The organism is Klebsiella sp. GN_Kp190, assembly GCF_040061795.1.
GTDB classification, from domain to species: Bacteria; Pseudomonadota; Gammaproteobacteria; order Enterobacterales; family Enterobacteriaceae; genus Klebsiella; species Klebsiella michiganensis.
On the sequence record NZ_JBEAFN010000001.1, the window covers coordinates 1 to 57286 of the forward strand.

Genomic DNA, 57286 nt, shown 5'->3' on the forward strand with positions numbered 1-57286 from the left:
CCTGTCCGGGCTACCGGATCGCAGACGCGGGGAACCCGTAGCTCGGTCAGCGCAGCGCCACCGGGGAAGCAGGCCGCAGAGTATTTCAGGCCGGGTCTGTTCCCGGCTCGCGGCGTAAACGCCTTAGCCGGGCTACCGGATCGCAGACGTGGGTGAACCCGTAGCCCGGTCAGCGCAGCGCCACCGGGGAAGCAGGCCGCAGAGTATTTCAGGCCGGGCATATTACGCAGACGGGGGGGAAGCCGCTGTCCCGGCCTGCATCTCCTCCATCACGGCGGTCAGCTTCTGGATCGCCATCTGCGCCGGGCGGGAGAGCTGGCGCGATGGCGCGGTGCACAGGGCCAGGGTGAGCGGTCGCAGCAGCTTGTTGCGCAGCGGGACAAACGCCAGCTGCCCGAGCTTCACCTCTTCCAGCACGTCCAGACGGCTGAGAATAGTCACGCCGCCGCCTTTAAGCACCAGCGATTTAATCAGCCGGATATCGTTGCAGCTGATACTGTTCGCCGGGAAAAAATCATAATGGCGATAAAGCATCGCGACCCGATCGTGGACGATCAGCGGCGCGCCGGGAACAATATGCCGCTCCTCGCTGAGCTCGCCTAGCGACAGCATCGCAGCCTGCGCCTGGGGGTGATCCGGACGCATCACCGCGCCCATCTCCAGCTCAGCAAAGGCCAGTACGCTCAGTCCGGCCTGGCCTTCAGGATCCAGAATCAGGCCGAAATCAAGATCCGCCTGCCGCACCTTCTGGCTGACGGTATGGCTATCCGCGACCTGCAAATTCAGCTCGAGCCACTGCCAGCTGCCGATAATCTCCGCCAGCGCGGCGGCAAAGCTCCCTTCCGCTAGCGCCTGCACCATGCCAAGGCTAACGGTGCCGCGCTTTAGCCCCTGCAGCTCATCAAACTTTTGCCGCGTCAGATGAAACTCCTTTTGCCAGCGCAGCAGATTGTCGTACAGCAGCTCTCCGGCGGTGGTCATGCGCAGCCCTTCCGGCAGGCGTTCGAACAGCGGCGTGCCGAAGGCCTCTTCCGCCTGCAAGATTTGCCGGTTGATGGCCGAGGCGGAAATATGCAGCTTTTCTGCCGCCCGCCGCAGGCTACCGCTGCGGGCGACCTCGGCAAAATAGAGGGCGAAACGTGAAAATGGGCTCATCGGTGACCTGTTCTCTTTTTTGCAACGGCTGGATGAATTCTTGCTGATGGATGTCAACACCCTAATATGACAACAATAAACTCACAACAATTAAACAAATGTTTTTGTGAGCAGGAAGAGAAGCCATGAACAGACCACAACCCACCCCACCCGCCCATTGCACCTTTGAGCCTGAGGACTGGCTGCGCCTGGCGAAATGCTGGCACCCGGTCGCCCGCGCCTGCGATATCGGCCCCGCGCCGGTAAAAGCCACCCTGCTTGATGAGCAGCTGGTGATCTATCGTATTAAGGGCCAGGTGGTGGTCGCTCGCGACGTCTGTCCCCACCGCGGCGTGCCGCTGACGCTCGGCTTTCACGATGAAGAAGGGATCGTCTGCCCGTACCACGGCCTGCGCTTCGGCGAAGATGGCCGCTGTAACCGTATCCCATCCAGCCCCGACCAGCCGGTACCGGCGAAGCTCAACCTCACCAGCTTTGCGGTTGAGGAGCGCTATGGCCTGATCTGGACCTGCCTGGCCTTCGACCCGGAGAACCCGATGCCGCTGCCGGTGATGCCGCACTGGCACGACGACGGCTTTCAGCAAATCAACTGCCCGGCCTTTGAGGTCAACGGCTTTGCGGGACGCCAGGTCGAGGGCTTTCTGGATGTCGCCCATTTCGCCTGGATCCATACCGATACTTTCGCCGACCCGGATAACCAGGTGGTGCCGAACTATAACCCGCAGGAGACGTCGTTTGGTTTTATCGCCGATTACTGGAGTTCGGTCGGCAACTATCCCGCCAGCTCCGAGTTTCGCGCGCCGGAGGGCTTCCAGTGGCTGCGTCATTTCGAGATGCATCTGCCGTTTACCGCCACCCTGACGATTCATTTTCCCGGTGAGGCCAGGCTGGTGATTATGAACGCCGCCTCGCCGGTTTCCTCGCGGATAACCCGGATGTTCGCGCCCATCGCGCGTAATTTCGATCTGCACGTACCGGTAGAGGATGTTCACGCCTTTAACCTGCGCGTCTTTGAGGAAGATCGCCTGATGGTGGAGACCCAGCGCCCGGAGAGACTGCCGCTGGATTTAACGCTCGAAGCGCATATCCCCGCCGATCGCAGCTCCATCGCCTATCGCCGCGGACTGAAAAAAATGGGCTTCGGCGACTTTTTCCTCGTTTAAGTGGAGAGCCATCATGAGCGATGTAGTAGAGGTTATCGTTGACGGCCTCTGGCGCCAGGGCAGCCAGAACCTCGCCGTCAGGCTGGTGGCGCGGGACGGGCGACCGCTCCCCGCCTGGCAGCCCGGCGCGCATATTGACGTTCATCTGCCGTGCGGCATTATCCGCCAGTATTCGCTGACCGGCCCGGAGGACGCAGACGACGGCTACCTGATCTGCGTGGCGCTGGAGAAAGCGTCACGCGGCGGTTCGCGCTATATTCATCAGCAGCTGCGCCCCGGCCAGACGCTGTTGATTTCTCCCCCGCGCAATCTGTTTCCCTTACGGGCGGCGGAGCGGGTGACGCTGCTGGCCGCCGGTATCGGCATTACGCCGCTGTACGCAATGGCGCTAAGGCTGGAGGCGGAGGGCGTGCCGTTTACGCTGCACTATTACCTGAAAAATCGCGCCCAGGGGGCGTTTGTCCGCGAACTGCAGCGGCGATTCCGCGCCGAAAGCGTGGTGATTCACAGCTCTTGCGAAGGAGACAGCGCCCGGCAGCATTTAGCCGCCGCGCTGAACAAGACGCATACCGGATATCCGATTTATCTCTGCGGGCCAGAGGGATTTATGGCCGCCGCGCGCCGGGTCGCCATTGAACAGGGCTGGGCGGAAACGCTGATCCATAGCGAAGCCTTTCAGCCTGTCGCGATGCCCGCCGGCGCTGAGGAGGGAGAAACGTTTAGCGTGACGCTTGCGTCCTCGGGAGAGCGGTGGCCGGTGCCCCCGCATAAGACCATCGCCCAGGTGCTCCAGGAGAACGGCGTCGCCGTCCCCCTCTCCTGCGAGATGGGGATTTGCGGCGCCTGCCTGACGCCGGTTCTCGAGGGGGTTGTCGACCACCGCGACACCGTGCAGTCGGAGGCGGAGAAATCCGCCGGCGCGCAGCAGATCGCCCTGTGCTGCTCCCGCAGCCGGTCGGCGAATCTGTGCATTGATTTATAGCCCGTCGGCGCTAGCAGGCAAAGACCCGCGCCTCGCCCACCACCTCAATGCGTACCGCCGCCCCCGGCCGCCATAACTGCCGGCTGACGGTTTTGACGATCAGCGGCTCGCCCTGGCCGGGCATCGCCAGGGTTAACGTTGACAGGTGGCCGCTAAAGTCCACATCGCGTACGGTGAGCGGCTGTCCATCCGCCGGAGAGGGAGAGATAACCAACTGCTCGGGGCGCAGCATGACCCTTCCCTGGCCGACGGCATGCGGATCATCGATTGAAATTTCGCCAATCGCACAGCGCGCCCGCCCGCCGCGAAGCTCGGCGGGCAGCACCAGCGCATCGCCGAGAAATAGCGCGGTCTCTTCATCGACGGGACGGCTGTAGACCTCATACGGCGTGCCGACCTGGGCAAAACGTCCCTGGCGCATCACCGCGACCTGGCTGGCAAAGGAGAGCGCTTCATTCTGATCGTGAGTCACCAGAATCGACGCGACCCCGGCCTGCGCCAGTAAATCGGCGGTGGCTTTGCGCGTGGCCGCGCGCAGCCCGGTATCGAGGGCGGAAAAAGGCTCATCCAGCAGCATCAGCGCGGGCCGCTGCGCCAGCGCGCGCGCCAGGGCTACGCGCTGCTGCTGACCGCCGGAGATTTCGTGCGGCCAGTGGTTCGCCAGTTGACGGTCCAGCGACACCCTCTCCATCAGCGCCGCCACCTGCTGATATTTCTCCTGCCGGCTGCCGTCGAGGCCCCAGGCGATATTGTCCGCGACGTTCAGATGGGGGAACAGTGCGCCTTCCTGCGGCACGTAGCCCACCCCGCGCAGGTGGGCGGGAATAAATGTCCCCTGCGCAAACAGCGTGCGCCCCTGCATAACAATGCGTCCGCTATCCGGCGTTTCGAAACCCGCGAGGATCCGCAGCAGCGTGGTTTTACCGGAGCCGGAGGGGCCAACGATCGCCGTCCGGCTGCCTGCGGCCACCGTCAGATTCAGGTTTTCGAGCACCCGCGTACCGGCAAAAGATTTTGAGATTGAGGAGAGTTCAAGCATTTACAGGCCTGCGATTTTTTTCGACTGGATATAGAGAATGCCGGTCAGCGGCAGCGAAAGCAGAATCATCAGCATCGCGTAAGGCGCGGCGGCGACGTAATCAATTTCGCTGGTTAGCGCCCAGAAGCCGGTCGACAGCGTGCGGGTGCCGAGCGGAGAGAGCAGCAGCGTGGCGGTCAACTCATTGGTGATGCCGAGAAACACCAGCGCCGCCGCTGCCGCCGCGCCCGGCGCCGCCAGCCGCATGGTCACGCTCCACAGCGCCCGGCCGGGGCTGCGGCCCAAACTGCGGGCGACGTTTTCCAGCTCCACGGGGGCCTGCGCGATGCCGGCGCGCAGGTTGACCAGCGCCCGGGGCATAAACATCAGCAGCCAGGCGAGCAGCAGCGTGACCTCGGTCTGATAGATGGGACGCGCATAGTGAATGGTGACCGTCACCAGCGCCAGCGCCGTCACGATGCCGGGCAGAGAGCTGGTCATGTAGTTACACCCCTCCAGCAGTCGAATAAGACGCTGCGGATAGCGAACGCCCAGCCAGGCAATGGGAATAGCGCAGGCGGTGGTGAGGAGAGCCCCCACCGCGCCGAGCAGCAGCGTTTGTCGCAGGGAGAGCCAGAGGTCGGCGTTTAACCAGTTCTCCACGCCGCCCAGCCATAGCCAGCGGCAGAGCACCATCAGCGGAACGCCCAGCGCCAGCATCACCAGCGTCAGCAGCGCGAGCTGGAGAGGGATCGTCGCCAGCCGGCCCAGCGGCTGCCGCTGCTGTTCGCGCGCGGCGCCCGAACCGATGCGGGCATAGCGCGCTTTCCCCCGCGACGCCCCTTCCAGCAGCAAAATAGCCAGACAGCAGAGCGCCAGCACCCCGGCCAGCATGTTCGCCGCCGGGCCGCTGAAGGTTGACTGGAACTGGTCATAGATGGCGGTGGTAAAGGTATCAAAACGCACCATCGCGAACAGGCCAAACTCCGCCAGCAGATGCAGCGCCACCAGCAGCGCGCCGCCGCATATCGCCAGCCTGAGCTGGGGCAAAACCACGCGGAAAAAGATCCGCCACGGCGGCGTACCTAATGAGGCGGCAACATCTTCCAGCGTCGGGTCCAGCCGCCGCAGAACGGCGGCAACCGGCATATAGATAAACGGATAGTAGGCCAGCAGCGAAAGAAACACCCCGGCAGAGAGGCCGTGCATTGCCGGCACCGCGCTGACCCAGGCGTAGCTTTGCACAAAGGCCGGGATCGCCAGCGGCGCAACCGCCAGCACCGACCAGAGCCGCCGCCCCGCCAGCAGCGTGCGCTCCGTCAGCCAGGCCAGGCCAACGCCCAGCGCAATGCACAGGGGTACCGTCAGCGCGATAAGCCACAGGGTATTGCTTAACAGCTCAGCGACGCGCGGGCGAAAGACCAGCGCCTGGATTGTCTCCCAGCCGGTATCGACCCCTACGGCAATAACAAAACCCGGCGGCAAGAGCGCCAGCAGAGAAAACAGAACGGCTAACGCGATCATCGGAAAAGCAGGACGCCTGCGCTCGGGCAGGCGTTGGGCTTTTTTTCCGAGCGCGAAACTCAGAGAAGACATAGCGTGTTCACTTTAACGGACGATTACAGCAGGCCAGCCTGGGTCATCAAATCAACCACTTTTTTGCTGTTCAGCGAAGACGGCTCAACCTTCGGCGCCTCTAACGCTTTCAGCGGCGTCAGCTTCGGGTTGGACGCGGCGTTGACGCCAACGGCGTATTCAAAGGCGTTATTGGTGCGCAGTTCATCCTGTCCCTGCTTGCCGGTGATCCACTTGATAAAGGCCTGAGCCTGTTCCTGATGTTTGCTGGAGGCCAGCACGCCGCCGCCGGAAATGCTGACAAAGGCGCCCGGATCCTGGTTTTTAAAGTAGTGGAGACGGGTATTTTTGCTGTTCTCGCCGGTTTTCGCCTGATCGACAAAGCGGTAGTAATGATAGATAACGCCGCCATCAATCTGACCGGCATTCACCGCTTTCATCACCGTGCTGTTGCCCTTGTAGGCCACAAAATTGGTTTTCATCGCTTTAAGCCATGCCAGGGTTTCCTGCTCGCCTTTCAGCGCCAGCATGGCGCTGACGATGGCCTGAAAATCCGCGCCGGATGGCGAAGCGGCCCAGCGCCCTTTCCACTGCGGCTGCGCCAGATCCATCAGGGATGTCGGCAGCTGCGCTTCGCTGATTTTCGCCGGGTTATAGACGAATACGGTGCTGCGGGCGGCAATGCCTATCCAGCGACCGTGCTCAGGGCGGTACTGCGGGGCGACCTGCTGAAGGGTCTCGGCCGCCAGCGGCGCAAACAGCTTCGCGTTATCCACCAGCACCATCGCCGGGGAGTTTTCGGTCAGAAAGACATCCGCCGGGGATGCCGTCCCCTCCTGCACCAGCTGATTACCCAGCTCGCTGTCGCCGCCGTTACGCAGCGTCACTTTAATTCCCGTCTCTTTGGTAAAGCCGTCAACCCAGGACTTCACCAGATTTTCATGCTGCGCGTTGTAGACCACAATCCCGTCGCTGCTGGCCGCCGCCAGCGCCTGCGGGGCAATAAACGCGGAAGAAGCCATCAATGCAGCGGAGCAATAAGACACCAGACGAAAACGCATAAACTAATCCTTAATAGAGGTGGGCGAAGAGTCACTGGCCGCCGGCCGGCAAGGATTAAATCACAGAGGAATGTGAATGATAATGCAAACAATTACCATCTAATGAAAAAAGTGAAATGTACTGAGCGCGGGCGGATAAGGGCGAGAAAAATGCTATAAAAAAATAACCGTCGCGGTGAAGATTAAAATAACCTTAAGATGACTTCATTTTTTATTACGGTTCTTTCAAAGCCCCACAGCGGGCGGGTTTTCGCCACTGTATTAGCGAAAACTCCACTGTATGCTCACCACAAAGACGGCGGGAAGAATAATTCCGCTTTCAACGCCGAAATAATTGGTAAAGTTGTACTGAAAACCATGATAAATATAGGGAGAAAAGCCGATGCCGGTGGCGTCTTTAAAATCCTTATAAGAACCATGATCGCCGCAGTGCTCGAAGGCCGAGAAAAAAAACTCGCCAACGTAGCCATAAATTCCCTTAAACACCCAGCCGTTGCCCAACGAGACCCAGTCGCGGCGAACCCCCAGCGCAATGCAGCGATCGTCAAAGCTGTTTTTCATCGTTCCGGCCAGCAGGCTGTACGGCGAATCTTCGGAGAACCTGCGCTCACCGGAGGCAAACTGGTTGTCAAAACCTTCGGTGTACTGGCCGTGGTTGTTCGACAGATGGTAAATCCAGGAGCCGGTATTAACCGAATACAGGTTGATTTCATCCGCCTGTAGGGCCGTCGATGACATCATCAGGGCGGCGACGGCCACCGCAGGCTTCATCATTTTTCTGCGCATCAACATCATCCCCTGGTTCAGGCGTCGGCCCGGCTGGATAATAAGAGTATATACCCGTCGTCTTTCAAGTGGCTTCTTTGTTGGCTACGTTCGTTCACCCCAGTCACTTACTTGAGTAAACTCCTGGGGATTAATGAGAGGCTCCTGCCGCTCACCGGCGGTCAGCCTTCGGCTGGTCAAATTCGTTCCGACGAATTTGTCTCTCTCTTGCCGCCTCAAAGCAACTCGAAATCCATTGGGTACAGAAACCGCCGGTTGGCTCTGCCGGAGAAATGCGCGATTTTCGGTAAATAGATTTTTTAATGAAATTCTGGTGGGTTAATTTTATTAATACAGCGTATTTTATCCGGTCATCAGTGCCTGATGAACAAGAATAAAGGAGGGATCTTAATTAATTTTCAGGGCGAGAGTTGAGCGTGAATAATAAAATACCTGGCGTCTTACCAGGCATTTCTTCAGGTCTATTTAGCGCTGGCAAATTTTTATTAGCAGCTCCGCCATCCAGCGATGGCTTCTCTCCTGGCCCGCCGTTTCATGCCACGAAAGATAGCAGGTACGGCTGTCCATTTCTAAAGGCAGCGGCAGCAGCTGTAGCGCAAACTGCTCTTCAAACTCTTTCGCCAGCCATTCCGGCGCGATAGCCACCATATTGGTTTGCGACACCACGCTCAACACGCTGACCATCGCGTTACCGTGAAAAGCGACGCAGGCCTGCTGCTCTTCAGAGCTATACCAGGGATAGCTGAAGGAGGCGTAGCGATCCAGCGCGACGGTGGCGTGCTGCTCGCGATAAATATCCTCCTCGCTCAGCGGCGATGCGATACGCGGATGGTTGCGCCTGGCCACCAGCACCATTCGGTCATGGAACAGCGGGATGCTGGTAAATTCCGGATGATTGAATTTGTTGTAATCGAGTACAAATTCCACCTCCTGATAGCGCAGCTGATTTGTCACCTGCTGACTTAGCGAAGATTTAAAGGAAAGAGTGACCCTGGGAGCAATCTCGCTGATTTTGTTAAAAATAAGCGGAGTCAGGTAGTTATCCAGCGGGCTACAGACGCAAAGGTTGTAATTACGTTCGCAGTCCAGCGGGTCGAAAAGCGTATCCGGTAGCTCATTTTGCACCAGCGACAGCGCGCGACGAACGGAGCTAAACAGCTGAAAGGCGCGCTCCGTCGGTTTTATCCCGCGGCCGTTGCGGACGAACAGTTCATCCTTAAACAGCACCTTCAGGCGAGAGACCGCGCTGCTGACCGCCGGCTGAGACATGCCCAGCGTGTGCGCCGCTTTGGTTAAGCTTTGCTCCTGCATAACGGTATCAAAAATGGTTAACAGGTTAAGATCGACTTTCCGCAAGACGGGCTGCCGGACTTTCGGTTCAGAGGTTGCTTTAGATGTTGTATTTTCACTCATGTAGGGAACTCCACCAGCACATTAATCAGCGATTCTGCTTCGTAACACTGAGACCTTTCGCCAAAGGAAAAAAATGGGCAGATAAATCACCATCGGCCCCAGCAGCCATGTGTTATCGGTTTCCAGCAGCACGCTCAAATGTATGAAACTTATTATCAAAATGGTAAACAGTAAAAGAATATGAAACGTATTATGTTTTCTGGAGAAAACGGCATAGCGGTAAAGCATTCTTTTTTCCTTCGTTCACTCCTTGAACAAGGGAGAATACCATATAAAAAGTGATGAAATTTCTGAAAAATACGCGACTAAATCCTAATAAGTAGATTCACATTAAAATTATTCAGATTTGCTTAGGTAAATCTTAAACACTCCAAATTCAGATATTCCTTTGCCGGGGCAGTCGCGATAAAACCAGGCAATCACATTCCGTCGCGAGTAATAGCGAGAGAAGAGAAATTATTTCACAGGCAATAATAACGGCTATGTAGCAATAGCAGGAAAGAGATCTAAAAGGAGTGATTAAAGATGTTCAGAGGCGTATTCAACAGAAGCGGGAGGCTTTATTACCGATATCGTGCGGATCCGCTAAGCAAGTGTTGGGCCGCCATCGAGGCCTCGAACCCCGTTCCCTACAACGTACGTCGTTCGCTCTTCCAGATGAGCTAATGGCGGTCAGGCGCTAAGCAGTCACGTCCGGCAGCGGCGTGCCGGTACCGCTTAGCGACGCGAATAGTAGCCGGATGCATCAACGCTGTAAATAATATAAATGTACGAAATACCTGAACGCCCGCCTTTCCGCCGCATACGCCGGCAACGTTATCCATCCAGACAAAACCTTACACGCCAGCCTCTTGTACATTGATAAGGATTGTTTATGATCCTCGGGTTCTGTCTTGTCCTGGTACCCTATGCACAATCGTCGGCTTCCTGGTAAATGGTTTTTGATACTGACCTGCCTGGTCATGGCATTCTGCCTTGTTCAGCGGGCGGCCTATCTGCACCATTTTTTGGCCGATGTCGGCGCCCGCACGCAGGCGATATCCTTCAGCGCGCAGGCCCAGCAGCCGTCTTCTGAGGAGGCTGAGCCAGGCCCCTCGCCCTGTCAGCTGAGCGCTAAATCCCTGCTCTGCGCGCAGCCGCTATTCTTTGATGGCGCCTTACCTGCCGTCATACTCTTCCTCGCCCTGCTTCAGCTGCTCACCGCAGGGCGTGCGGTGGTTTTCCGGGACGATCCCGTCCGGCCGCCCACGCTGCGAATACACCTTAAAAACTGCGTTTTCCGTGAATGAAAAAATCGTTCCTAGACGATTAATTTTTTAATTCACGGAGAAAAAAATGCTGAATATCTTCAGGGGCTTCGTCTTCCTGTTGCTGGCCTGCGCGGGCGTTGCCCACGGGGCGGACACCGGATGGCTGACATCCCCGCAAAACGACCATGCCCGGATCCGCTTCCAGGCGGAAAAAGGAAACGATCGGATCGACGGACTGCTCTCTATTGAGCTGGCCTCCGGCTGGAAAACCTACTGGCGCTCGCCGGGCGAAGGCGGCGTTGCCCCGCAAATCATCTGGAACAACGGGGAGCAGGCGCGGTGGTACTGGCCTGCCCCGTCAAGATTCAAGATTTCCGGCCTGACGACCCAGGGCTACCATGACCGGGTCGCGATCCCGATGACGATCGCCGCCGCCCCCGGCGACGTGCTGGAAGGCACGCTTACGCTATCGACCTGCAGCAACGTCTGTCTGCTGACCGACTACCGGCTGCGTCTCGATTTCAATCAGCCCGCGGACGGCGATTTCCGGGACGCCTTTGCCCGGGCCATGCGCACTATCCCGGCAGATACCGGCATAACCAACGATCTCGCCGCGCATCGGGTCGGGAGCCAGCTGGTCATCACCGCCACCGCGACCGGCGAATGGAAAAACCCCGGGATCTATTTTGACCCTATGGACGGGGGAATTGTGGCCGGCGATCCGGACATTCGCGCCGAGGGCAGCCACCTCAAGGTGACGGTACCGGTCACCGACGAATGGGGAGAAATCCCCGCCACGCTGGCAGGAAAAGCGCTGTCGTTGGTGCTGACAAATGGTGAAAAAGCGCAGCAGATAAACCTTACGACTGGCGCGGATCTCGCCCCGGCGGCGACGGTTAGTCTCGGGAAAATAGTGCTTTTCGCGCTGCTCGGCGGCTTAATCCTTAACCTGATGCCGTGCGTATTGCCGGTGATGGGCATGAAGCTCAGCGCGGTGCTGCAGGCCGGTTCAGACCGGGGCATGGTCAGGCTGCGTTTTCTGGCCACCAGCGCGGGTATTCTGACCTCGTTTGCTCTGCTGGCGCTGATGGTGACGATACTGAAGCTCACCGGCGCATCGCTGGGCTGGGGGATCCAGTTTCAGAATCCCTGGTTTATCGGCTTAATGGTTGCCGTCACCTTTCTCTTCTCGCTGAACCTTTTCGGGGTAGTCGAGATGCTGCTTCCCTCGGCAGCCGTGAGCCGGATGGCGACCGCCGGCGGCACCGGGATGGCGGGCAGCTTCTGCGAGGGCGTTTTTGCCACCCTGCTGGCAACGCCCTGCTCGGCTCCCTTCCTGGGCACGGCCGTCGCTTTCGCGCTTGCCGCTCCGCTTCAGGAGCTGTGGCTGATTTTTCTGGTGCTCGGGCTGGGGATGGCTGCGCCGTGGCTGTTCGTCGCCCTGTTCCCGCAAACCGCCGCCCTGCTCCCTCGCCCCGGCCGCTGGATGAACACCCTGAAAATGGCGCTTGGCGTCATGATGCTGGCCTCCAGCCTCTGGCTGACGACGCTGCTCGGCCTGCACCTGGGAGAAACGGCGGGCGGCATGCTGACGCTGACCCTCACCGTGGCGGCCCCGATTGCCTTGTTAGTCGCTCGTCCGCGAGCGACGCCAGCCTTCTGGCTGGTGATTATCGCGCTGGCGGCGTTTGCCGGCTTTCAGGTTCGCGGCCTGCTCGCCGAGGGTGCTATCGTCTCGTCGCCGGAGGCTAACGCTCAGCAAATTCGCTGGCAGCCTCTCAGCGAGGCGGCGATCCAGAGCGCGCTGGCGGATGGCAAACGGGTGTTTATCGATATCTCAGCCGACTGGTGCGTCACGTGCAAAGTCAATGAACACCGGGTGTTAAATCAGCCCGCCATCATCAGCGCGTTGGCTGAGCCGGATGTCGTCGCGCTGCGCGGCGACTGGAGCAAGCCCTCTGAGCCGATCGCCCGTTTCCTGCAAAGCCGAAATCGTTACGCCATTCCCTTCAATCAGGTCTACGGTCCAGGCGTGCCGCAAGGAGAGACGCTCCCGCCGCTGCTCGATCAACAAAGCGTCCTGAACGCGCTCACTCATGCCAGAGGTTAATTAACGATGAAAACTACGCTGCTCACTTTTCTTCTTCTCTCGGCGTCGTTGACGGCGTCAGCCTCGTCGCCGCTCACGCCGGCGCAGGAGGCTCGCGTGCAGGCACTGGTCCAGGAGACGCTGCTCAGCCATCCTGAAATTTTGGTCGCCGCGGCCGATAAGCTCGATCGGCAGAATGCCCGGGCGGAACAGGAATCGCTCAAGCAGGTGCTGTCGCAGTACGGCGATTTTCTCTTTCACGACCCCCACTCACCGCGAATCGGCGCGCAAAAGCCGAAGCTGACGCTGGTGGTCTTTACGGATCATAACTGTCCGTATTGTAAAAAGTTTGACCCCTATCTGGAGAAGATTGTGGAAAAATACCCGGATGTTGCGGTGATTTTTAAGTTTCTGCCCTGGCGCTCCGAAAGCTCAATGACCGCGGCCAGGGATGCGCTCACCCTGTGGCGCACGCATCCTGAACAGTTCGCCAAATTTAATGCGATCCTGATGGCAAAAAAGGGGTATCACGACGGCGCCAGCCTTGAGCAGGCGAAAAAAAAGGCGGGCGTCATCGTGGCTAAGCCGGATGCGCAAAGCCTGGAGACGATTCAGAAAAGCTTTTCTGTCGCCGAAAAGCTCGGCATTCAGGGAACGCCGGCCACGCTAATTGGCGATGAGATGCTGTCGGGCTGGATCCCCTGGGAGCAATTTGATGCCACAATCGGCGATGCGCTGAAAAAACAGTAACCCACGTCAGGGGGAGCGTTCCCCCTGCATTGAGAGGCGATATGATGAAATATATTTTCCTGCTGGCGGCCTGGATGATACCGGGCCTGGCGCTTGCGGAGGGGGCGATTCCCCAGATAGTTAAAGACTTTGGTGAACAGCAAGGGATCAAAATTATCAAGGAGATAGACTCCCCCGGCGGCGTAAAAGGCTGGGTCGGTCAGTATCAGGATATGGGGGTGACCCTGTTTTTAACCCCGGACGGAAAGCACGTCATTTCCGGGTATCTTTATGATGATAAAGGGCAAAACCTCAGCGAGGGGTATTTTAAAGAAGCGATCTATACCCCATTAGGCCGCGAAATGTGGAAGAAGCTGAACGATGCCCGGCCGCTCAAGGAGGGCGCGGATTCGGCGGCCCGAAAAGTTATCGTCTTCGCCGATCCGTTCTGCCCTTACTGCAAGACGTTCTGGTCGGCGGCGCAGCCGTGGGTAAAAGCCGGTAAGGTCCAGTTGAATACCCTGCTGGTTGCCTTTCTCAACCCGAATAGCGGCCGATACGCCACGGCAATCCTGAATGCCAAAGATCCGGTAGCGGCCTGGCAAGAGTATGAACTCTCCGGCGGCAAAAAAGTGCCGCGCTTTGACGGCGTGACGCCGCGCGAAACCTTTAATCTTCTTCAGCATAACCAAAAGCTGATGGATGATTTGGGCGCCAGCGCGACGCCGGCCATCTATTACATGAATGAACAGAATGAACTCCAGCAGGTGGTCGGCATGCCCGACAAGAAACAGCTGCTGGAGATGTTCGGACCTGAGCCCTGATGAAGAGCGGGCGTCCTACGGGGCGCCTTGCCAACACCGGCCAGAGCTCGTATTTTAAGACCTGCTCTGCCCGTCCGGGCCTTCAACGCTTGAGTGATTGAGGAATAATGGAACGTTTATTTGTCTACGGCACGCTGCGTCCGGGCCACTCCAATGCCCATATTATGGACAACATTGGCGGCGAGTGGCTGCCCGGCTATGTGCAGGGTCTGTTTTATGAACGCGGCTGGGGAGCGGCGGCGGATTTTCCGGGGATCGTGCTCGACAACAACGGGCCTCGGGTCGACGGCTATCTGTTCCTGTCCGCGAATCTTAACGCCCACTGGCCAATGCTGGATGCGTTTGAAGAGGGCTACGACCGCGTTGCCGTTGACGTTACCATGGAAGACGGCCAGCGCGTGACCGCCTGGATCTATCAGCTACAGCCAAAGGTCGCAGCGTAAAACCCTTTCGCCCCGCGCCTGCGGGGCGTCGCTCAGCGCGGGTTTATGCGTCGCGCCAGCCCATTGCCGGCGCAACGTGCTTCAGTATGGACTCAATCACGTGGGCGTTATACTCCACGCCCAGCTGGTTCGGCACCGTCAGTAACAGCGTATCCGCTTCGGCAATCGCCTCGTCCTGCTTCAACTGTTCGACCAGCTTATCCGGCTCGGCGGCGTAGCTGCGGCCAAAAATGGCGCGGGTCTTCTCGTCGAGAAAACCTATCGAATCGCTCTCGTCACGGCCTGAACCGAAATACATCCGGTCGCGATCGTTCATCAGAGCGAAAATGCTGCGGCTGACCGAAACCCGCGGCGTGCGCGTATGGCCCGCTTCTGCCCAGGCCTCGCGATAGGCGCGGATCTGCTTCGCCTGCTGGATATGGAACGGCTCACCGGTTTCATCGTCTTTCAGCGTCGAACTTTGCAGGTTCATCCCCAGCGTTGCCGCCCATCTTGCCGTCGCATTCGAACCGGCGCCCCACCAGATTCTCTCGCGCAGCCCTTCAGAATATGGCTCAAGCCGCAGCAGTCCCGGCGGATTGGGGAACATGGGCTGCGGGTTAGGTTTCGCAAACCCCTCTCCGCGCAGCGCGTCCAGCAGCACTTCGGTGTGGCGGCGCGCCATGTCGGACTCGTTTTCGCCCTCGCCGGGAACATAACCAAAATAGCGCCAGCCATCGATCACCTGCTCCGGCGAGCCGCGGCTGATACCCAGCTGTAAACGGCCGCCGGAGATTAAATCCGCCGCGCCCGCATCCTCGGCCATATACAGCGGGTTTTCATAGCGCATATCGATAACGCCGGTGCCGATTTCAATACGTTTGGTTTTCGCCCCGACCGCTGCCAGTAGGGGAAACGGCGAGCTAAGCTGGCGGGCGAAATGATGCACCCTGAAATAGGCGCCATCCGCGCCCAGCTCTTCGGCGGCAACGGCGAGATCGATGGATTGCAGCAGCGCATCAGCGGCCGAACGCGTCCCGGACTGCGGCGATGGCGTCCAGTGACCAAATGACAAAAAGCCAATCTTTTTCATGACGTGGTGTCCTGGGTTGCAGGGAGGTCGTTGGCAGGTGGCGCATAATGAAAAACGTGTCTGCCGCGTTATGCCTCTACTTTACGCATAACCAGGTGAGAATAAATATTGTTTGTTTAACCGAATGCATCAAATAAATTGATTGAGTCTGCCCGGCGGCGCAGACCGCGGCCCGGGCAATAAACACTGGCTCACAGGCCGAATATCGCCTCAATTTCTATTTTGAGATCCGCAGAAAACAGGCGGCTGACTTCTACGAGCGAGCTGGCGGGTAGATGATTGCCGTAGTTCCGGTAAAGCACTTTGCGCAACTCGTCGATCTCATCAAAAGAAGTGATAAAGATCGTGACTTTGATAAGAGAGGAAAAATCGATGCCTTCGGCGCGGGCAACGGTTCGTATCTGCGTAAAAACCTCCTCCGCCTGTGCGCCAATACCGGCCTGCTGCGCACGGGTGCCAAACGCGGTGAGCCCTGAAATATAGAGCGTGTTCCCGTGCTTAACCGAATGAACGTAGGGTGCCTTGACCTCGCCCAGTTCAGGGTAATTTTTCCGTACCATCTGACCCATACACTCCTCCTTATTTAACAAGAAACTGACTTGCCTCACTCGTTCGGCGGTCTTGTCGTCAGCCGCTAAACAGCGGCTGTTAAGGCTAATGGCGCGCGCTTTTCATGGCATCCTGCTTGCCCGGATTGCACGGCTCTTTTGTGCCTGGAAGATAAAATTTTCCGGACGAGTCAGGCTACGTTCCGCCGGGGCAACCATCGCGTCCAGACGCGGTCGCGCTGCTATCAGAGCCATTGCCCCCATCCGAGTTATTCCCATTCCCGCCGTCGCCGCCATTCCCGCCGTTAGCGGCAAAGGCTGAGCATGCGCACAGCATGAAGAAACACACCAAAAAGCGTCTGACCATCACTATCCCCTGTCATCGGATTTAAATACTGACTGAAAGCCGATGAATTGTACGCGCTTCCAGAATCCGTTGAACGCATTTCTGCCGCATCGCCGGATAAGAAAAACCGTACGCAACGCGACTGTCGTTGCGCTCAGGGACAGGACATGGAATAAGGGAGGAATAATCCTGGGACAGGCCGTTGTGATATCGCCAGCACGGCTTTCGCTATCGCGGGCGTAACGCTATAAATCGTTATTTATCGCACAGTATGACATGGGTGGCGGCAGGGCCTTTGTCATCTCTTTGGAGTATGGCATATTCAACTTTCTGGCCTTCAAACAGGGTATTAAAATTATCACCACGCAGCGCCGAGCAATGGACCGAGATATCTTTACCGCCATCGAGAGGTGAAATGAAACCAAATCCCTTCGACTCATTATACCACTTGACCAGACCTTTAATTCTTGAGGACATACTGACTCCAGTTGCGCATCAGGTAATTGACAGAAAACGTGTCGGATTAAACGTATGGACTCAAAAGAAAGGGGGTATCAACGATAGCGCCTGGTAATGAGAACGGGCCGGTAAAATTTTTAAGTGCATGCGTTTTTTCGGATTAATAATTTCATTAAGGCATGAATACCATTAATAAGCAACTGAAATTTTAGCCGTCCAGATACCCCGATAGGGATAAATAATGAGAAACGGCCTAAATTAATCGCGCTGCGACCGGTGATATGGCTTCACCGCCGGGTGAGCCTGTTCGGAAAAATAAAAAAACATTCTCTGCAGATTCATCCACGTTACCTTAACCAAAAATCGATTTAACTCAATGAAATTCTGAAAGTTATTATCATTACGCCATCAGCAAGGCGCTGCTGAATCACTCCCCCTCTTCCCGAATCACCCTCCGCCCCGGCAATATCAATTGAAATAAGTCTTGCTATCCGCGGTGAAGTATGTGACTAATGATTGGTCGGTTAAGTACACAGACATAATAAAGCGGTTCAGTAAAGCAGTCCTCATCTTAAGTGTTATCCGTTGATAATTCTTCCTTTTGAGTCTCCTTATCGTTATTAATTAGATTCTGTGCGAAACCTTTTCGCCGTAAGGCTCAGATATGTTGAGGTATTATCAATGTCTAATAAAATGACTGGTTTAGTAAAATGGTTTAATGAGTCGAAAGGCTTTGGTTTCATCACCCCGGACAACGGTAGCAAAGATGTGTTTGTACATTTTTCCGCTATCCAGGGCGGCGGTTTTAAAACCCTGAACGAAGGCCAGAAAGTCGAATTCACCATTGAAGATGGCCAGAAAGGCCCTTCTGCCGGTAACGTCTTCGCCATCTAAGCTGCGCTTTATTTGCTGGCGGTAGATTTCAGCTTCGCTGCCGATGATGGACTCACGCCAGTTAAAAAACCCTGACATCATGTCGGGGTTTTTTCGTTATATCGCGAGCCGTCAGGTAATAAAAAACAAGGCTGGCCTCAGAGTATTCCGTGCTGAATCAAAAAGCCCCACCACGGAATGCCGACAACCATATGCAGCAGAAACGTTAATAAAGCGATTATGGTCCCGGTTAACCACCAGGATTTAATATCGTTATAACCGGCGGCAAAGATAATCGGCCCGGCGGCACCGCCATAGTGCGTGATACAGCCCCCGTAAGAGTTAGAAAACAGGATGGCGAGCGCCAGCAGCGCAGGCGCCGTTCCGGTAACCAGTCCGACGGTGGCGAAGACGGGAACCATAGCCGCGACGTATGCACCGCCGGAGGCGAATAAATAGCGCACGACGATGCTTAAAAAAACAATAATCACAATGGTCGTGTTACCGGCGCCGAGGAAATCCAGATGCTCGGACATAAAGGCGGCAAGCCATTTAAAAAATCCCTCTTTGCTTAAGGTCGCACTCAGTCCAATAATGCCGCCGTACCAGATTAACGTATTCCAGCCGCCCTTATTTTGCAGCACATCATTCCAGCAAATGACATTCGTGAGCAAAGCGCCAGCCATGGCAATCACCGCAACGGAGGATTCATTCAGCCCCAGATAATGAGAAAATATCCAGCCGGAGAGTGCGGAGATAAAGACCACGATCAGCCCTGTCTCTTTCGAACTGATGGGCCCCAGGCCATTCAGGCCCGCAGTGGCTATTTTTACATTGTCTATTTCTTTTAATTGCGGGCGCACTATTTTGTAGGTGATATAAGGAATGACGGCTAACATCAATAGCCCAAGCGGTACCCCCGCCAGAGCCCACCCTACCCAGCTTATGCGGATATGAAAAATATCGGAAATTAACTGTAACGCTAAGGCATTTCCGGCAAACGCGGTCAAAAACATATAGCTGGTGGTTTTAGTCACCATATAGATATTCACCATCAGATAACGTCCGGCCTGACGCGGACTCTCTTTTGGCGTTGAACCTAACACCAGGGCAATGCTATTGATAATCGGGAATACGACGCCGCCGGCGCGTGCGGTGTTAGAGGGCGTCGCCGGTGACAGCATTAAATCCAACAGCGCCGTGACATACCCCAGCCGCAGGGTTGTCCCACCGAACTTTAAAATAAACCAGTACGCCAGACGTTTCCCTAATCCGGTGGTGACAAAAGCGGCGCTCAAAGTAAACGCGCTAAATACCAGCCATGTCGTTCCCGAGGAAAAACCGCTCAGTACATCCATTGACCTGACGGGGGAGTCATCAAATCGTGCCACCGTTAAGCACGACAAGCCTACCGCCGACAGCATGATAACCGGCTCAGGATAAGGCTTACTCACCAGACCTATAATGGATGCCAGGTAGATACCGGCCAGTATCCAGGCTTCTTTCGTTAATCCCGCGGGGGGTGGAATGATGATTGCTAATATAATAATAAAAATAAGCACCGCTATTTTTATTAGCTTTGACTTCAACATGCTTCACCTCGGCTACAATCCGTGTCATTAAAAGCAGAAGCCTCTTTCTTCTGAAGCTTCCGCTGAACAAGTGAGCTATTCACCGTTATTGCTTAATGCAGTAAAGAATTAGCCAGCGAATGTTTTAATAATATTTTTTCCATCATTCGTTGACTGATACTCTGGCAGCCGATCGAAGTTCAGGTAACGATAAATATCGTTCCTTGATGCTTTGATTTTATCCATGTGCCAGAAATATTGTTCAACGGTCGGCATTTTCCCTATCATCGCCGCCACGGCGCTCAGCTCCGCCGATGCTAAAAAAACGTTCGCATCGGTGCCCAGACGATTCGGGAAGTTACGAGTCGATGTTGAAACAACGGAACTGCCCTGACGTACCCGCGCCTGGTTCCCCATACACAGCGAACAGCCGGCGGGTTCGATTCTGGCGCCCGTTTTTATAAACTGATTAAAGTAGCCTTCACTGGCAAGCTGACGCGCATCCATTTTCGTCGGCGGAGCCAGCCACAGCCGTACGGGTATCTCGCGGGCGTCGGCAATAATTTTACCGGCGGCGCGGAAATGGCCAATATTCGTCATGCAGGAGCCAATAAAGACCTCATCTATCGGCGTACGCGCGACTTCCGACAGCAGCCGGGCGTCATCCGGATCGTTCGGCGCACAGACGATGGGTTCGGTAATTTCCGTGAGATCGATCTCAATCACCGCGGCATATTCGGCGTTCTCATCGGCCACCAGCAGCGACGGATTCGCCAGCCATGCCTCAATTTCCGCAATTCGCCGCGCCAGCGTGTCGGCATTTTCATAACCCTGATTAATCATCCAGCGTAGCAATGTGGCATTGGAGCGCAGGTATTCCGCCACGTTCTCCTCTTCCAGACGCAGCACGCACGCCGCTGCGGAGCGTTCGGCCGAGGCGTCGGCCAGTTCAAAGGCCTGCTCCGCTTTCAGCATCCCGAGCCCTTCGATTTCCAGGATACGGCCGGAGAAAATATTGATCTTATTTTTTTTCTCCACCGTCAGTAATCCCTGCTTGCGGGCATAGAGCGGAATAGCGTGAACCAGATCGCGCAGGGTTATCCCCTGCTGCATCTCTCCCGTAAAACGGACCAGTACGGACTCCGGCATATCCAGCGGCATAATGCCCGTTGCCGCAGCAAAGGCCACCAGCCCGGATCCCCCGGGAAAAGAGATGCCAAGCGGGAAACGGGTGTGCGAATCCGCCCCGGTCCCCACGGTATCAGGAATCAGCATACGGTTAAGCCAGGAGTGGATAATGCCATCACCCGGCTTCAGCGCCACGCCGTTTCGGCGGCTGATAAACTCGGGCAGCGTTTCATGCAGCTTCACATCAACCGGCTTGGGATAGGCCGAAGTATGGCAGAAAGACTGCATAACCAAATCAGCGGAAAAATTCAGGCAGGCCAGATCGGTAAGCTCATCGCGCGTCATTCCTCCGGTGGTATCCTGCGAACCGACGGTGGTGACTCGCGGCTCGCAGTACTGTCCTGGTCGGATCCCGGCAACGCCGCAGGCTCTCCCCACTATTTTCTGCGCCAGCGTAAAGCCGGCGGCGGAGGGTGCCGGCGCTTTCGGCCGGCGGAAAACGTCGGAGGGCGCAAGGTTCAGTGATTGCCGCGCTCTGGCCGTCAGGCTGCGGCCAATAATCAGCGGAATGCGCCCTCCGGCGCGCACTTCATCCAGCAGAACGTCCGTTTTCAGGGAAAATGAGGTGACAGGACGCTGGCTGTGGGCTTCGCAAATTTCCCCGCGATACGGATAGAGATCAATCAGCATTCCCGTGGATAGCGCGGAAACATCCATTTCAAGGGGCAGCGCGCCGGAATCTTCCAGGGTATTAAAAAAGATGGGCGCAATATTGCCGCCAAAAACAAAGCCGCCGCTTCGTTTATTCGGCACCCATGGAATATCGTTGCCAAGGTGCCATAAAATAGAGTTAGTGGCCGATTTTCGCGAAGAGCCGGTGCCGACGGCATCGCCGACGTAGACCAGCGGATAGCCCTCTTTCTTTAACTGCTCTAGCTGTCGTATCGGCCCGCGGCTTCCCGGTTCATCCGGGCTGACGCCGTCGCGCGGATGACACAACATGGACAAGGCATGCAGAGGAATATCCGGACGTGACCATGCCTCGGGCGCAGGGGACAAATCATCAGTATTGGTTTCCCCCGTCACTTTGAATACTTTCAGCGTGATCTTCTCCGGCAGCGCCGGACGACGTAAAAACCATTCGGCGTCGGCCCATGACTGAATCACTTTTTGCGCCCAGGCATTTCCTTGTTTCGCCTTTTCTTCCACATCCTTAAATTTTTCAAAAATAAGCAGCGTGGCGCTTAATTGTTCCGCTGCGCTGCTGGCCCAGCGGGGATCGTCCAGTAAGTGAATGAGCGGTTGAATATTATAACCGCCCTGCATGGTGCCCAGCAGTTCAATAGCCTGCTGAGGCGCAATAATACTCGCCGGGTTTTCTTCTTTGATCTGCTGATAAAGAAAATCGGCTTTAATCTTCGCCGCCGGATCGACGCCCGGCGGCACGCGATGCGCTAACAGCTGTACAAGGGCATGTTTATCATCGCAGGTCTTGCTGGTCAGTAATGTAATTAATTCTTGCGTTTGCTCAGCGGTTAACGGCTTCGGTGGAATATTTTTTTCAGCGCGTTCGTCCACATGCTTATTATAAGCTTCTAACATATGCTCTCCGTTTCAGATGTTATTTATCTGAAGGTTGTTTATGTAATAGCGATATCGGGTGGTAAAATTAACTTTTAATAAATTGCGGTAAGCCTTCACAAAATTCTGCTAACTGCTCCAGACCATAATTCCACTCCCCGAATCCGGACTCAGCATTAATATGCCCGGCGTCACCCAGATCGATTAACCGCCCTCCCCAGCATTGCGCCCAGTACTGCGCTCGCTTAAAGGTCATTAACGGATCGTTTCGGCTGGCAAACAGGAGGCTGGGCACCCGCAGCCTCTCGGGAAGTACCGCCTCGTCCAGTTCGAAGAGCGATGGCTCCGCAGGCGCAACCATGACGATACCCGCGATGTTCACCTTTTGCGTCTGAATCAGGCGACATGCGGCGAGCGCCCCAAAGCTGTGGCCGACCAGCACGGCCGGCCGCTGACAGGTAGCCAGCTCCCGACGGATAGCGGATACCCAGGCATCGATATCCGGCTCCAGCCAGTTCCGCTGGCTTATCCGCTTCCAAAAAGGAAAACGACGACTCCAACAGCTTTGCCAGTGATGCTCATCGCTGTCTCGCAGGCCCGGTACCAGAATAATCGTCAACTTCTCGCTGAGCTGTTCCAGACGTTGGGTAGTCATAAAGCCTTCCTCTCCACGTTCAGTACCGCCCGTCAGGCCGGGTAATGGGAAAGTACCCAGCCAACGGCAAGGAGATCCGCGCTGCCGCCAGGGCTAATATTTCTGTCAATCAACGCCTTATCCATGTGTCTCAGCGCTTTTCTGAGCTTTTCACCCGCCAGGTGTTCTATCTTCAGAACGCGTTGCGCATAGCGCTGCACATACTGCAGGCCGCTCAGCCCGCCCCGGGACACCACATTGGTATCGGGGTTGAAGGCCATCAGGGCCAGCAGCATCCTGAGCAGCGCATCCTGCTCAGATAACCCCTCCCGCCGCGCTTTCTGCCACTGCGGCAGCCCGAACTGCCTGACGGTATAAAAGCCGTTCTCAGCCTCACCCCGCGCGCCGCTAAGCCCAAAGCGCTGAAAAATATGCTCGCCTTTGGTTTTGGCGAGGCCCTTTCTTTTCAGTTCCTGGCTAACCAGGCTCGCGCACATCGCGCGGGTTTCCTCGCACAGATTGCGCTGGCTAAGCATCTGGTTGCGCTTAACAAGGCGCCCAGCGGCGGCGCAAAGCAGGCCGAGGGAAAAAATGCCGCCTTTGTGGGTGTTTACTCCCCCCGTGGCGTTAAACATCGCCTGTTCGCAGGCCAGTCCTGTGGGCCTTATCGCCAATAGCGTCTGCGGGGCAGGCAAATCCGCCGTCGCCTTTCCCTGCGCAAAAAAGCGCGGAAACCAGGGCGAGACGGCGCGAATACTGGCCATAAACAGGGCAATGTTCATATCACGATGCGCGCCATTGTTCTCGCCATCAACCAGCCCGGGCTTTGGCGTTAATCTCACTTCCCGATACATCGCCTCGGCAGCCAACCAGGCGATGCTTTCCCGTTGCTTAGCCCGTTCAGCGTTGACCGCGAAAATAGTCATAGGCTAAATCCTCAATCACTTGCGCAAGTTCATTCTGAGAATGGCGGCGCATACGGGAACAGACGTGGGCAGCCTCATTGCAAATGAAGCATTTGCGCATCGGCTGTCGGATCGCGCTGCGCTTAATTAATCCGGATGTGGGACAAAAGACATCGATATCCCACAGACGCCCGAGAGGATGATGATCTTCAAGATGCGCCGTCACGTGCTTGATCATCCAGGCTGGCGCCGCTACGGACCAGAACGCTTCGGGCCCGGTGGGCTGAAAACGAACGTCGTGTCTGGAAACGCCCCAGCGATGTTTCCGCAGCAGCTGGCTGAACGCGTCCGTCGCCTCCGCCATAACCTGCCGGGCAAGCGGCGTATCTTTTACCTCTCCGGGCCAGACGAGCGTGGTGGATACCATTGGTTGTTCGAAGCGGCGCAGCCACGCCTGTTGTACACTCGCGCGCGCTTCTCTGGCTTTGAGGACTTCCTCAAGGGTGAGAGGGGCGCAGGAAGCGTTTGTTGTTTCGCCGATCATTCTTTCACCTGCCTTACCACATCAATGACGCTGCCATCGCGATAACGCACGACGCCGACAATGCGCGAGGTAAACTCAATAGGTTTCGGCTCGCCAGAAATTACCAGCGATGTCTGATAAAGCGCTTCGATGTCAACGACCGGCAAACCGGCCGCCGTCAGCCTCTCTTTGACTTCCGGACGGGCAGGATTCACGGCAATGCCGTGGTCGGTGACGAGCACGTCAATGCTCTCTCCCGGCGTTACGCGGGTCGTGACGTGCCTGACGACGGTGGGAATGCGGCTGCGGATCAGGGGCGCGACCACGATAGTTAAATTTGCCGCCGCCGCGACATCGCAATGTCCGCCCGATGCCCCGCGCATCACGCCGTCGGAGCCGGTCAGAACGTTGACGTTAAAATCCGTATCAATTTCCAGGGCGCTTAAGATGACGATATCCACGCGGTCGCAGCAGGCGGCTTTCGCCGCCGGGTTGGCGTAAACGCTGGTCGAGATTTCAACGTGGTGCGGATTTTTCGCCAGCGACTCCCCCGCAGCGCCATCAAAACTTTGTGTATCCAGCAGCTTAGTAATCAGCCCCTTTTCATGCAGATCGACAATACTGCCGGTAATGCCGCCTAAGGCAAAGCTGGCGACGATATTGTGTTTCCTCATGCGGGATTCCAGGAATCGCGTACAGGCGGTGGACGCCGCGCCCGATCCCGTTTGCAGAGAAAAGCCATCGCGAAAATAACCGGAATGCTCAATGACGTCCGCAGCAGACCGCGCGATCATCAGCTCTCGCGGATTGCTGGTCACGCGCGCGGCGCCAACGCTGATTTTCGCCGGGTCGCCTACGCTGTCGATTTTGACAATATAATCAACCTGATCCTGAATAATGCTGGCCGGCATATACGGAAACGGCTCAATGCTTTCCGTCAGCAAAACCACCTTGCGGGCATATTTTGCATCGACCATCGCGTAGCCAAGCGAGCCGCATCGGGATTTGCCGCCGCTGCCGCTGGCATTGCCATATTCGTCGCAGCAGGAGACCGCCAGGAACGCGACATCAATATTAATTTCACCCTTTTCAATCAGATTGACCCTGCCGCCGTGCGAGTGGATCTGTACCGGCTCCTCCATCAGGCCGTGTGAAATCGCATCCGCTAATTCACCGCGCATCCCGGAGGTATAGATTTTGCTAATTACGCCGTGTTTAATATGCTCGATCAGCGGCGCGTTGCAGGTCATCAGGGAACTTGACGCCAGCGTCAGCCCTCGCAGGCCTTTTTCCGCCAGCCTGGCCATAACGTAGTTAATCACTTGATCACCCTCGCGGAAGGCGTGATGAAATGAAACGGTCATCCCATCGCGTAAATCGCAGCGCGATAAAACTTCATCCAGCGTGTCAAAAAGTTTGCGCTGATATTTTTGCCGGGTATCCGCAAGATAGGGCGTATGGGTATTTGCGCCGGTAAATACCTCATACTGATGCTGGGCGCCGGATATATTATGAAGGGCTTCGGTTAATTGATTCATAGTTAAATCCTGTTGCTGGTGACTGAATGGAGATTATTGCCGGATGCCGGAGGCATTTTTACGTTCAATAACCACCCGGGCATGGTTGATGATCGGCGCGTCAATCATTTTGCCGTTCAGTGAAATCACCCCAAGTCCGCTACGCTCCCCTTCTTCGGCCGCGGCAATAACACGCTCCGCGTAATCAACTTCTTCCTGAGTGGGGGCATAGGCATTATGTAAGATCTCTATCTGCCGCGGATTAATAAGCGACTTACCGTTAAAGCCCATACGTTTAATCAAATCCACTTCTTTCAAAAAGCCGGCCTCGTCATTAATATCGGCATAGACCACGTCAAACGCATCAATACCTGCCCCGCGGGCCGCATGTAATACCGCGCAGCGTGCGTAAAACAGCTCGGTACCGTCGCCGCGTTCCGTTTGCATATCCATGACGTAATCAAACGCCGCCAGCGCAATCCCCATCAGGCGTTGAGAGGACCTGGCGATAGCGACGGCATTAATGACCCCCACCGCCGATTCAATCGCCGCCATCAGCTGCGTAGAGCCCACCGGGCGGCCGCAGCTCTCTTCAATACGCACAATTTCACGCTCAAGCTGGTAAATATCTTCCGGCGTATCGGTTTTGGGTAAACGGATAACATCGACGCCAGCGCGCACCGCCGCTTCCAGGTCTTTTAAGCCAAATGGCGTATTCAGCGGATTAATCCTGACAACGGTTTCAATATCTTTATACATAGGATGCTGTAGCGCATGGAACACCAGCAGCCGCGCGCTGTCTTTCTCTTTCAACGAGACCGCATCTTCCAGGTCAAACATGATTGAATCGGGTTTATAAATAAAGGCTGTTGAAAGCATAGCGGCGCTTGAACCCGGTAAAAAAAGCATGCTACGGCGTAATTTTTTCATCATAATTTTTCCCACGCAATTTCGTTGCTGGCCGTTCCCCGTAAAATCGCCGCCTGCATTCTGGCGCGGATAACGCAGTCCAGCGCACCCTTATCCTCAACAATAATTTGCCCCTGCGTAACGTTTAATGCGGAAAGTGTTTCATTAACCACCGCCGTAATCTGTTCACCAAATTGTTTGTACACTTCGCTGTTGATAGTAATATCGAGCCCATCATCGTAGGGGCTGACTTTGACAACCAGGTCGCTGGATTCCAGCGTCCCGGCGATTGCCGCATGTAATATTTTCATATAAATATCCTGAACAATGATTTATTAAGCATCAACCATATCTAAATCGGGCTGCTTAGATTGATTCGCTGATAACCATTTATATAAATAAGGCATCGTAGTTGCAGGCACCATACTTTTAACGGTGTGCATATCTTCGTGACTTAACAATTTCCTGACCGCAGAGGCGGAGATGGGAAAATTATTCATATCGGTCATCCGCTGAATCTCATTCACCTTGATACTGGCGGCAGGTATTGTCATCTCATCCTCCAGCCAGTGATGCATTGCGTCATTATATTGCGCGGTCACCTTACAGAAGGGTTCAGTACCAACAAAGCGCTGATTAATATTTAAAGCCGGTGCAATGTAACGGCGGAACATAAGCAAATCTATTGCGGCATACACCTCGTTAATAATTTGTTTTTCTTTGAGAAAGTAACCGGGGAATGTTCCTCGAGAAATAATATATTTTGAGCCAGGATGGACCGTAATATTAGGCAGATGCCGTGACCCCTCCTGAACCATGGCAAACCGTTGCCGAAAGGAAAACGTGGACAGATCTTCCTCAACGACAAAGACATGCAGCCAGTCGCACGCTTTTGCAGCCTGCTCAATCAGATACTGGTGCCCTAACGTAAAGGGATTTGCATTCATCACAATCCCGCCGATATTTCCGGCCGTCACCAAATGCTGGCCCCGCAGTTGGCGGCAGTAGCGATGGATGCCAACCGGCGAATTCTCCATCAGCGTCGCCCTGTTATCGAGGGTGACCAAAGGATAAAATCCGCATCCCTGGAACGACCGCACATTATCCGGACACGTCAGGAGAAAAAGCTGATGTTCGCCGTTCTGAACAGCCTGCAGCTCCGCTTCATGAATGATCTTCAGGCCTAGCGCCGTCCCGCGCCACTCTCTGGCAACCGCAATGCATTTTAACGTATTCCCCGCAAGCCCGGCGCAGGCAACCAGCTGCCGCTGGCAGCGCGCGACAACAAATTGCTCAATGTCGCCGTCGATGCCTAATCCATTGTTCTTCAGAAAGAGAATAATTTCGTCTCTGAAGGTACCGTTGCTAGTTTCCACTTTCTCGAATTCTAGCGTTTGGTCGGTGTACATCTTGTTTCTCCTGCCCATACCTTAATGAGCGTCAAATAATCTTGTCTGAGCCCGCGGAGACGACGACATCTGCAATTCGTGCTGCGGTTTTGATTCGACAATCGTATTCATGAGATGCCCAATATTTTCAATTACCACCTCGACCCGATCGCCTTCGTGCATAAAGAGTGGGGGCGTTCTTTTTTTACCGACGCCGCCAGGAGAGCCGGTAATAATGACATCGCCGGCGCTGAGCGCCGTAAAAGTACTGATATAGCTAATCAGATCGGCAACTTTATGGATCATACTGCTCGTTGAATCATTCTGAACCATAATGCCGTTCAAATAGGTTTGAATAGACAAGCGGTGGGGATCGGGTATTTCATCAACAGTTGTCAGGCAGGGACCAAACGCGCCGGTCTGCCGCCAGTTTTTCCCGGCGGTAAACCAGGCATGCTGCCAGTCGCGCACCGATCCATCCATATAGCAGCTATAGCCTGCAACATGGCTCAGGGCAGCGTCAGTATCGATATTCATACCCGGTTTGCCAATAATAACGGCCAGCTCACCTTCATAATCAAATTCATTGGATAGCGCGGGTTTTAATATCGGCGTTGCATGACCGGTTTGCGAGTCAGGAAAACGAATAAAGAGGGTCGGCGCATCGCTGGTTTCAGAAAACTCTTTTCTTTTTTCCGCATAGTTCATACCGACGCAGAAAATTTTCCCCGGATTTTCAATGACCGGTAAAAAAGTAATATCAGCCATCATAACATCGACCGGATAATTAACATATTGGCCGGCGATCTCAATAGCGCCCCACTGCAGTAAGTCCTTCAGCGTACGATATTGATGACCAATCTTGCTACCCAGGTCAATAATGCCTGTATCCGTCAATATTCCATAACTCTTACGACCATGATGAACATAGCTTGCTAATTTCATGATGACACCTTACTAACATTGAATTTCTTTACTCACGCCACTGGAGATGACGTGAGTCATTCACTTCGCCACGAAGGGTTTAAGACTCAACCGGAACCATGGCTTTTGTTTCGCTGGAAGACAAATACGTTGCAACCACCGCCCCCACGGCCAGTAGCGCAATAATGAATCCCGTCATCCCCTGCCAGCCCATAGAGTGGAAAACAAAGCCGTTCACGAAACCAATCACTGAGCCGCCCATGTAGTAGAAGAACAGATACAGCGCGACGGCCTGGCCACGTGCATGCGTTGCATTTTTACTTACCCAGCTTAAGCCAATGGAGTGACAACCAAAGAAACAACCGGTAAAAATGACCGCGCCGATAATAAAGGTGACGACGTTAGACGTTAAAGTCAGCAGCATTCCCAGCGCCATCATCACAAACAGCGCGCGCAGGACTCTCATACTGCCGTATTTTGCGGAAAGTCGTCCCGCCTGAGGGGCGGTGAAAAAGCTTAAGGCAAAGCTAAAGGAGAGCAGGCCCGCATTCGCCGGAGAAATATGAAAGGGTTCGCCTTTCAGGAAGAAAGCCAGGTAGTTATAGAGAGAGGTGAATACCCCAAAGATGATGAAGCTAATCACAAAGGCTAACGCCAGCTTTTTATTTTTAAAGTGAGATGCCGCGCCTTTCACCACGCGAAGAACGTTGAGGTTTTGCGTTGGCTTAAAGTTCTGAGACGCCGGGAGTAAAAAGTAAACCAGCAAAGCCACCAAAATCAGGCTGATCGCAAAACCATAGAAAATGGTATTTATTGAGATATGGTCGATCAGCTGGCTGGCCACAATACGCCCGGACATCCCTCCCATCGAGTTACCAAAAACGAAGTATCCGGTGACCACCCCCGCCACCACCGGCGCGACCTCCTCGCTGATATAGGCGGTTGCGGCAGCAGCGATACCGCTGAGCGCCAGGCCAATAACCGCACGCAGGGCCACCAGCATCGCCCATGATTCGACCAGAGGACAGAGCATCGTCAGCAGTCCGCCAAGTAGCAGCGAAACGATAATTAATTTTTTTCTGCCGTAATGATCGGACAGCGTTCCGGTGAATAATAAACCGATAGCCAGAAGCGCCGTTTCTGCGGAGAGAATGATACTCACCTGACTCACCGGCACATCATATTCGACGGCGAGAACGGGTAACAGAGGTTGAATAAAAAAGAGTGAGGCTAATTCTGCAAGGCCGGATAGCGCCAGGGCCAGGATGATCCGAATATAATTACTGACCTTGACGGGAGCAGAATTAAGCTGATTATCTTTCGTATGGGTTATAGCCATAAAATCCTCGACATTATTTTTTTAGGTACAGAGTTATGTAGCAACTACACGCGAGAGGACATCAGTATTGCACCGCATTAATGATATAAAATATTTATAATTCCTCCGCTAAAACATATTCCGGGACGCAAACCGTGCCTTCAAATAATTTACGGGAGGTTCTAATCACTGCGGCACGCGTTTTCTCAATATCCTCTCCCTCTTTGAGTAAAGATACGGAAATTTTTCCGCTCGGATGTTCAATATTAATAATATTGGTATACGGCGTCCTCGGCTGGTCGGCCACAATGTGATGGGCCACCGATCCTTCAATTATCGTGGCCGTGGATATGCCGATAGAGCCCGTAATAGCCAGTGATTTATGGCAGGTATGAGGCATAAAATAACGAACTCTGATAGTCCCGCCTGCGCCGGGCGCGCTCAGCAGAACCGGTTTAGGGATCACTTTATCGGCGACATCGCCCAGCCCCATTTTCGCACCTGCCTTGCGCCGGATCGTTTCCAGCTTATTCATAAACGCGCGATCGGCATCGAGGTCGGCCGGTGATTCGTCTCCCGTTTTGCCCATCCGCTCTGCCCTAATCAGCACCATCGGCATCGCCATATCAATGCAGGTGACTTCCACATCATCAATCACATCAACGACGTTACCGGTTGGCAGCAGCTTTCCCGTCTTGCATCCGGCGGAGTTAAGGAAAGTCAGGCCAATCGGCGCAGCGCAGCCGGGAACGCCATCAATGTGCGTATCGCCTTCATAGTTGACATAAAAATTCGGCGTTTGTACTTCCGCATCAACCAGCGTACCGGTATTCAGGTTGCGGATCCGCACTGTCGTCACCGGACTTTGCGCCTTAACCAGGCCTTTTTCAATCGCGAAGGGCCCTACGGCACAGAGCATATTACCGCAGTTAGGCGTGGTATCGACGCGGCGCTCGTTGACCATCACCTGAACAAATAAATAGTCGACGTCAGCATCCGGACTGTCCGAGGGGCTAACAATCGCGACTTTACTGGTTTGGGGGCTGCCGCCGCCAATACCATCAATTTCAAGTTCGTGACCCGCGCCCATTAAGCCCAGCAGCACAGCATCGCGTTCTTCAATTTTTGTCGGTAAATCACTGGCCAGAAGCACCGGGCCTTTCGAAGTACCGCCACGCATCAGTACACAAGGAATCTTTAACATTATGTTTCTCGTTTCACGCATTGATAAGAGCAATGTCAGGATTCCACAGACGAATACATAATTCTAATGCCAATAAAACCATCGATTAATACGTTTTGCGTATAAATAGCGGTTAGGTTAGTGTGTTTGCATCGCGATAAAGTCTGGAGTGAAATCTCATGCTGCACGATCTTCAAGGTATACAAGCGTTTGTTAAAATTGCAGAAATTGGATGTTTCACAAGAGCATCACATTTTCTTCACACATCCCAACCGGCGTTAACCCGCCGGATTAAAAAACTTGAAGAGCAGCTGGGAGCTACGCTATTTGAACGGACAACCAGAAACATTAAACTCACGGCTGTAGGCAGAGAGTTTTTACCTAAGGCAAAGAATTTAATAGATTTTTATGAAAGTTCGATCCTGAGTATTAAAGAAATGGCCACCCATCAAAGCGGCGTTGTCACCCTGTCCTGTCTCCCCACCGCGGCGTTCTATTTCCTCCCTTCGGTCATCAGGGACTATAACAATCACTACCCCAATATCCGTATCCGCATCCTCGAGCATAGCGCCAGCGATTGTCTTGAAGCCGTCTTAAACGGTGACGCAGATTTCGGCATAAACATGATAAACATCACACATCCCAATATCGATTTCTCGCCGCTGGTCAATGAACCTTTCGTATTAGCCTGCCGACGGGACCACGAACTGGCGCAGAAATCGCTGATCTTGTGGGAAGACCTGGCCAACTTCAGGCTTATTGGCGTTAGACGTTCAAGCGGTAACCGCTCGCTGATCGATCAAGCGCTGGAGAATATGGACTGGAAGCCCAACTGGTTCTATGAAGTCAGGCATCTGTCGACGTCACTGGGTATGGTAGAGGCAGGGCTTGGCGTGGCGGTGGTTCCCAGTCTGGCCATGCCGACCGATGAGCATCACATTCTTGTCAGCCGTCCGCTCGTTGAGCCGGTTATTCGCCGCACGCTCGGTCTCGTGCTGCGCAGAGAAACGGCGCTGAGCCCTGCAGCGGAAAAGTTCAGGGAGATGCTATTACAACTCTGGTCACAGGATACAAGCAGCCCGTGGATAGGGAAATTTACCCGGTAGAGCCGCTTTTATCTTCTGCACTCTAGCGCCTGACGCTGCGTGAGGGACGCGGCGATATCATTTTCAGGCCGGGACGCACTCGTCTGACAATTATTGTCGCTCTTTTATAAGCCTGGCTGTCAGAAGTGATATTTTTAACGTCCCGGCAAACTATGACTCCCACCAGAACGGAATTTTTATATTCGGCGACGGAAATAAAGCACCTTAGAACAATAGCGCATTAAGTTATGAATAATATGTGCAACGCGCCGTAATTTAAGCGAAACCGGTTAGGTATCAGCAAATAACATTCGGGCATGAGTTAAACCAAAAAATAATAATGCACTGATAACAAACTCCGTTATCGTGTTCGCGTAATACGTTGTTTTTCAGAAATGACTTTCTCATCAGGGTAAAAATATGCCAACAAAAATTCATAAATTGCTGTTGTCGCTGGCGATCGCCGCCGCGCCTTTTTTCAGCCATGCCGAAGAGTCCACCTGGGATCATATTAAACAATCGGGCGAACTGCGCGTCGGCGTCGCGCAGGGGGAACCGTGGTATTTTAAAGATCCAGCCACCGGTCAGTGGAACGGCATTGGCTATAACGTGGGTAAAGTACTGGCAAAAGATTTAGGCGTAAAACTGGTGCCGGTGGAGACCACCTGGGGAAATGCGGTCGCCGCGCTGCAGGCCGGGCAGATTGATACCATGCTGGTGCTGGACCCCACCGATGAACGCCGCAAAGCCGCCGACTTTTCCGACCAGCCCTTCCTCTGGTATGCGCAGGGGGTCCTGATCCGCGACGGCGTGAAGGCCGAGAGCTGGGAAGATCTCAATCGCCCGGATATTAAGATTGGCGTCACGCTCGGCAGCAGCCCGGACCTGATACTGACCAAAAAATTACCCAAAGTGCAGCTGGTGCGCTTTACCAATATGGATGAAGGCGTCGCAGCCTTCTACGCCGGACGCGTCGACGCCCTCTCGTACGTTCACCCGGCGCTGGCTCTGCAGCAGGCAAAAGTGCACAAAGGCAACCTGATTCTGCCAAAACCGATTATTGCCATCAGCACCGGCGGCGCGCTGCGCAAAGAGAGCGATCCCCGCTTCCGCAACTTTCTGAATGAAGAGTTTGCCAAAATTTACCAGTCGGGACAGAGCAAACAGTTTTATGAAGACGCCCTTAAGCTACGCGGTGTGGATATCAGCAAAGTGCCCTCGGTGATTAAAGAAGAGTGGAAATAAGCGACTACTCTCCTGGCGCGGACAGAAGCGGCGAGATTGCCGCGCCAATGTCCGCGCAGCGTTCCATATCCAGCAGAGCGTCAATCAGCCGCGCTGCCCGCGGCGCGCTGAGGCGTGATGACAGGTTGGCCTCGCATTTATCCACGATCCGCTGTTCCGGCAGCGGATTTTCTGCACACCCCGGCGGGAAGTCGATACGCTCTCCGGCGATCGTCCTTCCCTTTACCACAATGTCCACGCGCGCGGCGGGACGGCGATGCTGCAGCATCAGCTGTTCAAAGGTCTCATCGGCGATGATTTCAACCCGGTCAGCGAAGGCAAGGAGTGGCGCCGCGCCTCGCGTCCGATCGCTGCTCCACTGATGACGCGCGATTTTAAACGCCAGGCAGGCTATCGCCAGCGGCAGACTGAACTGCGCATCGGTATTGCTGACGGGACGCGCGTCGGCGAAAAAACGCGCCAGGGTAGAACTACCGTAAACGCGAATCCGCTCAATCGACTCTGGCGACGGAATACGGTCCAGCAGACGCTCAAACGACGCCAGCGCCGTATGCATCCAGCGGCATACCGGATAGTCTTTGAAACTGGCGTGCCTGAGCTGCCAGTGCATCGCCAGATGCTCCGTCAGCCGTTCTGGCTGAAAGCGGTCGGAGCCTGACATCCGCCAGAATCCCTGTTCACCATCGAGTATCTCGCGCGGCCCCACTATCCCCGCGAGGTGTAGCTCCACCGCGCGTACGCCGGCCTCTGCCGCCGGCGCGTTGTAATCCTTAAACGAAACCAGTGGACGCGCCTGCCAGTTGTATTTATGCAACGTGGGCAAAGGGGTTAACGAGGCGGCCAGTCCCAGGCTATTTTCCAGCCCCGCGGCATCGCAGCCGCGCAGTAAACCATACGCCACCGCCGCCCCCAGCGATTCGTGCTGGCACACGCCGTACACTTGTTGAAACCGTTCAGGACTCGGCTGCTGAGAGATAATCACGCGGCTATTGATTTCCCAGGCCGCCACCAGAGAGGTCAGCAACGCCCCGCCGCTGACCGGCCCGCCCTGGCCCACCGCGGCCAGCGCCCCGGCCACCAGCGTGGCGCCGGGATGCCCCATCCCCCGCCCGGCGACTTCAAAACCATCGTCATAATCCAGCGCGTTTATCGCAGCGGCGTTGAGGAACGCGGCGCCGCTGGCGGAGAGCGGAGTTCCACCGTCGAGCACCGCGCTTTTGCCGGTCGCGTACTGGCTACGAATAACCCGCGCGCTTTTCCGCAGCACGCTGTCTTCGCAGCCGGCAACGCCGCAGCCCAGGCTATCGATAAAATGCAGAGCGATCCTGGCTTTCACCGACGCCGGTATCGCAGCCGGGGTGAGTTCGCCGGCAAAACGCGCCAGCGTAGCGGTTAAGGAATCAGAGTTTGGCATTGCTTTCTCGCGTAAATATTTATAACCAAAAGAGATAATAGCAATGGTTTTTATTATTTAATTATCACATTTCGCTACTGCTAAGATGATGTCGTTCTAAAACCATCACCATCGTTTTGCGTTTTTCAGGGGTTCCAGAACTATGTCGTATCAATGGGATTTTGCCGCCATCTGGCCATATCGCATGCTGTTGCTGGAGGGGCTGTGGGGTACCATTCAGATCGGCGTCACCAGTATTTTATTCGGCATGCTGGCCGGCATTGCGCTGGCGTTGATGAAGGCCTCGCCGCTAACGTTCTTCCGTCTTCCGGCGCTGATACTGATCGGCTTTTATCGTAATACTCCCGCTATCGTCCACTTCTTCTGGATCTACTACGCTCTGCCAGTCGTCAGCCCGCTGACGCTCTCGCCGTTTGCTGCCGCGGTACTGGCGCTCTCCGCCCAGTCGGCCGCGTTTTATGCCGAAGTTTACCGCGGCGGCATCCAGTCGATCGGCGCCGGACAATGGGAAGGCGCGAAGGCGTTGGGCATGTCGCGCGCCACCGCGCTCCGCCGGGTCATTTTCCCTCAGGCGCTGCGCAGAATGATTCCTCCTTTCCTTGAGCGTTCTTTCGAACTGCTCAAATCCACCGCCCTTGCTTCGTCTCTGGCGTACAGCGAGCTGCTGTATCAGGCGATGCAAATCAACAGTCAGACTTACCGGCCCCTGGAAGTGTATTCGCTTATTGCGGTGATGTACTTCACCCTGCTGCTGATTATCAGCCAGGGCAGCCAGCTGCTTGAACGACGCCTTGCCGTCTCCGACTCACGTTAACGAGAGAACAACCATGCATTATCAGTGGGACTTTTCCCTTGTCTGGCAAAACTTGCCGGTACTGCTGAAGGGACTGGGCGTTACGCTGGAGCTATGGCTGCTGGCGGGAATTGTCGGCACGCTGATCGGGCTTGCCGTTGGCGTCGTCCGTGCCCGCGGGCCGCGCTATTTTTATCCCCTTACCAGCGCCTTTGTCGAGGTGTTCCGCAATACGCCGGTGCTTATCCAGCTCATCTGGTTCTACTATGCCTTTCCGGTGCTGGTGGGCATTCAGTTTTCCACTTTTGGCGCCGCCGCACTGGCGTTAACCCTGTACACCGCCGCCTACAGCACCGAGATTTTTCGCGCCGGGCTACAGTCCATCGAACGCGGGCAGTGGGAAGGGGCAAAAGCCTTAGGCATGCCGCCGGGCGTGATGCTGCGGCGTATTATCCTGCCGCAGGTATTTCGCCGTATGTTGCCAGCCCTGACAAACCGCATGATTGAACTGGCGAAGGTGACCTCCCTCGCCTCGATTCTCACGGTTAACGAACTGATGTATCAGGGCAGGCTGCTAAGCAGTACCTGGTATCGCCCGGTGGAGATTTTCACCGTCGTCGCCCTGCTCTATTTTGTGCTGATCTGGCCCGGAAGTTACCTGGCGGCACGTCTGGAGCGCCGCTACCGTCCACATCCTTAATATGATGAGAAAGGCCATGTCAGAGAAAAAAGTCGTCATGCGGATACGCGCCCTGCACAAACGCTTTGGTGCGCAAAGCGTGTTACAGGGCATCGATTTAGATATCTATGCCGGTGAGAAAATCGCCATCATTGGCGGCAGCGGCTCGGGTAAGAGCACCCTGCTGCGCTGTCTGAACTTTATGGAAATACCCAGCGCTGGCACCGTAGAACTGGACGGCGTTACCCTCGGTAAAATCGACAGCCGCGGTCAGCGGCGCTATAGCGAAAAACAGCTGAGCAATGTTCGCCAGCGCGTGGGGATGGTGTTTCAGCAATTTAATCTCTTCCCGCATCTCACGGTGCTGCAAAATGTCAGCGAAGCCCTGATATCGGTGAAAAAGATGCGTCGCGAAGAGGCGATGCGCATTGCCCACGCGCAGCTGGAAAAAGTGGGGCTCGGCCATAAGCACCAGGCCTGGCCCGGCAGCCTGTCCGGCGGTCAACAGCAGCGCGTCGCTATTGCTCGCGCCCTGGCAATGGCGCCAGAGATAATATTATTCGATGAGCCCACCTCGTCCCTCGACCCTGAACTCGTGGGGGAAGTGCTGCATACCATCCGTGAACTGGCAGATGAGGGGCGGACGCTGCTGCTGGTCACTCATGAGCTGGGCTTTGCCTGGCATTTCGCCGATCGGGTGATTTTTATCGAAAACGGCGTGATTCATGAAATGGGCACCCCGGAAGAGGTGCTGCGCCATCCGCGCCAACCGCGCACCCAGGCCTTCCTTTCCCGTTTCGCTGAACGGGCATTTTAACCGCAAGGAAACATGATGAGTTTAGCTCTCTCCGCTCAAAGCAGTCAGGCGTACCTGCAGGATACGCGCAACGACAATATGCAGGTGTACGTCAACGGCGAATTCGTTCACCGCGATCGCGCCACGGTTTCCGTTTTCGATTCCGGCTACGTCTGCGGCGACGGGGTCTGGGAGGGGCTGCGGCTGGTGAACGGCAAGCTGATCGCCCTTCAGGCGCATCTCGATCGCCTGTTTGCCGGGGCGGCCGCTATCCAGCTCAATATCGGCCATAGTCGTGAGGAGCTAACCAATATTATGTACAGCACGCTGAAGATCAACGGTATGACGGACGGCGCCCATCTGCGGCTCATGATCACCCGCGGCAAAAAGCGCACGCCAAATCAGGACCCGCGCTTTATCCTCGGCGGCGCCACTATCGTCTGCGTGGCGGAATATAAGGTTGTGGATGAACAGGCCAAACGGCGCGGCCTTGCCCTGTTCACCTCGACCTATCGTACCAGCGCGCCGGATGTTTTCGATTTGCGTCTTAATTCCCACAGCCGCCTGAATTTGATCCAGGCGCTATTGCAGGCGCTGGACGCCGGCGCAGATGAAGCGCTGATGCTGGACCCTCATGGGTTTGTCGCCAGCTGCAATTCCACCAACTTTTTTATCGTACGCCAGGGCGAGCTGTGGACCTCAAACGGCCTGTACTGCTTTAACGGTATTACCCGCCACACTATCTTGTCACTGGCGCGCCAGCAGGGCCTCGGCGTGCAGGAAAGATCCTTTACTCTTGCCGAAGCCTTCACTGCGGACGAAGCTTTTGTCACCGGAACGCTGGCAGGTATTACCCCGGTAAACAGGCTCGACGGCAGGCGCTTCGACCTCAACGAAAATCCGGTGACCCGACGTATCAGCGGCTGGTATCAGGACTATTTACAGCAGGCGGAGTCGCCGCCCGCCGACCATCGCCGGACGAAAAAAAACCCGCAGAGATAGCGCGGGTTGATTCAAATGCAAATCCATTGACTGCAAATAACATCACAATAACCAGGCGTTATTTTATGATGTGCATCACAAAAACATCACCCCCTGTTCGGGGGGGATGCTGACTTCTCCCGGGCCTCTCTTTATCCTCCCCGCGCGCAGCGTGGAGGGCTAAGGGCATAACGTGACGGCCCAGCGCAGCCCTGATTCGCGTAGCGCAAAGATCGCCTGAGGGATTTTTGCTTTTTTTGCAGCCGGATGTAAGAATCGACAACAATTTTTATGGGTCAACGCGTTCACTGATGCCGCTCACCGCAGGGGCTGGGATATCGGCCATCGGGATGACATTGCGCATACGTCGTTGCAGCGTGCCGCCCGCCATATCAAATGAATGACTGCTCGCTACCAGAAACCCTCTGTATTACTTCATTCCACGGGAAACAGTATGAAGCCAAAACAAGCGGAAATTATCCGCCAGTCAATGTCTCTGTTTAACAAAGAGGGGTATCAGTCGCCGAGTATTGACCGGATATCGGAGAATGCGGGCATCTCCAAAATGACCTTCTACCGCTACTATGCGGATAAAGAGGCGCTCATTCTTGATATTTTACAGCAGAAAGAGAGTGAGTTTATGCAGGCGCTGCAGGAGATTACCGCCGATAAACCTTCGGGCCGCGAGAAGCTGTTTGCCGTCTTCGAATATTACAATAACTGGTTCACCTGTGAGGATTTCCACGGCTGCATGTTCACCCGCGCCCTGTTTGAATATGGAACCTCGTCTTCCGCTATCCGGGCGACATGCTCACGGTTTAAATCGCGCCTCTACCAGTTTTTCCGCGACATTCTTACCCTGCTGTTAAAACCGGAACCTGCGGAACGGGTGGCGATGATGATGCTCATGCTGATTGACGGCGCCATTGCCGCTCAGCAGGCGGAGTCCTCGGAATGCCGGGAGATCCCTCCCGGAATAACGGCCTGGAGCGCGGCAAAAGCGCTTATTTATTCAGAGGGCGGCACCCTCTGACTCGCGTTCAACAACGGTACGTAACGCCTCCAGCAGACAATCGTAGTAATCGCAGCAGGTCTGAAGACGCAGCGCTGCGCCAACGTAGACCTCCTCCAGCGCAGCCGGGTTTTTATTGCCGATCGGAACGATAACGTTATTCAGCCACCCATCGGCGTGACCGATATCAACCTCGATATGTTCCGCGTAATAATGCACGTCGCGATCCGTAAGGCCAATGCGACGGCACCCGGTCACGAGCTTCTGGTACTGCGGCGGGTCCAGCAGTTCCGTCATCGCCATCACGCCGAGCGATTTGTAGTAATGCTGACGGTTAACGCCGCCCAGCATGAACGCGTTATACCCGGCGAGCCCCTGCCAGTCATACAGATGGGCGAAATGGTTTTCAGGTAGCGCAATATCTCTGCGCTTCAGCAAATCCTTATACAAATTAACGTGCGTAAACTCCTGGCTGCCCTGGCCTATTTCATCCCAAAGGTTCTGGGCAATTTCTGCACGCGTTTCTGGCAGAGAGCCGACCAGCCCCATCGCGACCAGATCGAAAAACAGCAAATTGAGCGCGCTATCGCTTTTGAAGAAATAGTCTATTTGCGTAGCAGAGGCGGAAGAGGAGAGGAAATCAAAGAGGGGATGGTGCGAAGCCGGATGTTTCTGACATAAATGACGGAGTTCCTCAACGATATTCCCGGCGTCAAGCGCGGGTATCGGGAAACTGAAACGTTTTTTTTCCACCCGGAGCCATTCTGATTCGATGTAGCTTCTGATCCCGCAGAGTAATGGATGAAACTGGTTTTTTGCCGCCGCCGATAGCGGCTCCGCCAGCCACGCCTGGTAGAGTTTAAACAGCGCGCTGTGGGCACGTTTTTTCGCTTGCGGATCGTTGGCGGTAAAAGCCTTAGTACAGGTATTTTCGGTCAGGTACCAGGCTCTGTCCGCCAGTAGCGGATTGGCCGTCAGTTTCAGTGAAAGCGCGTTGCTGTGAAGAAGCTGGTCAATCATGTCATCCAGAGAGAGCCTGGCCATTGCGGAATGTTGTTCGTTCCCGGTGAAACCATTTTCTGTCTTACGCATTGATTTATCCCTGTTTAATGCATGGTATGTATACGTTATCGTACAGACAAATATGCTGCAATCAGATTTTTTGCACACAGGTAACTAATTTTTAAACACATGATTTAAAATAAAAAAATAATAAAATCCCCCAATAACCATAAAATTTAATTGATATATTAAAAAAAATAAAGTTACCATTTAGTACAGTTCTAAGCGATGCAAGGAATGAGCATGCCTTACCTGTTACTCACGCTGGCGGCCCTGTTTTGGGGAGGGAATTATGTCGTAGGGCATATTCTCGTTCAGGGCGCGGATCCGATTCTCATGACCGAAGCGAGATGGGCGTTGACCGCACTACTGCTGGTATTGCTGTATCAGCGTCAAATCCGCGACAGTCGGCCGTTGTTCCGCCAGAATGGCGCAACGCTGCTGGTTCTAACGCTGTGTGGACAGGTGAGCTTTCCCTTAACCCTCTATATTGGTCTGCAGTCGACGTCTGCGCTGAACGCGGCGATTTACATGTCTGCGACCCCCTGTATGGTGCTGATGATTAATCGCCTGATCTTCCATGACCGGGTATCGGCGCGGAACTGGTGGGGCGTGATCTTTAGTACCGCAGGGGTGCTGCTGCTCCTGCTGCATGGCAACCTGAGCAACGCTGAGGGGCTAAAAGGGTTTAGCCAGGGCGATCTGTGGGCAATGGGCTCGGCGCTAAGCTGGGCAGTATACTGCTCGCTGTTGCGTAACAAAGATCGTCGTATCCCCGCCAATGCTTTCGTCGCCGTCAGTTCGCTTCTTGGCGCCCTTATTCTACTTCCGGTGGTGATTTTCTGGCTGTGGCTGCACCCCGCCACCTCATTCGCCGCCTACCACGATATCGCTTTCCTTACTGGACTGGCGTATCTGGTGATTTTCCCCTCGTGGCTGGCCTACCTGTTCTGGAATAAAGGCATCGCGGCTATTGGCGCGACTCGCGGTGAGATTTATACCCATATTATTCCACTTTCCGGCGGCATATTAAGCATTGTGTTTTTACATACCCAGCCGCATCTCTATCATTTACTGAGCTCGCTGTTAATTTTGACCGGAATCGCGATTTGCTCATTCGCTAAAAAAGCAGCGGCGTATTCATAAATAATAATCTAACGTTTTAACCCATATTCACCGAAGAGTTTAATATGCTCAGGATATACTTATACCTTATTCTCGCCGCATCGGTTTCCGCGCTGGCGACAGATATGATCGTGCCCGCGCTGCCCATATTACAAAAAGCGTTTACTACCGATTATTCGGCTATTCAGTTAACCATTAGTGGTTTTCTGGTGATATACGCGGCGAGCCAGTTATTATCAGGATTTCTTGGCGAAAAGCTGGGTAAATTACGCGTACTGACGGCCAGCTTTTTGCTTTTCCTCGCGGGCAGCCTCCTCTGTTTTATGTCCGATAGTTTAATGATGCTGTTGGCCGGCAGGGCATTACAGGCCCTTGGCGCCGGCGCCGGGCCGGTCCTGTCTAAAGCTATCGCTAAAGAGACGTTCTCCCCGCTAACGCTCAAGCGCGCGCTTTCCGATATTTCTTCCGCCAGCGCGGTGGTTCCTCTTATTGCGCCGCTGGCCGGCGCCGCACTCCTCGGCTATCTGAGCTGGAATTCGATATTCCTGGTTATGGCCCTGTTTAGCGTCGTCACCCTTGTGCTCTCTCCGCGTCGCCTTGAGCAGCATGATGCGGCCGCGGCGCCCTCCTCTTCCGGGTTTATCACCCCGGCATTTATTCAGGGAACGCTGCTGGTTTCGCTGATTTTGAGTTCGCTGTTTTGCTATATCTCGCTGTCGCCGGCCATTTTTATGCAGCAGCTGGGGCTAAGCACCATGCACTACTCGCTGCTCTTTTCTGCTTCCGTATTATTTTTTATTATTGGCAATCAGATCGCCAAATTCGAGCGAATAATTAACCCGTGGATTTTATTTATCCTGAATGCGCTGGCGGTTACCCCATTTATTATCGGCAGCCACTCACTACTATTATGTATCGCCGGATCGATGATTTTTAACCTCACCCTTGGCGCCTATTACCCGAGCGCGAATTTTATCGCACTGCAAATCAAAGGCAGCAAAACAGGTATTGCGGCGTCCGTCACCGGATTTATTCAAACGGTGAGCGCCGGCGCCATCAGCTATTTCGCCGTAAAACTAACGGATACCGGTATGGGGTTTGACAGAACCCTCGGTGCAAGCACGTTAACACTGGCAATTCTGTCTCTTCTGGTAGTCACGACAATGAAGGTAACGCAATGGAAAACTGGCAAAAAAGGAAAATAGACAGGTCGCTAAAATATCAGACCCGGGTATTCTCTGAACATATTAATGAACTGGTCGCGGTAAAAAGGGACGGCAAGGTCATTACCCTCGACGATGGTAGAAAAATGGTGGAATTTGTCTCATGCTCTTATCTTGGACTAGAGACTCACCCGGCGCTGAAAAAAGCGGTTGTCGACGCCATTGAGCGTTTTGGCGTGCAGGTTTCTGTCGCCAGAACGCGGGTAAAAGTCGATCTGTTCCCGCAGCTGGAAGCACGACTGAACGACATCATGCATGGGGCTCATACTCTGACGTTTAACGCCGTGACCCCTTGCCATATCGCAGTGCTGCCGCTGCTGGCATCCGGGACGCTGCCGCATTTTACGTTCAGCAAAAAACCCTATTTTATTATGGAGAAGACCGCGCACGCGACGTTGCAGATCAACCGCGGGCTTTTACAGCAGTTTGGGGAAGTCGTCAGAATTGATTTTCAGGATAAGGCGCGGATTGAAGAGGCTTTTCGCTATGCGGCCAGCCAGGGATTAACGCCGATCTCGGTATCAGACAGCGTAGGCTCAATGGGCGGCGTCGCCCCCGTCGCGCATATTGTCCGCCTGGCGCATCAGTATGACGGCTACGCGTATATAGACGATGCGCACGGCACCTCTATCTACGGAGAGTACGGTTCCGGATACGTTATGTCATGCCTCGGCCATCGGCTTGACGAACGTATTATTATCGCCGGCTCGCTATCTAAAGCCTTTGGCTCACACGGCGGATTTATCGCCTGTCGCGACGCTGAGACCATCAAATTTATTAAGACCTACGGCACAACCTACGCCTTTGGTGGGCCGCCTTCATTGCCTGGAATTGCCGCCTGCGTAGCCGCCGCCGATCTCCACCTGGACGGCACCGTCGCTGCCCGCCAGGAGAAGCTTCAGAACGTCATTCGCTATTTTGACGAAGTTTTCGGCAAGATCGACATCATTAACCGGGGTACGACGATGCCGATTCGGGGGATCCTGATTGGTAACGAAGATCTCGCCATCACGATGTGCAAAAAACTGCACGATCGCGGCTTCGCGACGACCGTGGCGATGTATCCAACCGTTGAAGAAGGGCACGCCATTCTGCGCTGCGCATTGTCGGCGCTCCACGAGAGCGGGCAAATCGATGACTTCCATAAAAACTTCAGAGAATCATTGGCTGAAGCCACGAAATAAATAGCTGCTGCCGGCCTGCTTCGGCAGGCCGCCTACGGATGCTGGTCTCTTTTGGATGTATTGCCGTTTTAGCCTCACTGATGTCAGCCTCAATCGGTTTGAGTGATTATCTCGAGGATATGCTGAACAAAATTAACCGTCGGGGCTCACGCCCGCTGGCCATATTTTGACCTATTTTCCTGCCGCGCTAGCCTCTATTTTTGCCCCGCAAGGATTTTTGTCTGCCCTGGCCTTTGCCGGCATCTCGCTGGTGCTGTGGAGTATATTATTGCCGCCTTATTTACTCATTAAGGCCAGGCGTTCCGCACTGCCGGCGGTATATTTTTTCCCGGCAAGTAACTTCATCCTGAAAATGATTATTGCCGTTGGAGCCATACTCTGGCTACGGATGATTTACGCTTTTCTTTAATAAAAAAGAACCGGGATAACCCGAATATTCAAAAACTCCCGGTTTTACCAATCTGACAGCCGAACAATACACCATGGGAGCCAATATTCATCGCTATATTCAGGCGTGATGAAAAGCGCCGCGGACTGCGGCGCTTTTCTCTGCTTTCGGACGGTCACGCCAGGCGCTCGTTGAGCAGGCAGGCGAGCGCCTTAATGTTGTTCAGCATGGCGCCGGGCTTCAGGACGGATCCTGAACCAGATCGCATACATGGCGGGCAAGAACACCAGCGTCATGATGGTTCCCCCCAACGTCCCGCCAATCAGGGTATAGGCGAGCGTCCCCCAGAACACCGAATGGGTCAGAGGAATGAACGCCAGAACAGCGGCCATGGCCGTCAGTAAGACGGGCCTGGCTCTCTGCACCGTCGCTTCGATGACCGCATGGTACGGATCGAGACCTTCTTTCTCATTATGGTGAATCTGCCCGATAAGAATCAGCGTATTACGCATCAGAATGCCCGAAAGCGCGATCAGCCCGACGAGGGCGTTGATACCAAATGGCTGATTGAAAAGCAGCAGCGCGGGAACCACGCCGACAAGCCCGAGCGGAGCGGTTAGAAATACCATAACCATGGCCGACATTGAGCGCACCTGCACAATGATGATCAGCAGCGTCAGGGCGATCATGATGGGGAACAGCGGCGCCATCGCCCGGGTGGCTTTAGCCGATTCCTCAATCGACCCCGCCATTTCGATGCGGTACCCGGGCGGAAGCGAGTCCACAATCGGCTGCAGCTGTTTCATGATGGAGGCGGAAACGTCCGGAGGCTGAAGATTATCGGCAATATCCCCCCGCACGGTAATCGTGGGCGTTCTGTCGCGGCGACGCAGTAAAGGATCTTCCATTCTGACCTCCACCTTCCCGATTTGCGCGAGCGGGATGCGCTGGCCCGCATTGCCGACCAGGCTAAACCCCTCAATTTTGGCCGGATCCAGACGTATATCCCCCGCGGCGCGCCCCGTCACCTGCACCGAGCGAATATCTTCCCGCACGGCGGTGATGGGAATGCCCGATATCAGGAACTGGAGCTGCTGAGCAACGGCATTGGACGTTAAGCCGGTTGCCTGTAGACGGTCCTGATCGAGGGTGAAATGCAGTGTCGGCACGCGCGATCCCCAGTCGGTGTTGACGGTCCTCATCATCGGGCTTGCCTGCAGCACGCCCTTAACCCGGTCCGCGATGTCGCGCAGTGTATCGGTATCCGGCCCCATCACTCGCCAGGCGACCGGGAAAGGGGAATACGGGCCAAACACCAGTTGCGTCACGCGAACGCGTGCTTCAGGCGCCAGTCCGCTGGCCACGGCTTGCCGCAGCCGCAATTTGAGCGCATCGCGTGATGCCTGGCTGTCCGTCAATATCACTATTTTGGCAAACGACGGGTCGGGAAGTTCGGGGGCCATCGCCAGGTAAAAACGCGGTGAACCCTGGCCAATGTAGGCGGTAACTATCCTGGCTTCCGGCTGTTTTTCCAACCAGTCCTCTATTTTGGCCGTTGCCGCGCTGGTCTGCTCAATCGAAGTACCATAGGGCATCTGCACTTCAACGAGCACTTCCGGGCGGTCAGAGGTGGGGAAAAACTGTTTTTTCACCAGCCCCATCCCCATGACCGCCAGCGCGAAAAGCGCAATGACGGAACCGGCCACGAGCCATTTCCTGGCGATAACGCGGGTCAGCAGGCGGCGAAAGCGGTTATAGCGCGGCGTGTCATAGATGGCGGTATGCCCCCCTTCTACCTTTGCGATATCCGGCAGCATTTTCACCCCCAGATAAGGGGTGAAAACAACGGCGACCAGCCATGAGGCAATCAGGGCGAGGCCAACAATCCAGAACATATTGCTGGTGTATTCCCCGGCGGTGGACTGGGCGAAACCATTCGGCATAAAGCCGATAGCCGTGACCAGGGTACCGGCCAGCATGGGCGCGGCGGTATGGCTCCAGGCGTAGGCGGAGGCTTTGATTCTGTCGTAGCCCTCCTCCATTTTCACCACCATCATTTCGATGGCGATTATCGCGTCGTCAACCAGTAAGCCCAGCGCAAGAATCAGGGAGCCCAGCGTCACGCGGTCAAAGTTGATACCGGCGGCCTCCATCACCACAAAAACAACCGCCAGCGTCAGGGGAACCGCCGCCGCGACCACGACCCCCACGCGCCACCCCATGCTGACAAAACAGACCACCATCACCACGAGCAGGGCGACGAAGAATTTGATCATAAACTCATCGACTGCGGCGCTGATATTCACGGACTGATCGGTGACTTTCGTCAGGGTCATCCCCAGCGGCATACTGGCATTGATTTTTGCCGTTTCGGCATCCAGCGCTTTACCCAATGCCAGCCCATTCCAGCCTTCACGCATCACGATCCCCAGCAGCAGCGCCGGTTCATGTTGGTTACGAATCTGCAAAGTGGGCGGATCTTCATAACCGCGTTCTACCGTTGCCACGTCGGACAGCTTGAGCGTTTTACCCTGAGCAATAAATGGCGTATCGCGGATCTTCTGCAATTCATCGAAAGCGCCATCGAGGCGGATAAAGATCTGCGCGCCGCGCGTTTCAATTGAACCTGCCGCGGTTAATGCGTTCTGGTTATTCAGCGCATTGAAAATATCCTGCGGCGAGAGCCCCATGGTAGCCAGACGCTCATGGGAGAAGGAGATATAAATCCGTTCGGCCTGTTCGCCGATAATATTGACTTTCTTGACCCCCGGGACGTGCAGGAGCTGCTGGCGTAACGTTTCGGCATCGCGGACCAGCAGGCGCTGCGGTTCTCCTTTCGCTTTCAGCGCAAACAGGGCGAAAGTGACGTCGGCAAATTCATCATTTATCATCGGCCCCGTCACGCCGGCGGGGAGGTTTCTGCTTTCATCGCCAAGCTTCTTCCGCGCCTGGTAGAACTCTTCCTGCACCTGTGATGGCGGCGTATTGTCCTGGAGTGAGAGCGTGATAAAGGCCATGCCGGGCCGGGTATAGGTTTCCGTGCGGTCATACCATTTGAGCTCCTGCAGGCGTTTTTCCAGCGGCTCAGCCACCTGATCCTGCATCTCCTGCGCGGTCGCGCCGGGCCAGACGGTGATAACCGTCATTTGCTTAACCGTAAAGGGGGGATCCTCCGCTCGCCCGAGGCCAAAAAAGGCGTAAATACCGGCGATAGTCACCAGAATAATTAAAAACAGCGTGACCGAGCGCTCGCGCACCGCAAGCGCTGACAGATTAAAGCGGCCCTGGCTCATGGTTTATCCCCCGTCCGGGCCGTATCCGGTTGCCCGGCCAGGCGGACAGCCTCGCCCTCGTGCAGAAGATGCGCCCCTAGCGCAACGATCTTCTCACCGGGCTTCACCTCGCCCGTTACCTGCGCCGCCTCCTCGCCCACGCTCAGCACCTTGACGGGCTGCCATGCGACCCTGGCTGGCTGCGCGGAGATCCGCCAGACGCCCGGTCCCTTGCCCGCATCATAAAGCGCGGCCAGCGGCACCTGCATGACCTGGCTTTCCCCACTCTGTTTTTTGATGTGCAGCGTTACTGTCGCCCCCAGCGGCGCGTTGGCTAACGGGCCTTCCAGCACGTACCGCGCCTCAAAGGTACGGGTGGTGGCATCGGCGGCATCGGAAAGCAGGCGCAGTTTTGCGGCGACGGGCTGCGTTTCGTCGCCATAGCGCGTCGCCAGCGCTTCGCTGCCGATGGCGGGGCGCAGCGTCTCCGGCAGCTGTACCAGCGCCTCACGCTGCCCCGCTCTGGCCAGCCGGATCACCGCCTGCCCGGCACTAACGACCTGACCGGGTTCGGCAAGCGTCTCCATCACCACGCCGTCAGAGTCGGCCAGCAGCACGGCATAGCCCGTGGCATTTTGCGCCACGTTTGCCTGCGCCTGGGCTGCGCTGAGATCCGCTTTCGCGGAATCTGCCGCCGCTTTGATCTGGTCATACTCCGAGGCGGAGACTGCGCCAGCGCCAACGAGGCCACGGTAGCGCGCCTCATCGCTGATGGCTTTTCGCGCCCGCGCCCTGGCGGCGTCAACGGCCTGTTGCTGAGCCACGGCCTGCAGCTTCAGGTCGGCGGGATCCAGCCGCATCAGCGGCTGACCGCGCTTAACGGTCTGGCCAGTATCAACAAAGCGTTCAAGGATCTTACCCTGCACTCTAAAACCAAGATCGCTTTGCGTTCTTGCCACCACCACGCCGGTATAGGTGCGAGAGGTATCGTGCGCGAGTTCTACGGATGCGGATCTGACGAGCGGCGGCTGGGTGCGCGGATCGTCACTCGAGGCGTTATCACCGCAGGCCACGAGGGCCAACGGCAGAAGACAAGCGGCAAAGCGGGCTGAATGAAGCCTGAGCATGGGAAACCCTTAATCAAATAACAGGATGGTTTCCGCATTCTCAGACTAGTGACCAATAAAGTCAATGGTCACAAATCAGGGGGCCAGGCTTCTTAAAATCAGCGACGAGAGAAGAACCGCCGCCGTTGGGGCCGTTTCGAGATTAAACTGCAGTTGAACAGGATTGATGAAGGGGCACATCACCATATATATCGCATAAGTGGCTTCATCAAGGGGGGTTTTCCTTTCGAACTCCCCGGCCTGCCTGCCTTCGACAAGAATGCTCTCAATCAGCTTTAACAGCCGTTCCGCATACCTTTCTGTTGAAGGCCACTTCTCCCGCGAGGCGACGGCGGCAATATCGTAAAGTTTACGATCGTGAAAAAAGAGTTCGCTCCCCGCTTCGGTGAGCGCCCGGAAGAGGCGGCGTAATTTTTCGCTGGCTGACGGCGCGTCAGCCACCGCTGAGAGTACCGCGGCCATGATCATTTCCAGGCGGTTAGCGCAGATCACTTCGCCGATAGCCTGTTTGGATTCGAAAAACTTATAGATATAAGATTTTGAAAAACCGATAGATTTAGCCAGCTCCGCCACGGTGGTTTTTTCATAGCCGTAATGCCCGAAATGCTCAAAGGCAGCGTCGACGATTTGCTCCCGGACGCTGTGATCGAGCGGGCCGCGTGATGGTGGGACGTTCATATTCTTAGTCATTTTTTCAGCTTAGCGTGATGCGCCTTGATTGACAACAAGTGACCATTTTAGAATTAAGTCACGATTTCGACTTGTTTCAGGATCGCGCAATATCATCCTCACAGGTGACGGCACCTGCCCGGAGCGTCCGCGTCAGGCGACATACGCTGTTGGGCCAGATTCGGATGCTCCCCGAGCAAAATTGTATCAGACAAAATCCTTTGCCAACAAAAGCATCGGCTCACCTATGACAGCTTATCTCAATGATGGAAGTGAACGCTACGGCGTGACGCCCGCTTTTCCCTGCGGGCTAAGGCCGTCCTCAGGGCGCTCCCGATGGAGAGTAAGGACGACGGATTTAAACGAAAGTGTTTTTGTTGAAGCGGAAAACCGCTGCGGTTATGACCCAGACACCCTAACGACCACCTTTCCCTTAGCATGGCCCCGGGCAAGATAGTCCAGCGCCTCCTTTGTTTCGGCAAAGGGAAACACCTTGTCGATCGCAGGCCCGATCTGCCCGGATTCGATGAGTTGGCTAATTTGCGCGAGCTGCTCGCCATCGGGGCGGACAAATAAAAACGAATAGCTAAGACCCCGCACTCGTGTAAGACGCAGGATCTTTCGGCTCATCAGCACAAAGATAAAACGCAAAAAGAAATTTAACCCCCGGTCACGGGCGAACGCGGCATCCAATGGTCCGGTGAGGGAAACAATCTTGCCACCAGGCTTGAGTATTTTAACGGCTTTTTCAATCGAATCTCCCCGGAGAGTGCCGAGTACAATATCGTAGCCGCTCAGCACGTTTTCAAACGTCTGCTTTTTGTAGTCAACCACCTCATCTGCGCCAAGACGACTCACCCACGCAAGGTTGCCTGAACTTGTGGTCGTTCCCACCTTTGCGCCAAGATGCTTTGCCAGCTGGATCGCGAAACTGCCTATTCCTCCGGACCCCGCCGGGATGAACACCTTCTGCCCTAGCTGCAGTCCGGCTCTCTCTGTCAGCGCCTGCCAGGCGGTGAGACTCACCATCGGGAGCGACGCTGCCTGTTCGAAATCCAGGTTTGCGGGTTTCATGGCAGCGAGATTTTCAGGTACTCGCGCAAATTCGGCAAGAGAACCGGTTCCCCTGTCGAAAATACTGGCGAAGATTTCATCGCCTGGCTTAAAACGCGTCACGCGGCTTCCCGTTGCCACAACCACCCCGGACAAGTCGCTGCCCAGCGTTGCGGGAAGTTTAAAAGACAAAATCGGTTTGAACAGGCCGCCAGGAATCACGTTATCAATGGGATTCAGGCCAACGGCGTAAACTTTAACCAGAAGTTCATCAGCCGCGGGGGTGGGATAATCGACGTCATCAAATCCCAGCGCCGGGGATTTACCGTAGCGTTTAAACGTGAAGGCTTTCATGGTGCTGGTTTCCTGGTATTTGTCCTGATATGTTTTCTGGCGCCGCTATTGCCGAGTAAAAAAGCGGTTCCCAGTAACGGCTCGATAAATACGGCAAACAGAATTTGCCCGTTAGCATATCCTTCACGCCGCTCGACGATGCCTGACGCGGCCAGTCGCGAAAATGTCATGATGACTCTCTCGCATCAAGCTGAAGGCTGTTGCGCACGACCTTATCCAGGATTTTTGCAGGCGCGAATCGGAGAATGAAATTCAATTTACCGGCCAGCGATCCTGCCGTGTAGCGGATCTTGGGCCGTAGAGCCTGGGCCGCTTTAACCACCACCTTAGCCACAACCTCCGGACTTTCCGCTTCGGCCATTGCCTTACTGACCACTTTCGTCAGCTTAGCCCGGATAAGGTCATACTCTTCCAGCTTTGCATCCGCTTCTCTGTTATTGGCTTCAAACTGCGTTTTTATGTAGGCAGGTTCGATCACGGAAACCCTGATGCCCTGGGTGCGCAGTTCATGGTCGAGTGCTCCCGTGTACCCTTCGACCGCATGCTTGCTGGCCGCATAAAGCGCGACATACGGCAACGGCACGACCCCGAGAATCGAACCGATATTGATGATGCGCCCGCTGCCCTGACGGCGTATATGAGGGAGCACAGCCCGCGTCAGCCTGACGATGCCCAAAAAGTTGGTATCGAAAATGCTCCAGGCCTGTTCAATAGAGCTTTCTTCCGCGGCGGCAGGCGCGACCCCAAAGCCCGCATTATTGACCAGAATATCGATCCGCCCCTCCAGGCGCAGCAGATCGTCAATAGCAGCCCCGACCGAAGCATCGTCAGTCACATCAAGCGTCAGCAGCGGAAAGCGGTGTGTACCCGCCTGAGAGCCACGCCGGCTGGTGCCATAAACCTTATAACCCGCCGCTAAAAGTTGATGAGCCGTCGCTTCGCCGATGCCTGAAGAAGCGCCTGTCACCAGAGCCACACGTTTATTGTTCATTCTGAGTACGCTCTCAAGATGTTGTTCAGGTTAGCAAGCGTTATCGTTCCAGGTTCGTAGGGGTGAAATAAGGGGGAATTCGTCATGTTTCTTCCTCTGCTGGGTAGCGGGTAAAGGCGCAGGATTAATGATGATGATCATCATCTATAAAGTCAACTGGTTTGATTATGATCATCATCAATGTATACTTAGCCTTTGTTTTGAGGGGGGTAAGCCATGAAAGTGTCAAAAGAGCAGGTTCGCGAAAACAGGATGCGAATCGTTGAAACGGCTTCAGAACTTTTTCGTGAGCGCGGTTACGACGGCGTAGGCGTAGCGGAGCTGATGTCAGCGGCTGGCTTAACCCACGGAGGGTTTTACAAACACTTTGGTTCCAAGGCCGATTTATTATCGGAGGCGATGCATTGCGGCTTTACGCGTTCGGCAGAACGTACGGCCGATGTGAGCCGGAAAACGTTTGTGGAGTATTACCTCTCCCGCCAACATCGTGATGACATGGCAAAGGGGTGTGTGATGTCGGCTCTGGGTAGTGACGCCGCGCGTCAATCTGAAGCCATTAAGGCAACCTTTGCGGCTGGCATTGAAGCTCAGCTGGCCACCTTAGCAAATGAGAAAGCCGCGGAAGGCCTTACGCGTGCCGACCTGATCGATACGATTGCGCATCTTGTCGGCGCGCTGGTCCTTTCCCGCGCCTGTCCTGATAGCTCCTCTCTGGCAGATGAAATTCTGGATGTTTGTCGATCGCGCATTCTCAATCAGGATACGCCCGCAAAATAGAGATCGCGCAGAGTCACCGCCGATGAGAATAAGCGCTGAACGTCATCTCAGCGCCTGCTGTTCAGAAAGGTATTTTTGCCGCCATTTAGCCGGAGATACGCCGTACAGCTTCCTGAAGGCTTTAGAAAAATGCAGCTGATTTTCATAGCCGACGGAAATGCCCACGACTTTAATCGCCGTAGCGCTGTTTTTCAGCAGGCTTACTGCGATGTTCATACGAAAATTTAGCAAGTATTCCTTAGGACCTATACCGTAGGCGCCTTTGAACAACCGGCAGAGGTAGCTGCGATTGATATTGCAATAGGCGGCCAGGCTATCAACCGTCAGATGTTCGTGGTAGCGATTTTCAATTTTTTTGATCGCCCTTTGCAGATGCCGGGTTTTGTCATCAGGGAGGGAAGCCTTTTCGCCGGGCGTATTGCTGATTAGCGAAGAAAAGAAGAGATAGCACAATCCCTGCACCTTCAGCGGATGCTCATCGCCATGTTCGACAATTTGCCGCAGGTAGCCAGAGGCGCTGGAGTCGTCTTTATTCAGGTTGGGGCGATAAACCGGAGATTGCCGGCTAAGATGACACTCCTCGAAAATTCTGGCGGCAATCAGCCCATCGACCTCAAGCCACATATAATGCCACGGATCCCTATTATCAGCGCAGTAGGTTGTCACCTCATGGGGATGGATCAGAAACCCCTCCCCGGCGCCGACAGGAAAAGCGCCAAACTCACTGTAAAATGTGCCGGTTCCACTTATCACATAATGAAATAGGTAATGCCGGCGGACTGCGGGGCCAAAGCGGTGTCCCTTATGACAATTCTCCTCGCCGTACTGGTACAAATTCAATTCGATATTGTCGGTATGATTAAGGGTAAAAGTCTTGTGCATCAGTCGCGCTCTCTCTTTTTCACCCACGTTATCAGAGATGCCTGCAGTAAAGTCACCGCGTTTCAGCCAGATTCGGAGCTGGCTCACACTTTCATAGCGACATCATTTTTCGCCATACCAATATCACATTTAGCCATATTTCCTGTTCATGCCGCAGCGTACATTCTGCCTGGTGAAAACAGCGGGAACGGAGAAATACCATGATTAAAGTGACATTTATGGGCGCAGGCAGCACCATTTTCGCCAGGAACGTACTCGGCGACATTATGACGACGCCGGCGTTGAAAGAGGTGGAGATTGCGCTGTACGACATCGACAGCGCCCGTCTCAATGAATCCCTCGCCATGTTGAATAATATCAACCGCAATACCAATGCGGGCAGAGCGAAGATCGCCGCCTACCTTGGCGTTGAGAACCGCCGCGCGGCGTTGAAAAACGCCAATTACGTGGTGAATGCTATTCAGGTTGGCGGCTACGATCCGTGCACCATCACCGATTTCACGATCGCGAAAAAATATGGTCTGCAGCAGACTATTGCCGATACCCTGGGCATTGGCGGTATCTTCCGCGCGCTGCGCACCCTACCCGTGCTGTTTGATTTCGCACGGGATATTGAAGCCGTGTGCCCGGACGCCTGGCTACTGAACTACACCAACCCGATGGCCACGATAACCGGCGCCATGCTGCGCCATACGGAAGTGAAAACGGTAGGACTGTGCCACAGCGTTCAGGTGTGTGCTGAAACGCTGTTGAAAAGCGTGGATATGCCAACCGACGACGTGCAATTTCATATCGCGGGTATTAATCACATGGCCTGGCTGCTGGACATTCGCCGTCACGGCGAGGATTTGTACCCGGAAATCAAGCGCCGGGCCAGCGCCCTGCAGGGCAAGCATGATGATATGGTGCGCCATGAAATCATGAAAACTTTCGGCTATTACGTCACCGAATCGTCAGAGCACAACGCCGAATACATGCCTTACTGGATCAAACGCAGCTACCCGGAGCTGATTGAACGCTTCAATATCCCGCTGGATGAATATCCGCGCCGGTGTATTGAACAGATTGACCAATGGCAGCAGCAGAAAGTGTCGCTGACCCATGACACCAGCCTGACCCACAGCCGTACCCATGAATACGCGTCTTACATCATCGAAGCGATGGAAACCGATCGGCCTTACAAAATTGGCGGTAACGTGCTCAACACCGGTTTGATTACCAACTTACCTTCCGAGGCCTGCGTCGAAGTCCCTTGCCTGGTCGATGGCCAGGGCGTCACGCCGTGCTACGTCGGCAATTTGCCGGAGCAGCTGGCAGCGCTGAACCGGACCAACATAAATACTCAGCTGTTGACCATCGAAGCGGCGGTGACGCGCAAACGCGAAGCCATCTACCATGCCGCCCTGCTCGACCCGCATACTTCCGCAGAGCTGTCGATCGATGACATCCGCAAACTGTGCGACGAACTTATTGAAGCACACGGCAGCTGGCTTCCCGCCTACCATTAATCGCTCTGCTGACCAGCTATCTCCTGATAACTCACCAGGCGCGGCGTTTTCCGCGCCGTTCCCCATGTTTACTCAAAGAACAGGAGGTTTTGTCTTTTCGGCGCTGTCTGTTTTTCTATTTTTTGATAAATCTCTTCGCATCGATTTATCTGCGGCGGCTTTGCGAGGGCTATCGGAAAGGAGATTAAGATTCAGCCTTACCCGGTACGTAACAGGCTGTTTTGTTTTTCTTGCGATATTCACCGGGCGGCAAATGAAAATGACGCGTAAATAATCGGGTGAATGTTTGCTGCGAGTCATAGCCGTAGCGCAAACCAATACTGTAAATATTCTCATCGGTCTCGCGTAAATCGCGGGCCGCTGAGTCCAGTTTTTTATTACGGATATAGCGCCCGAGGCTCTCGCCTCTATATTGCAAGAACAAACGCTGCAGGTACCATTTGGAATACCCTGAATAACGGGCTATCTGTTCTATACGCAGTGGTTTATGTAAGTTATTGTCGATCCAGTCAATGATGACGGCTATCACTGTTTCGGAAATAAACATGTCGCCTCCCCTTCTGAATGCTGCCGGTTTTATCAAGATAGTTTTTGCGTAAGGTATGCACATCATGTTGTCACCGGCACAGCGTTAAGCTCAGGGCACTAATAACCCTTTCATTATCAACGACAGACCGAATTCGAACGCAGTATCCGGATGGGGATAAACCAGCGATTCGATAGAGGGACTTCCTGGCGATGTCTTTGATAAAATTTGATTATCATCACCGCCCGAGCGGGACTGCTCCTCTAATACGCATCCCAGGGTGTATTCACTCAGAGTGAGTAATATCATTGCGGCGTCGGCCTCAGTGAAACCGACGCGCGCAAGATACGCCACCTTGGGACGAAACGTATCCCCTCCCACCCGGGCCGGTGATGTCCCGGCATGTAACAGGGCGCCGTCCCGATGGGCGAGCAGAGCGCGCCGGAAACTACGGGCGTTATCCGCCAGCCAGTTTGCCCATTCAGCAATGTCTTCGGGGACAGGCAGGGAATGGTGTTTGGCTAAAACCGCGGAAGCCATTTCTTCAAGTAAACTGGCCTTGTTCTTGAAATGCCAGTACAACGTCGCTGATTCCACCCCCAGTTTTTGCGCCAGCTTACGGGTCGTAATCGCTTCCAGGCCGACCTCATCTAATAATGCTAATGCTGCCTCAATCACCTGATCTCGCTGGATTTTCGCCATGATATTCCCCTTTATTGATGCATCAAACCGGCCAGTGGTCTGTGAAGCGCCATTTTGTCTGAACTCAGCGCCTGACGGAATCTTTAATGCAAATAAATCTATCATTGATAGGTTTATTGATCAATGATAGATTTCTTCGCACATCGTCCTTAGGGGGCTTTTTATGAATATCAATCAAGACAAGCGGGTCAAGGAAACAACCCATCCGCGACCGATAAACGCCATACCTCCGATGCTGTGGATGCAGGCGGCCATCATCACCCTGGGGGCGTTTGCAACGATGCTCTCATCAACGATGCTGAGCGCGGCGCTGCCCGCGATGGCCGCCGGCCTTGGCGTGACGGACACGGCAATACAATGGATAGCAACGGCGTATCTTATGGCCCTTGCGGCAGGCGTTCCGCTGAGCGCATGGGCGGCCAGGCGGTTTGGCGCTACGCAGCTTTGGCTCTATGGCCTTATTTTATTTGCGATTTTTTCGGCAGTTTGCGCCCTTTCCCCGCGTTTTGAGGTGCTGCTTGCTGCAAGAGTTATGCAAGGCCTGGCAGGGGGATTACTCGTACCGGCAGGGCAAACGATCCTTGGTCTGGTCGTCGGACGCGAACGTCTGGGGCGGGTGATTGGCACGATTGGCGTGGCGATCGTCATTGCACCCTTGCTGGGAACGTCGCTGGGCGCGGTCCTGCTTGAAATCTGCGGATGGCGAGGGTTATTTTGGATCACGGTGCCGTTCTGTCTGTGCGCCTATCTTGCCGGATGGAAGCTGCTTCCCCGTCCGACAATAAAAACTGACAGGCCCCTCTCTCTGGACTGGCTGGGACTGGCGCTGGTCTTCTGCAGCCTGCCGATGCTGATGGAAGGCATGAAAGAGCTCAGCCTGAATAGTGGTAAATATGGCTGGAACGTCATCATGCTCAGCGTGGGCGCCCTGTTCACCTGCTTGTTTATTTATCGCTCTTTGCGCATTGAGTCCCCCTTACTGCATCTCGAGCTTTTCAAGCATCGGGGTTTCACTTTATCTGCCGTATTGATGGCTATCGGCGGCGCGGTGAATTTTGGCGGTCAGTTCCT

Annotated in this window: 52 protein-coding genes and 1 pseudogene (1 of these 53 cut by a window edge); 22 read left to right on the forward strand and 31 right to left on the reverse strand. The window is 54.9% G+C overall.

The window, feature by feature from the left end:
- Window positions 1–222: 222 nt before the first annotated feature.
- Window positions 223–1155, reverse strand: coding sequence for a LysR family hpxDE operon transcriptional regulator HpxR (gene hpxR / locus ABLU67_RS00005; RefSeq protein ID WP_025106218.1), 933 nt, complete (start codon window positions 1153–1155; stop codon window positions 223–225).
- Between the two features lie 125 nt (window positions 1156–1280).
- On the opposite strand from hpxR, the gene hpxD reads away from it, so the two are divergent.
- A complete protein-coding gene (hpxD, locus tag ABLU67_RS00010; protein WP_014228754.1) occupies window positions 1281–2318 on the forward strand; it encodes a molybdenum cofactor-independent xanthine hydroxylase subunit HpxD in 1038 nt (345 codons plus the stop codon).
- Between the two features lie 13 nt (window positions 2319–2331).
- Window positions 2332–3300, forward strand: a complete 969-nt coding sequence (locus ABLU67_RS00015; RefSeq protein WP_064405542.1) for a PDR/VanB family oxidoreductase — start codon at window positions 2332–2334, stop codon at window positions 3298–3300.
- Window positions 3301–3310: 10 nt separating this feature from the next.
- Here the strand turns inward: ABLU67_RS00015 and ABLU67_RS00020 are convergent, their stop codons facing one another.
- The 5 genes from ABLU67_RS00020 to leuO form a co-directional block, all read right to left on the reverse strand.
- Window positions 3311–4339, reverse strand: coding sequence for an ABC transporter ATP-binding protein (locus tag ABLU67_RS00020; protein WP_048263112.1), 1029 nt, complete (start codon window positions 4337–4339; stop codon window positions 3311–3313).
- On the reverse strand, window positions 4340–5914 hold the full coding sequence (locus ABLU67_RS00025) for an iron ABC transporter permease (RefSeq protein WP_032749680.1): 1575 nt from the start codon (window positions 5912–5914) through the stop codon (window positions 4340–4342). It abuts the gene before it with no gap.
- Between the two features lie 23 nt (window positions 5915–5937).
- The gene (locus ABLU67_RS00030) at window positions 5938–6954 is read right to left on the reverse strand and encodes an iron ABC transporter substrate-binding protein (protein ID WP_025106214.1); all 1017 of its coding nucleotides are present in this window, start codon (window positions 6952–6954) and stop codon (window positions 5938–5940) included.
- A gap of 261 nt (window positions 6955–7215) precedes the next feature.
- Window positions 7216–7695 (reverse strand): hypothetical protein, encoded by a 480-nt coding sequence (locus ABLU67_RS00035; protein ID WP_177342508.1) that lies wholly within the window; start codon window positions 7693–7695, stop codon window positions 7216–7218.
- Window positions 7696–8205: 510 nt separating this feature from the next.
- Window positions 8206–9153 (reverse strand): transcriptional regulator LeuO, encoded by a 948-nt coding sequence (gene leuO / locus ABLU67_RS00040; RefSeq protein WP_014228748.1) that lies wholly within the window; start codon window positions 9151–9153, stop codon window positions 8206–8208.
- A 908-nt stretch (window positions 9154–10061) separates the two neighbouring features.
- Between leuO and ABLU67_RS00045 the strand changes: the two genes are divergently transcribed.
- The 5 genes from ABLU67_RS00045 (at window position 10062) to ABLU67_RS00065 (ending at window position 14488) form a co-directional block, all read left to right on the forward strand.
- The gene (locus tag ABLU67_RS00045) at window positions 10062–10442 is read left to right on the forward strand and encodes a hypothetical protein (RefSeq protein ID WP_348852087.1); all 381 of its coding nucleotides are present in this window, start codon (window positions 10062–10064) and stop codon (window positions 10440–10442) included.
- A 46-nt stretch (window positions 10443–10488) separates the two neighbouring features.
- Window positions 10489–12513: a protein-disulfide reductase DsbD domain-containing protein gene (locus tag ABLU67_RS00050; protein WP_348852088.1), complete on the forward strand. Its 2025-nt coding sequence runs from the start codon at window positions 10489–10491 to the stop codon at window positions 12511–12513.
- A gap of 6 nt (window positions 12514–12519) precedes the next feature.
- Window positions 12520–13242, forward strand: coding sequence for a DsbA family protein (locus ABLU67_RS00055; RefSeq protein WP_025106211.1), 723 nt, complete (start codon window positions 12520–12522; stop codon window positions 13240–13242).
- A 44-nt stretch (window positions 13243–13286) separates the two neighbouring features.
- On the forward strand, window positions 13287–14045 hold the full coding sequence (gene dsbG, locus ABLU67_RS00060) for a thiol:disulfide interchange protein DsbG (RefSeq protein ID WP_025106210.1): 759 nt from the start codon (window positions 13287–13289) through the stop codon (window positions 14043–14045).
- Window positions 14046–14152: 107 nt separating this feature from the next.
- Window positions 14153–14488 carry a gamma-glutamylcyclotransferase family protein gene (locus ABLU67_RS00065; protein ID WP_048263124.1) on the forward strand — a complete coding sequence of 112 codons (336 nt, stop codon included), beginning with the start codon at window positions 14153–14155 and terminating at the stop codon, window positions 14486–14488.
- 43 nt (window positions 14489–14531) lie between these two features.
- Here ABLU67_RS00065 and ABLU67_RS00070 read toward each other — a convergent pair whose 3' ends face one another.
- The 3 genes from ABLU67_RS00070 to ABLU67_RS00080 all read right to left on the reverse strand — a co-directional run bounded on the left by ABLU67_RS00070 (window position 14532) and on the right by ABLU67_RS00080 (window position 16931).
- A complete protein-coding gene (locus tag ABLU67_RS00070; RefSeq protein ID WP_014228742.1) occupies window positions 14532–15560 on the reverse strand; it encodes an LLM class flavin-dependent oxidoreductase in 1029 nt (342 codons plus the stop codon).
- A 191-nt stretch (window positions 15561–15751) separates the two neighbouring features.
- A complete protein-coding gene (locus ABLU67_RS00075; protein WP_064375176.1) occupies window positions 15752–16129 on the reverse strand; it encodes a RidA family protein in 378 nt (125 codons plus the stop codon).
- A gap of 580 nt (window positions 16130–16709) precedes the next feature.
- Window positions 16710–16931, reverse strand: coding sequence for a cold-shock protein (locus tag ABLU67_RS00080; RefSeq protein WP_064358333.1), 222 nt, complete (start codon window positions 16929–16931; stop codon window positions 16710–16712).
- Window positions 16932–17594: 663 nt separating this feature from the next.
- On the opposite strand from ABLU67_RS00080, the gene ABLU67_RS00085 reads away from it, so the two are divergent.
- Entirely contained in the window at window positions 17595–17807 is a 213-nt protein-coding gene (locus ABLU67_RS00085; protein WP_004849644.1) for a cold-shock protein, read from the forward strand.
- A 137-nt stretch (window positions 17808–17944) separates the two neighbouring features.
- On the opposite strand, the gene ABLU67_RS00090 is transcribed toward ABLU67_RS00085, so the two are convergent.
- The 12 genes from ABLU67_RS00090 to ABLU67_RS00145 form a co-directional block, all read right to left on the reverse strand.
- Window positions 17945–19378: a DASS family sodium-coupled anion symporter gene (locus ABLU67_RS00090; protein WP_348852089.1), complete on the reverse strand. Its 1434-nt coding sequence runs from the start codon at window positions 19376–19378 to the stop codon at window positions 17945–17947.
- A 108-nt stretch (window positions 19379–19486) separates the two neighbouring features.
- Window positions 19487–22087, reverse strand: a complete 2601-nt coding sequence (acnB, locus tag ABLU67_RS00095; RefSeq protein WP_348852090.1) for a bifunctional aconitate hydratase 2/2-methylisocitrate dehydratase — start codon at window positions 22085–22087, stop codon at window positions 19487–19489.
- 67 nt (window positions 22088–22154) lie between these two features.
- Window positions 22155–22721 carry an alpha/beta hydrolase gene (locus ABLU67_RS00100; RefSeq protein WP_014838027.1) on the reverse strand — a complete coding sequence of 189 codons (567 nt, stop codon included), beginning with the start codon at window positions 22719–22721 and terminating at the stop codon, window positions 22155–22157.
- Window positions 22722–22753: 32 nt separating this feature from the next.
- Window positions 22754–23626: a triphosphoribosyl-dephospho-CoA synthase CitG gene (citG, locus tag ABLU67_RS00105; protein ID WP_064381232.1), complete on the reverse strand. Its 873-nt coding sequence runs from the start codon at window positions 23624–23626 to the stop codon at window positions 22754–22756.
- The gene (citX, locus tag ABLU67_RS00110) at window positions 23601–24149 is read right to left on the reverse strand and encodes a citrate lyase holo-[acyl-carrier protein] synthase (protein ID WP_014228731.1); all 549 of its coding nucleotides are present in this window, start codon (window positions 24147–24149) and stop codon (window positions 23601–23603) included. Before citX ends, citG begins: the two co-directional genes overlap by 26 nt.
- Window positions 24146–25666, reverse strand: coding sequence for a citrate lyase subunit alpha (gene citF, locus ABLU67_RS00115; protein ID WP_032749691.1), 1521 nt, complete (start codon window positions 25664–25666; stop codon window positions 24146–24148). Before citF ends, citX begins: the two co-directional genes overlap by 4 nt.
- A gap of 33 nt (window positions 25667–25699) precedes the next feature.
- Entirely contained in the window at window positions 25700–26575 is an 876-nt protein-coding gene (gene citE, locus ABLU67_RS00120; RefSeq protein ID WP_014228729.1) for a citrate (pro-3S)-lyase subunit beta, read from the reverse strand.
- Entirely contained in the window at window positions 26575–26865 is a 291-nt protein-coding gene (gene citD / locus ABLU67_RS00125; protein WP_004849626.1) for a citrate lyase acyl carrier protein, read from the reverse strand. Before citD ends, citE begins: the two co-directional genes overlap by 1 nt.
- A 24-nt stretch (window positions 26866–26889) precedes the next feature.
- A complete protein-coding gene (citC, locus tag ABLU67_RS00130; RefSeq protein WP_046877447.1) occupies window positions 26890–27963 on the reverse strand; it encodes a [citrate (pro-3S)-lyase] ligase in 1074 nt (357 codons plus the stop codon).
- Window positions 27964–27984: 21 nt separating this feature from the next.
- Window positions 27985–28887: a fumarylacetoacetate hydrolase family protein gene (locus tag ABLU67_RS00135; protein ID WP_064358337.1), complete on the reverse strand. Its 903-nt coding sequence runs from the start codon at window positions 28885–28887 to the stop codon at window positions 27985–27987.
- Window positions 28888–28966: 79 nt separating this feature from the next.
- Window positions 28967–30205: an MFS transporter gene (locus ABLU67_RS00140; RefSeq protein WP_004849622.1), complete on the reverse strand. Its 1239-nt coding sequence runs from the start codon at window positions 30203–30205 to the stop codon at window positions 28967–28969.
- 94 nt (window positions 30206–30299) lie between these two features.
- Window positions 30300–31388 (reverse strand): 4-oxalomesaconate tautomerase, encoded by a 1089-nt coding sequence (locus ABLU67_RS00145; RefSeq protein ID WP_348852091.1) that lies wholly within the window; start codon window positions 31386–31388, stop codon window positions 30300–30302.
- A 158-nt stretch (window positions 31389–31546) separates the two neighbouring features.
- Here ABLU67_RS00145 and ABLU67_RS00150 point away from each other — a divergent pair, with 158 nt between their 5' ends.
- Together ABLU67_RS00150 and ABLU67_RS00155 are read left to right on the forward strand one after the other, a co-directional pair.
- Window positions 31547–32473: a LysR family transcriptional regulator gene (locus tag ABLU67_RS00150; protein ID WP_004131117.1), complete on the forward strand. Its 927-nt coding sequence runs from the start codon at window positions 31547–31549 to the stop codon at window positions 32471–32473.
- Between the two features lie 399 nt (window positions 32474–32872).
- Window positions 32873–33697: a transporter substrate-binding domain-containing protein gene (locus ABLU67_RS00155; RefSeq protein ID WP_014228723.1), complete on the forward strand. Its 825-nt coding sequence runs from the start codon at window positions 32873–32875 to the stop codon at window positions 33695–33697.
- A 4-nt stretch (window positions 33698–33701) separates the two neighbouring features.
- Here ABLU67_RS00155 and ABLU67_RS00160 read toward each other — a convergent pair whose 3' ends face one another.
- Window positions 33702–35111, reverse strand: coding sequence for an MmgE/PrpD family protein (locus tag ABLU67_RS00160; protein WP_348852092.1), 1410 nt, complete (start codon window positions 35109–35111; stop codon window positions 33702–33704).
- 142 nt (window positions 35112–35253) lie between these two features.
- On the opposite strand from ABLU67_RS00160, the gene ABLU67_RS00165 reads away from it, so the two are divergent.
- The 5 genes from ABLU67_RS00165 (at window position 35254) to ABLU67_RS00185 (ending at window position 39393) form a co-directional block, all read left to right on the forward strand.
- Window positions 35254–35925, forward strand: a complete 672-nt coding sequence (locus tag ABLU67_RS00165) for an amino acid ABC transporter permease (RefSeq protein ID WP_025106197.1) — start codon at window positions 35254–35256, stop codon at window positions 35923–35925.
- A gap of 13 nt (window positions 35926–35938) precedes the next feature.
- On the forward strand, window positions 35939–36604 hold the full coding sequence (locus ABLU67_RS00170; RefSeq protein ID WP_014228720.1) for an amino acid ABC transporter permease: 666 nt from the start codon (window positions 35939–35941) through the stop codon (window positions 36602–36604).
- 16 nt (window positions 36605–36620) lie between these two features.
- Window positions 36621–37400 (forward strand): amino acid ABC transporter ATP-binding protein, encoded by a 780-nt coding sequence (locus ABLU67_RS00175; protein WP_154920333.1) that lies wholly within the window; start codon window positions 36621–36623, stop codon window positions 37398–37400.
- 15 nt (window positions 37401–37415) lie between these two features.
- Entirely contained in the window at window positions 37416–38381 is a 966-nt protein-coding gene (locus ABLU67_RS00180) for an aminotransferase class IV (RefSeq protein WP_348852103.1), read from the forward strand.
- A 433-nt stretch (window positions 38382–38814) separates the two neighbouring features.
- On the forward strand, window positions 38815–39393 hold the full coding sequence (locus ABLU67_RS00185) for a TetR/AcrR family transcriptional regulator (protein WP_004849617.1): 579 nt from the start codon (window positions 38815–38817) through the stop codon (window positions 39391–39393).
- On the opposite strand, the pseudogene ABLU67_RS00190 reads toward ABLU67_RS00185, so the two are convergent.
- Window positions 39369–40464 (reverse strand): annotated as a pseudogene (locus ABLU67_RS00190) (iron-containing redox enzyme family protein). The gene ABLU67_RS00185 and the pseudogene ABLU67_RS00190 sit on opposite strands and share 25 nt — an antisense overlap.
- Before the next feature lie 213 nt (window positions 40465–40677).
- Here ABLU67_RS00190 and ABLU67_RS00195 point away from each other — a divergent pair.
- From ABLU67_RS00195 to ABLU67_RS00210, 4 genes are all read left to right on the forward strand, one after another.
- The gene (locus tag ABLU67_RS00195; protein ID WP_014228716.1) at window positions 40678–41580 is read left to right on the forward strand and encodes a DMT family transporter; all 903 of its coding nucleotides are present in this window, start codon (window positions 40678–40680) and stop codon (window positions 41578–41580) included.
- Window positions 41581–41624: 44 nt separating this feature from the next.
- Complete coding sequence (locus tag ABLU67_RS00200; protein ID WP_348852093.1) at window positions 41625–42764, forward strand: MFS transporter; 1140 nt, start codon at window positions 41625–41627, stop codon at window positions 42762–42764.
- Window positions 42737–43966 carry an aminotransferase class I/II-fold pyridoxal phosphate-dependent enzyme gene (locus ABLU67_RS00205; protein WP_348852094.1) on the forward strand — a complete coding sequence of 410 codons (1230 nt, stop codon included), beginning with the start codon at window positions 42737–42739 and terminating at the stop codon, window positions 43964–43966. Before ABLU67_RS00200 ends, ABLU67_RS00205 begins: the two co-directional genes overlap by 28 nt.
- Before the next feature lie 217 nt (window positions 43967–44183).
- Complete coding sequence (locus ABLU67_RS00210; protein ID WP_048263158.1) at window positions 44184–44375, forward strand: aromatic amino acid transport family protein; 192 nt, start codon at window positions 44184–44186, stop codon at window positions 44373–44375.
- Window positions 44376–44566: 191 nt separating this feature from the next.
- Here ABLU67_RS00210 and ABLU67_RS00215 read toward each other — a convergent pair whose 3' ends face one another.
- From ABLU67_RS00215 to ABLU67_RS00235, 5 genes are all read right to left on the reverse strand, one after another.
- Window positions 44567–47647: an efflux RND transporter permease subunit gene (locus ABLU67_RS00215; protein WP_348852095.1), complete on the reverse strand. Its 3081-nt coding sequence runs from the start codon at window positions 47645–47647 to the stop codon at window positions 44567–44569.
- Window positions 47644–48753: an efflux RND transporter periplasmic adaptor subunit gene (locus ABLU67_RS00220; protein ID WP_049071276.1), complete on the reverse strand. Its 1110-nt coding sequence runs from the start codon at window positions 48751–48753 to the stop codon at window positions 47644–47646. The genes ABLU67_RS00215 and ABLU67_RS00220 overlap by 4 nt, the downstream gene beginning before the upstream one ends.
- Window positions 48754–48828: 75 nt before the next feature.
- Window positions 48829–49443 (reverse strand): TetR/AcrR family transcriptional regulator, encoded by a 615-nt coding sequence (locus tag ABLU67_RS00225; protein ID WP_025106190.1) that lies wholly within the window; start codon window positions 49441–49443, stop codon window positions 48829–48831.
- Window positions 49444–49821: 378 nt separating this feature from the next.
- Window positions 49822–50829, reverse strand: coding sequence for an NADP-dependent oxidoreductase (locus tag ABLU67_RS00230; protein ID WP_348852096.1), 1008 nt, complete (start codon window positions 50827–50829; stop codon window positions 49822–49824).
- Window positions 50830–50995: 166 nt separating this feature from the next.
- Window positions 50996–51820 (reverse strand): oxidoreductase, encoded by an 825-nt coding sequence (locus tag ABLU67_RS00235; RefSeq protein WP_348852097.1) that lies wholly within the window; start codon window positions 51818–51820, stop codon window positions 50996–50998.
- A gap of 216 nt (window positions 51821–52036) precedes the next feature.
- Here ABLU67_RS00235 and ABLU67_RS00240 point away from each other — a divergent pair, with 216 nt between their 5' ends.
- Window positions 52037–52597, forward strand: a complete 561-nt coding sequence (locus ABLU67_RS00240; RefSeq protein ID WP_014228707.1) for a TetR/AcrR family transcriptional regulator — start codon at window positions 52037–52039, stop codon at window positions 52595–52597.
- Between the two features lie 42 nt (window positions 52598–52639).
- Here the strand turns inward: ABLU67_RS00240 and ABLU67_RS00245 are convergent, their stop codons facing one another.
- Complete coding sequence (locus ABLU67_RS00245; protein ID WP_348852104.1) at window positions 52640–53479, reverse strand: AraC family transcriptional regulator; 840 nt, start codon at window positions 53477–53479, stop codon at window positions 52640–52642.
- Between the two features lie 200 nt (window positions 53480–53679).
- On the opposite strand from ABLU67_RS00245, the gene ABLU67_RS00250 reads away from it, so the two are divergent.
- Window positions 53680–54987 (forward strand): alpha-glucosidase/alpha-galactosidase, encoded by a 1308-nt coding sequence (locus ABLU67_RS00250; protein WP_025106186.1) that lies wholly within the window; start codon window positions 53680–53682, stop codon window positions 54985–54987.
- A 184-nt stretch (window positions 54988–55171) separates the two neighbouring features.
- On the opposite strand, the gene ABLU67_RS00255 is transcribed toward ABLU67_RS00250, so the two are convergent.
- Window positions 55172–55534, reverse strand: coding sequence for a RamA family antibiotic efflux transcriptional regulator (locus tag ABLU67_RS00255; RefSeq protein ID WP_004849595.1), 363 nt, complete (start codon window positions 55532–55534; stop codon window positions 55172–55174).
- 90 nt (window positions 55535–55624) lie between these two features.
- Window positions 55625–56215 (reverse strand): TetR/AcrR family transcriptional regulator C-terminal domain-containing protein, encoded by a 591-nt coding sequence (locus ABLU67_RS00260; RefSeq protein WP_049083510.1) that lies wholly within the window; start codon window positions 56213–56215, stop codon window positions 55625–55627.
- Between the two features lie 163 nt (window positions 56216–56378).
- Between ABLU67_RS00260 and ABLU67_RS00265 the strand changes: the two genes are divergently transcribed.
- Window positions 56379–57286: the 5' portion of a DHA2 family efflux MFS transporter permease subunit gene (locus ABLU67_RS00265; protein ID WP_348852098.1), read on the forward strand. It continues 529 nt past the right edge of the window; the window shows 908 of its 1437 coding nt (coding positions 1–908); the start codon lies at window positions 56379–56381; the stop codon falls past the right edge of the window.

Excerpts from the sequence above, each read along its gene's own strand:
- hpxR (WP_025106218.1), bottom strand. The coding sequence starts at position 1,155 with ATGAGCCCATTTTCACGTTTCGCCCTCTATTTTGCCGAGGTCGCCCGC.
- hpxD (WP_014228754.1), top strand. The coding sequence starts at position 1,281 with ATGAACAGACCACAACCCACCCCACCCGCCCATTGCACCTTTGAGCCT.
- ABLU67_RS00015 (WP_064405542.1), top strand. The coding sequence starts at position 2,332 with ATGAGCGATGTAGTAGAGGTTATCGTTGACGGCCTCTGGCGCCAGGGC.
- ABLU67_RS00020 (WP_048263112.1), bottom strand. The coding sequence starts at position 4,339 with ATGCTTGAACTCTCCTCAATCTCAAAATCTTTTGCCGGTACGCGGGTG.
- ABLU67_RS00025 (WP_032749680.1), bottom strand. The coding sequence starts at position 5,914 with ATGTCTTCTCTGAGTTTCGCGCTCGGAAAAAAAGCCCAACGCCTGCCC.
- ABLU67_RS00030 (WP_025106214.1), bottom strand. The coding sequence starts at position 6,954 with ATGCGTTTTCGTCTGGTGTCTTATTGCTCCGCTGCATTGATGGCTTCT.
- ABLU67_RS00035 (WP_177342508.1), bottom strand. The coding sequence starts at position 7,695 with ATGATGTCATCGACGGCCCTACAGGCGGATGAAATCAACCTGTATTCG.
- leuO (WP_014228748.1), bottom strand. The coding sequence starts at position 9,153 with ATGAGTGAAAATACAACATCTAAAGCAACCTCTGAACCGAAAGTCCGG.
- ABLU67_RS00045 (WP_348852087.1), top strand. The coding sequence starts at position 10,062 with ATGCACAATCGTCGGCTTCCTGGTAAATGGTTTTTGATACTGACCTGC.
- ABLU67_RS00050 (WP_348852088.1), top strand. The coding sequence starts at position 10,489 with ATGCTGAATATCTTCAGGGGCTTCGTCTTCCTGTTGCTGGCCTGCGCG.
- ABLU67_RS00055 (WP_025106211.1), top strand. The coding sequence starts at position 12,520 with ATGAAAACTACGCTGCTCACTTTTCTTCTTCTCTCGGCGTCGTTGACG.
- dsbG (WP_025106210.1), top strand. The coding sequence starts at position 13,287 with ATGAAATATATTTTCCTGCTGGCGGCCTGGATGATACCGGGCCTGGCG.
- ABLU67_RS00065 (WP_048263124.1), top strand. The coding sequence starts at position 14,153 with ATGGAACGTTTATTTGTCTACGGCACGCTGCGTCCGGGCCACTCCAAT.
- ABLU67_RS00070 (WP_014228742.1), bottom strand. The coding sequence starts at position 15,560 with ATGAAAAAGATTGGCTTTTTGTCATTTGGTCACTGGACGCCATCGCCG.
- ABLU67_RS00075 (WP_064375176.1), bottom strand. The coding sequence starts at position 16,129 with ATGGGTCAGATGGTACGGAAAAATTACCCTGAACTGGGCGAGGTCAAG.
- ABLU67_RS00080 (WP_064358333.1), bottom strand. The coding sequence starts at position 16,931 with ATGTCCTCAAGAATTAAAGGTCTGGTCAAGTGGTATAATGAGTCGAAG.
- ABLU67_RS00085 (WP_004849644.1), top strand. The coding sequence starts at position 17,595 with ATGTCTAATAAAATGACTGGTTTAGTAAAATGGTTTAATGAGTCGAAA.
- ABLU67_RS00090 (WP_348852089.1), bottom strand. The coding sequence starts at position 19,378 with ATGTTGAAGTCAAAGCTAATAAAAATAGCGGTGCTTATTTTTATTATT.
- acnB (WP_348852090.1), bottom strand. The coding sequence starts at position 22,087 with ATGTTAGAAGCTTATAATAAGCATGTGGACGAACGCGCTGAAAAAAAT.
- ABLU67_RS00100 (WP_014838027.1), bottom strand. The coding sequence starts at position 22,721 with ATGACTACCCAACGTCTGGAACAGCTCAGCGAGAAGTTGACGATTATT.
- citG (WP_064381232.1), bottom strand. The coding sequence starts at position 23,626 with ATGACTATTTTCGCGGTCAACGCTGAACGGGCTAAGCAACGGGAAAGC.
- citX (WP_014228731.1), bottom strand. The coding sequence starts at position 24,149 with ATGATCGGCGAAACAACAAACGCTTCCTGCGCCCCTCTCACCCTTGAG.
- citF (WP_032749691.1), bottom strand. The coding sequence starts at position 25,666 with ATGAATCAATTAACCGAAGCCCTTCATAATATATCCGGCGCCCAGCAT.
- citE (WP_014228729.1), bottom strand. The coding sequence starts at position 26,575 with ATGAAAAAATTACGCCGTAGCATGCTTTTTTTACCGGGTTCAAGCGCC.
- citD (WP_004849626.1), bottom strand. The coding sequence starts at position 26,865 with ATGAAAATATTACATGCGGCAATCGCCGGGACGCTGGAATCCAGCGAC.
- citC (WP_046877447.1), bottom strand. The coding sequence starts at position 27,963 with ATGTACACCGACCAAACGCTAGAATTCGAGAAAGTGGAAACTAGCAAC.
- ABLU67_RS00135 (WP_064358337.1), bottom strand. The coding sequence starts at position 28,887 with ATGAAATTAGCAAGCTATGTTCATCATGGTCGTAAGAGTTATGGAATA.
- ABLU67_RS00140 (WP_004849622.1), bottom strand. The coding sequence starts at position 30,205 with ATGGCTATAACCCATACGAAAGATAATCAGCTTAATTCTGCTCCCGTC.
- ABLU67_RS00145 (WP_348852091.1), bottom strand. The coding sequence starts at position 31,388 with ATGTTAAAGATTCCTTGTGTACTGATGCGTGGCGGTACTTCGAAAGGC.
- ABLU67_RS00150 (WP_004131117.1), top strand. The coding sequence starts at position 31,547 with ATGCTGCACGATCTTCAAGGTATACAAGCGTTTGTTAAAATTGCAGAA.
- ABLU67_RS00155 (WP_014228723.1), top strand. The coding sequence starts at position 32,873 with ATGCCAACAAAAATTCATAAATTGCTGTTGTCGCTGGCGATCGCCGCC.
- ABLU67_RS00160 (WP_348852092.1), bottom strand. The coding sequence starts at position 35,111 with ATGCCAAACTCTGATTCCTTAACCGCTACGCTGGCGCGTTTTGCCGGC.
- ABLU67_RS00165 (WP_025106197.1), top strand. The coding sequence starts at position 35,254 with ATGTCGTATCAATGGGATTTTGCCGCCATCTGGCCATATCGCATGCTG.
- ABLU67_RS00170 (WP_014228720.1), top strand. The coding sequence starts at position 35,939 with ATGCATTATCAGTGGGACTTTTCCCTTGTCTGGCAAAACTTGCCGGTA.
- ABLU67_RS00175 (WP_154920333.1), top strand. The coding sequence starts at position 36,621 with ATGTCAGAGAAAAAAGTCGTCATGCGGATACGCGCCCTGCACAAACGC.
- ABLU67_RS00180 (WP_348852103.1), top strand. The coding sequence starts at position 37,416 with ATGAGTTTAGCTCTCTCCGCTCAAAGCAGTCAGGCGTACCTGCAGGAT.
- ABLU67_RS00185 (WP_004849617.1), top strand. The coding sequence starts at position 38,815 with ATGAAGCCAAAACAAGCGGAAATTATCCGCCAGTCAATGTCTCTGTTT.
- ABLU67_RS00195 (WP_014228716.1), top strand. The coding sequence starts at position 40,678 with ATGCCTTACCTGTTACTCACGCTGGCGGCCCTGTTTTGGGGAGGGAAT.
- ABLU67_RS00200 (WP_348852093.1), top strand. The coding sequence starts at position 41,625 with ATGCTCAGGATATACTTATACCTTATTCTCGCCGCATCGGTTTCCGCG.
- ABLU67_RS00205 (WP_348852094.1), top strand. The coding sequence starts at position 42,737 with ATGGAAAACTGGCAAAAAAGGAAAATAGACAGGTCGCTAAAATATCAG.
- ABLU67_RS00215 (WP_348852095.1), bottom strand. The coding sequence starts at position 47,647 with ATGAGCCAGGGCCGCTTTAATCTGTCAGCGCTTGCGGTGCGCGAGCGC.
- ABLU67_RS00220 (WP_049071276.1), bottom strand. The coding sequence starts at position 48,753 with ATGCTCAGGCTTCATTCAGCCCGCTTTGCCGCTTGTCTTCTGCCGTTG.
- ABLU67_RS00225 (WP_025106190.1), bottom strand. The coding sequence starts at position 49,443 with ATGACTAAGAATATGAACGTCCCACCATCACGCGGCCCGCTCGATCAC.
- ABLU67_RS00230 (WP_348852096.1), bottom strand. The coding sequence starts at position 50,829 with ATGAAAGCCTTCACGTTTAAACGCTACGGTAAATCCCCGGCGCTGGGA.
- ABLU67_RS00235 (WP_348852097.1), bottom strand. The coding sequence starts at position 51,820 with ATGAACAATAAACGTGTGGCTCTGGTGACAGGCGCTTCTTCAGGCATC.
- ABLU67_RS00240 (WP_014228707.1), top strand. The coding sequence starts at position 52,037 with ATGAAAGTGTCAAAAGAGCAGGTTCGCGAAAACAGGATGCGAATCGTT.
- ABLU67_RS00245 (WP_348852104.1), bottom strand. The coding sequence starts at position 53,479 with ATGCACAAGACTTTTACCCTTAATCATACCGACAATATCGAATTGAAT.
- ABLU67_RS00250 (WP_025106186.1), top strand. The coding sequence starts at position 53,680 with ATGATTAAAGTGACATTTATGGGCGCAGGCAGCACCATTTTCGCCAGG.
- ABLU67_RS00255 (WP_004849595.1), bottom strand. The coding sequence starts at position 55,534 with ATGTTTATTTCCGAAACAGTGATAGCCGTCATCATTGACTGGATCGAC.
- ABLU67_RS00260 (WP_049083510.1), bottom strand. The coding sequence starts at position 56,215 with ATGGCGAAAATCCAGCGAGATCAGGTGATTGAGGCAGCATTAGCATTA.